Annotated in this window: 47 protein-coding genes and 1 pseudogene; 28 read left to right on the top strand and 20 right to left on the bottom strand. The window is 60.0% G+C overall.

Annotated features, from left to right (window positions below):
* Window positions 1-89 precede the first annotated feature (89 nt).
* The 4 genes from GZ093_RS07230 to GZ093_RS07215 all read right to left on the bottom strand — a co-directional run bounded on the left by GZ093_RS07230 (window position 90) and on the right by GZ093_RS07215 (window position 4559).
* Complete coding sequence (locus GZ093_RS07230; protein WP_296484114.1) at window positions 90-314, bottom strand: hypothetical protein; 225 nt, start codon at window positions 312-314, stop codon at window positions 90-92.
* Between the two features lie 57 nt (window positions 315-371).
* A complete protein-coding gene (locus GZ093_RS07225) occupies window positions 372-1439 on the bottom strand; it encodes a hypothetical protein (RefSeq protein ID WP_296484111.1) in 1068 nt (355 codons plus the stop codon).
* Window positions 1440-1473: 34 nt separating this feature from the next.
* On the bottom strand, window positions 1474-2592 hold the full coding sequence (locus GZ093_RS07220) for a hypothetical protein (RefSeq protein WP_296484108.1): 1119 nt from the start codon (window positions 2590-2592) through the stop codon (window positions 1474-1476).
* A gap of 143 nt (window positions 2593-2735) precedes the next feature.
* Window positions 2736-4559, bottom strand: a complete 1824-nt coding sequence (locus GZ093_RS07215) for a glutamine--tRNA ligase/YqeY domain fusion protein (RefSeq protein ID WP_296484104.1) — start codon at window positions 4557-4559, stop codon at window positions 2736-2738.
* Window positions 4560-4630: 71 nt separating this feature from the next.
* Between GZ093_RS07215 and GZ093_RS07210 the strand changes: the two genes are divergently transcribed.
* Complete coding sequence (locus GZ093_RS07210) at window positions 4631-5767, top strand: DUF2157 domain-containing protein (protein ID WP_296484102.1); 1137 nt, start codon at window positions 4631-4633, stop codon at window positions 5765-5767.
* On the opposite strand, the gene GZ093_RS07205 is transcribed toward GZ093_RS07210, so the two are convergent.
* From GZ093_RS07205 to GZ093_RS07190, 4 genes are all read right to left on the bottom strand, one after another.
* On the bottom strand, window positions 5764-8382 hold the full coding sequence (locus GZ093_RS07205) for an EAL domain-containing protein (RefSeq protein ID WP_296484098.1): 2619 nt from the start codon (window positions 8380-8382) through the stop codon (window positions 5764-5766). The two genes, GZ093_RS07210 and GZ093_RS07205, sit on opposite strands and share 4 nt — an antisense overlap.
* A complete protein-coding gene (locus GZ093_RS07200; RefSeq protein WP_296484095.1) occupies window positions 8379-8825 on the bottom strand; it encodes a response regulator in 447 nt (148 codons plus the stop codon). Before GZ093_RS07200 ends, GZ093_RS07205 begins: the two co-directional genes overlap by 4 nt.
* The gene (locus GZ093_RS07195) at window positions 8800-10281 is read right to left on the bottom strand and encodes an ATP-binding protein (protein WP_296484093.1); all 1482 of its coding nucleotides are present in this window, start codon (window positions 10279-10281) and stop codon (window positions 8800-8802) included. Before GZ093_RS07195 ends, GZ093_RS07200 begins: the two co-directional genes overlap by 26 nt.
* 375 nt (window positions 10282-10656) lie before the next feature.
* Window positions 10657-11316 (bottom strand): LON peptidase substrate-binding domain-containing protein, encoded by a 660-nt coding sequence (locus tag GZ093_RS07190; protein ID WP_296484092.1) that lies wholly within the window; start codon window positions 11314-11316, stop codon window positions 10657-10659.
* Between the two features lie 109 nt (window positions 11317-11425).
* Here GZ093_RS07190 and GZ093_RS07185 point away from each other — a divergent pair, with 109 nt between their 5' ends.
* Window positions 11426-12283: an undecaprenyl-diphosphate phosphatase gene (locus GZ093_RS07185; protein ID WP_296484089.1), complete on the top strand. Its 858-nt coding sequence runs from the start codon at window positions 11426-11428 to the stop codon at window positions 12281-12283.
* A gap of 27 nt (window positions 12284-12310) precedes the next feature.
* Here GZ093_RS07185 and GZ093_RS07180 read toward each other — a convergent pair whose 3' ends face one another.
* From GZ093_RS07180 to GZ093_RS07155, 6 genes are all read right to left on the bottom strand, one after another.
* Window positions 12311-13123, bottom strand: a complete 813-nt coding sequence (locus GZ093_RS07180; protein WP_296484086.1) for an alpha/beta hydrolase — start codon at window positions 13121-13123, stop codon at window positions 12311-12313.
* On the bottom strand, window positions 13123-13950 hold the full coding sequence (locus tag GZ093_RS07175; protein ID WP_296484083.1) for a proteasome-type protease: 828 nt from the start codon (window positions 13948-13950) through the stop codon (window positions 13123-13125). The genes GZ093_RS07180 and GZ093_RS07175 overlap by 1 nt, the downstream gene beginning before the upstream one ends.
* A gap of 73 nt (window positions 13951-14023) precedes the next feature.
* Entirely contained in the window at window positions 14024-16642 is a 2619-nt protein-coding gene (mutS, locus tag GZ093_RS07170) for a DNA mismatch repair protein MutS (protein ID WP_296484080.1), read from the bottom strand.
* A 138-nt stretch (window positions 16643-16780) separates the two neighbouring features.
* Window positions 16781-17509, bottom strand: coding sequence for a glutathione S-transferase (locus tag GZ093_RS07165; protein WP_296484077.1), 729 nt, complete (start codon window positions 17507-17509; stop codon window positions 16781-16783).
* Between the two features lie 29 nt (window positions 17510-17538).
* Complete coding sequence (locus GZ093_RS07160) at window positions 17539-17976, bottom strand: universal stress protein (RefSeq protein ID WP_296484074.1); 438 nt, start codon at window positions 17974-17976, stop codon at window positions 17539-17541.
* A gap of 29 nt (window positions 17977-18005) precedes the next feature.
* Complete coding sequence (locus tag GZ093_RS07155; RefSeq protein WP_296484071.1) at window positions 18006-18212, bottom strand: dodecin; 207 nt, start codon at window positions 18210-18212, stop codon at window positions 18006-18008.
* A gap of 240 nt (window positions 18213-18452) precedes the next feature.
* Here GZ093_RS07155 and GZ093_RS07150 point away from each other — a divergent pair, with 240 nt between their 5' ends.
* Together GZ093_RS07150 and GZ093_RS07145 are read left to right on the top strand one after the other, a co-directional pair.
* Entirely contained in the window at window positions 18453-18620 is a 168-nt protein-coding gene (locus GZ093_RS07150) for a hypothetical protein (protein WP_296484124.1), read from the top strand.
* Window positions 18621-18674: 54 nt separating this feature from the next.
* Window positions 18675-19067: a DUF2784 domain-containing protein gene (locus GZ093_RS07145; RefSeq protein ID WP_296484070.1), complete on the top strand. Its 393-nt coding sequence runs from the start codon at window positions 18675-18677 to the stop codon at window positions 19065-19067.
* Window positions 19068-19130: 63 nt separating this feature from the next.
* Here the strand turns inward: GZ093_RS07145 and pta are convergent, their stop codons facing one another.
* Complete coding sequence (pta, locus tag GZ093_RS07140; RefSeq protein ID WP_296484067.1) at window positions 19131-21182, bottom strand: phosphate acetyltransferase; 2052 nt, start codon at window positions 21180-21182, stop codon at window positions 19131-19133.
* A 243-nt stretch (window positions 21183-21425) separates the two neighbouring features.
* Complete coding sequence (locus GZ093_RS07135) at window positions 21426-22988, bottom strand: glycoside hydrolase domain-containing protein (protein WP_296484065.1); 1563 nt, start codon at window positions 22986-22988, stop codon at window positions 21426-21428.
* 624 nt (window positions 22989-23612) lie between these two features.
* Here GZ093_RS07135 and GZ093_RS07130 point away from each other — a divergent pair.
* The 22 genes and pseudogenes from GZ093_RS07130 to GZ093_RS07025 all read left to right on the top strand — a co-directional run bounded on the left by GZ093_RS07130 (window position 23613) and on the right by GZ093_RS07025 (window position 41608).
* Window positions 23613-24563, top strand: coding sequence for an HD-GYP domain-containing protein (locus tag GZ093_RS07130; protein WP_296484063.1), 951 nt, complete (start codon window positions 23613-23615; stop codon window positions 24561-24563).
* Window positions 24563-25183, top strand: coding sequence for an RNA polymerase factor sigma-70 (locus GZ093_RS07125; protein ID WP_296484060.1), 621 nt, complete (start codon window positions 24563-24565; stop codon window positions 25181-25183). The genes GZ093_RS07130 and GZ093_RS07125 overlap by 1 nt, the downstream gene beginning before the upstream one ends.
* Window positions 25180-25374: a zf-HC2 domain-containing protein gene (locus GZ093_RS07120; protein WP_296484057.1), complete on the top strand. Its 195-nt coding sequence runs from the start codon at window positions 25180-25182 to the stop codon at window positions 25372-25374. Before GZ093_RS07125 ends, GZ093_RS07120 begins: the two co-directional genes overlap by 4 nt.
* A gap of 251 nt (window positions 25375-25625) precedes the next feature.
* On the top strand, window positions 25626-26552 hold the full coding sequence (locus tag GZ093_RS07115) for an ABC transporter substrate-binding protein (RefSeq protein WP_296484055.1): 927 nt from the start codon (window positions 25626-25628) through the stop codon (window positions 26550-26552).
* A 39-nt stretch (window positions 26553-26591) separates the two neighbouring features.
* Window positions 26592-27779 (top strand): ABC transporter permease, encoded by a 1188-nt coding sequence (locus GZ093_RS07110; RefSeq protein ID WP_296484052.1) that lies wholly within the window; start codon window positions 26592-26594, stop codon window positions 27777-27779.
* On the top strand, window positions 27772-28704 hold the full coding sequence (locus GZ093_RS07105) for an ABC transporter ATP-binding protein (protein WP_296484050.1): 933 nt from the start codon (window positions 27772-27774) through the stop codon (window positions 28702-28704). The genes GZ093_RS07110 and GZ093_RS07105 overlap by 8 nt, the downstream gene beginning before the upstream one ends.
* Window positions 28701-29471, top strand: coding sequence for an ABC transporter permease (locus GZ093_RS07100; RefSeq protein WP_296484047.1), 771 nt, complete (start codon window positions 28701-28703; stop codon window positions 29469-29471). The genes GZ093_RS07105 and GZ093_RS07100 overlap by 4 nt, the downstream gene beginning before the upstream one ends.
* 458 nt (window positions 29472-29929) lie before the next feature.
* Entirely contained in the window at window positions 29930-30283 is a 354-nt protein-coding gene (locus GZ093_RS07095) for an iron-sulfur cluster assembly accessory protein (protein ID WP_296484045.1), read from the top strand.
* Complete coding sequence (sufB, locus tag GZ093_RS07090) at window positions 30280-31716, top strand: Fe-S cluster assembly protein SufB (protein WP_296484043.1); 1437 nt, start codon at window positions 30280-30282, stop codon at window positions 31714-31716. Before GZ093_RS07095 ends, sufB begins: the two co-directional genes overlap by 4 nt.
* Window positions 31713-32504: a Fe-S cluster assembly ATPase SufC gene (gene sufC, locus GZ093_RS07085; protein ID WP_363260366.1), complete on the top strand. Its 792-nt coding sequence runs from the start codon at window positions 31713-31715 to the stop codon at window positions 32502-32504. The genes sufB and sufC overlap by 4 nt, the downstream gene beginning before the upstream one ends.
* Complete coding sequence (gene sufD / locus GZ093_RS07080; protein WP_296484041.1) at window positions 32501-33829, top strand: Fe-S cluster assembly protein SufD; 1329 nt, start codon at window positions 32501-32503, stop codon at window positions 33827-33829. Before sufC ends, sufD begins: the two co-directional genes overlap by 4 nt.
* On the top strand, window positions 33826-35076 hold the full coding sequence (locus GZ093_RS07075; protein WP_296484038.1) for a cysteine desulfurase: 1251 nt from the start codon (window positions 33826-33828) through the stop codon (window positions 35074-35076). Before sufD ends, GZ093_RS07075 begins: the two co-directional genes overlap by 4 nt.
* Window positions 35073-35561, top strand: coding sequence for a Fe-S cluster assembly sulfur transfer protein SufU (gene sufU / locus GZ093_RS07070; RefSeq protein ID WP_296484035.1), 489 nt, complete (start codon window positions 35073-35075; stop codon window positions 35559-35561). Before GZ093_RS07075 ends, sufU begins: the two co-directional genes overlap by 4 nt.
* A 30-nt stretch (window positions 35562-35591) precedes the next feature.
* Window positions 35592-36152, top strand: coding sequence for a NifU family protein (locus tag GZ093_RS07065; protein WP_296484032.1), 561 nt, complete (start codon window positions 35592-35594; stop codon window positions 36150-36152).
* A 37-nt stretch (window positions 36153-36189) separates the two neighbouring features.
* Entirely contained in the window at window positions 36190-36654 is a 465-nt protein-coding gene (locus GZ093_RS07060) for an Rrf2 family transcriptional regulator (RefSeq protein ID WP_296484027.1), read from the top strand.
* Between the two features lie 51 nt (window positions 36655-36705).
* Window positions 36706-37947, top strand: coding sequence for a phosphoglycerate dehydrogenase (gene serA / locus GZ093_RS07055; RefSeq protein WP_296484024.1), 1242 nt, complete (start codon window positions 36706-36708; stop codon window positions 37945-37947).
* 381 nt (window positions 37948-38328) lie between these two features.
* Window positions 38329-38655: a DUF2282 domain-containing protein gene (locus GZ093_RS07050; protein ID WP_296484021.1), complete on the top strand. Its 327-nt coding sequence runs from the start codon at window positions 38329-38331 to the stop codon at window positions 38653-38655.
* Window positions 38656-38685: 30 nt separating this feature from the next.
* Window positions 38686-39594: a DUF692 domain-containing protein gene (locus tag GZ093_RS07045; RefSeq protein ID WP_296484018.1), complete on the top strand. Its 909-nt coding sequence runs from the start codon at window positions 38686-38688 to the stop codon at window positions 39592-39594.
* Complete coding sequence (locus GZ093_RS07040) at window positions 39591-40376, top strand: DNA-binding domain-containing protein (protein ID WP_296484015.1); 786 nt, start codon at window positions 39591-39593, stop codon at window positions 40374-40376. The genes GZ093_RS07045 and GZ093_RS07040 overlap by 4 nt, the downstream gene beginning before the upstream one ends.
* A complete protein-coding gene (locus tag GZ093_RS07035) occupies window positions 40360-40881 on the top strand; it encodes a DoxX family protein (protein ID WP_296484012.1) in 522 nt (173 codons plus the stop codon). The genes GZ093_RS07040 and GZ093_RS07035 overlap by 17 nt, the downstream gene beginning before the upstream one ends.
* A 42-nt stretch (window positions 40882-40923) precedes the next feature.
* A pseudogene (locus GZ093_RS07030) lies at window positions 40924-41294 on the top strand (transposase); the annotation flags it as partial.
* 83 nt (window positions 41295-41377) lie between these two features.
* On the top strand, window positions 41378-41608 hold the full coding sequence (locus GZ093_RS07025) for a DUF3079 domain-containing protein (RefSeq protein ID WP_296484010.1): 231 nt from the start codon (window positions 41378-41380) through the stop codon (window positions 41606-41608).
* A 15-nt stretch (window positions 41609-41623) separates the two neighbouring features.
* Here the strand turns inward: GZ093_RS07025 and GZ093_RS07020 are convergent, their stop codons facing one another.
* The 3 genes from GZ093_RS07020 to bktB are packed head-to-tail and all read right to left on the bottom strand — an operon-like array spanning window position 41624 to window position 45454.
* Window positions 41624-42319 carry a response regulator gene (locus tag GZ093_RS07020; RefSeq protein ID WP_296484007.1) on the bottom strand — a complete coding sequence of 232 codons (696 nt, stop codon included), beginning with the start codon at window positions 42317-42319 and terminating at the stop codon, window positions 41624-41626.
* 8 nt (window positions 42320-42327) lie between these two features.
* The gene (locus GZ093_RS07015) at window positions 42328-44238 is read right to left on the bottom strand and encodes a type IV pili methyl-accepting chemotaxis transducer N-terminal domain-containing protein (protein ID WP_296484006.1); all 1911 of its coding nucleotides are present in this window, start codon (window positions 44236-44238) and stop codon (window positions 42328-42330) included.
* A gap of 28 nt (window positions 44239-44266) precedes the next feature.
* Window positions 44267-45454: a beta-ketothiolase BktB gene (gene bktB, locus GZ093_RS07010; RefSeq protein WP_296484000.1), complete on the bottom strand. Its 1188-nt coding sequence runs from the start codon at window positions 45452-45454 to the stop codon at window positions 44267-44269.
* Between the two features lie 228 nt (window positions 45455-45682).
* Between bktB and GZ093_RS07005 the strand changes: the two genes are divergently transcribed.
* Complete coding sequence (locus GZ093_RS07005) at window positions 45683-46102, top strand: response regulator (protein WP_296483998.1); 420 nt, start codon at window positions 45683-45685, stop codon at window positions 46100-46102.
* An 8-nt stretch (window positions 46103-46110) separates the two neighbouring features.
* On the opposite strand, the gene GZ093_RS07000 is transcribed toward GZ093_RS07005, so the two are convergent.
* Window positions 46111-46743, bottom strand: coding sequence for a response regulator transcription factor (locus GZ093_RS07000; RefSeq protein WP_296484118.1), 633 nt, complete (start codon window positions 46741-46743; stop codon window positions 46111-46113).
* A gap of 56 nt (window positions 46744-46799) precedes the next feature.
* Here GZ093_RS07000 and GZ093_RS06995 point away from each other — a divergent pair, with 56 nt between their 5' ends.
* A complete protein-coding gene (locus GZ093_RS06995) occupies window positions 46800-47675 on the top strand; it encodes a sensor histidine kinase (RefSeq protein ID WP_296483996.1) in 876 nt (291 codons plus the stop codon).
* Window positions 47676-47770 lie beyond the last annotated feature (95 nt).

Genomic DNA, 47770 nt, shown 5'->3' with positions numbered 1-47770 from the left:
AAATTTCGGCCGAAAAACTCGCCTAACTCGTTGATTTCATTTGCCCAGGGACCGCCAAGGAACGAAAAATGGGGTGGGAAGTGTCGACTTTAAGAGGTCAGGCCCCGTAGCCATTCGATTTCCTGCGGCTGCAACTCGCTTTTGCCATAGACGATGCGCACGTCGATCTTCAACCGATTCTTATCCGCCAGCAGTTCTTTCATGCGGTCGTTGAGCTTGAGGAATGGGCTAATCAAGATCAGACGGTCTGAGGCGCCCTTGATCAGCTCTTCAAGGAAATAGTTGGTCGCGCTGGTGTTTAGAAATTTAGCCATTTGAATAAATTTTCTTTGATGCGTTATCCGTTATTCATCGATACCCCAATGAGTTTATTAGGTGGACGAAATTAATTGGTTCCCGTAACAAAAATGTGTTGCATGTAGCATTGTTGGCAAAAGTATCTCCCAGTTCACGTTGGAACGAAGACTAGATGATTTTTGGACAGGTCGAAAATGGACGCAATCATTTCTTAACTTATAAATTAAGCTGGCAGCCTTTTTATTATCGAAGCCAGTTATTTTTGCCTCACTATCAAATGCCAATTTAAACTCATTGAGCAAATTCAAGGGCAAATTCTTAAGCAGTCCTTGCAAAGCTGCTTCTTCAACAGGCCTCCAACTCAAGACGTCTTCTACTATCTCACTTATTGCTTCGCTGGGTAAGCTTAACTTGAGCTTATTTTTCAGTTCATTTATTTTTGGGAAAGGGTACAAAAATTCGATAGAGCGATAAATTTCGAGAAAGGCATGATCCCACTTTCGTTCAGTAATTGCTCGTAAAACTAATTCGTATGGGAATATATCAACTTCTAGAGTGCAGACCACACGGGCAATTTCTAGCCCTGCTTGCGACCAATTTAGACTTTGCAATACTGAACATTTTGTTACTACAAAAAGACCAACTCTCTGTAATGCAGGCGCTAGACTAAAAAATGGCGATTTTGAATGAATTTTATAAATTGATATTTCTGGAAAATATTTTGTAACAATACTTAAGTCATACCCCATTCCTTTTTCAGAAATATTTTCAATTGGTATGAATATATTTTCTGCAAGTTCCAGTCCAGTGGTTTCGCTAATAATTGGATTTATATTCAACTCAACAATTGCGGCGCAAAACAGTCCTGTATTAATTTCGCAATATTCAAAATCACTTTCCAAAAGTTCTGGCTTTAGTCCAGAGCAGACAATGTAATGCTCATTGGCAAACACTGCGATGGCAAGCTGATAATGATCTCCAAACTGGAACATTTCATCTGTTTCAAACTTGACATCTTTGAGCCAGTTTTTTTCAATCTCATTGGTGTTCAGCCAGCGATTTAATCGCGGCTGCTCATGCTGCTGATCTTGTGGAAGAAGACGTCTAAGTTTTTCAAAAAACTGCGCGTTCAGCAATGTCATTTTGCGGGCCATAGTAAAACTGAGGCTATTTAGGTCAATAGGCTCGCCAGCATGGCTCCATGCTTACTAAATCTGCTCCCTCCTCTAATAGCACTTGGAAGGCATTCAAAAAGAATTCACGTTCTGAATTTCCTACTGATTGACTTGTCTTTATTCGCGATAGCGACTCACTTAGTGTTTGTAAACAAAGGAAATTTCCAAGTGCCTCGTCGTCAAGTACATCTAGTTTTTTTCTTAAATTCGTTAGCTTGACAATATTTGCTCTTAGTTTCTTTCTTTGCTCGGATTCTCCACGTACAACACCTGGCCTACCAAAAATATCTAAAGCCAACGCAGTCATAAATCCTACACATGCTGGTTGACTAGAAAATAAATCTTTGCCTGAAACAAAGCGTCCTTGATCGCCCTTCGCTCCTCTAAATTTATCAAATGCCATATCTAAGAAAACCAATTCCGTAAGAGCTTGGCAATAATCCCTTGTGAAGTCGTCCTTTGCAGCCGCTTCCATGAAGTCGAGTCTCGTGAACTCGTCCGCCAAGCGTTCGCGGATATCTATTTTTTCCTTCCGTGCACCAAAAACTAAAAATAGTTCAATCAAATCGTCGGCTTGAAATTGTCCACCCTTTGACCGACGTCGTGCTTGCGTAGTTTCCAGCACCTCTAAGGTCTTAATTGACGATTTCAGCTCGAGTACTAGCGATCTAAAGACGACCTCAATTTGTCTTCTTAAGTTCCAAGGTACTTGTCCTGTATTGAGTACAAGCATTCGATAAATCAAACTTCCTGTATCTTCTGCTATCCAAAACTCCACTCGGACCTTCCTATCTGGTGGAGGAGATTTTTCGTTAAATGCTTCGAAGAGTGCTGTTGTGCGTTGCATTCCATCAATTATGGATAGGCGGTCGGCTTCGGTGTTATCCAATATCTCCCGTTGAATTTTTTTGGTGGCGGATCGGAATTTCTTAAAAACAATTGGTGTGAGTACAACTCCAACAACCAATGGTGGAAGAACAGCACCTTGTTGTATGTCATCAACCATTCTTTTTCGAATTCGGATTGCTGAAGTTGTTTGTAACTTTTCCCGTTGGCCTGTAATTCCTCCGCGATTTAAATAGGCATCTTTAGCCATATCAAGGTATTCGCGAATGAGCATGGAAGTCATTACCGATAGACAATTTATTCTGCTGTCTTCTAGAACCTCAAAAGTAGATCTATTTTGCGTTGCCATATGAGTGAAATATTGAGTTATTTTCGACGGAAATTTGGTATCCAATTATTCGAGCTTGAAGAGAAACTTCATCGCCCCCACGAATCCTTCAACCCCACCGCCAAGTTAAACACCGGCTTCACCTTCGTGTGATCCACCCCGTCGGCCACAAAGTAGCCATGCCGTTCAAACTGAAACTTTTGGTCAGCGCGGGCGCTGGCCAGGGAGGGTTCCACAAACGCCGTCACCACTCTCAAGCTGTTCGGGTTGAGCGCTTCGATAAAGTCTTTACCGCCCGCGTCGGGCTGGGCTTCCAGAAACAGGCGGTCGTACAGGCGCACCTCAACCGTCAGGCCGTCGGCTACGGCGACCCAGGTGATGACGCCTTTGACCTTGACGGCGTCGCTGCCGGGGCTGCCGCTCTTGGTGTCGGGCACCAGCGTGGCGTGTACCTCGGTCACGCGGCCCTCTAGGTCTTTGCTGCAGCTGGTGCATTCGATGACGTGGCCGTATTTCAGGCGTACCTGGTTGCCCGGGAACAGTCTGAAAAAGCCTTTGGGCGGCGTCTCTTCAAAGTCCGTGCGGTCAATCCAAACCTCTTTGCCGATTTTGAAGCTGCGCTTGCCCAGCTCGGGGTGGTGCGGGTGAAGGGGGGCAGAGCAGTCGTCGAGCGTGCCCGCGCCCATGACGGCGTCCCAGTTGGTGAGCACCAACTTGACAGGGTCCAGCACGGCCATGGCGCGGGGGGCGCACACGTCCAGCGTTTCGCGCAGGCAGCCTTCCAAGGTGCTGTAGTCGATCCAGCTGTCGCTCTTGGTCACGCCGATGCGCTCGGTAAACAGTTGAATCGCCTCGGGCGTGTAGCCACGACGGCGCAGGCCGACGATGGTGGGCATGCGCGGGTCGTCCCAGCCCTTGACCTTGTGGTCGTACACCAGTTGCGCCAGCTTGCGCTTGCTGGTCACAACGTAGGTGAGGTTCAGGCGGGCAAATTCGTATTGCTTGGGCGGCGGGGCGCTGAGCAGGCCGCCTTCGGTCAGGCGCTCCATCAGCCAGTCGTAAAACGGGCGCTGGTCTTCAAATTCGAGCGTGCAGATGCTGTGGGTGATGTTCTCCAGCGCGTCTTCAATCGGGTGGGCAAAGGTGTACATCGGGTAGATGCACCATTTGTCGCCGGTGTTGTGGTGCGTGGCGCGCCGGATGCGGTAGATGGCGGGGTCGCGCAGGTTGATGTTCGGGCTGGCCATGTCGATCTTGGCGCGCAGCACCATGGCGCCGTCTTCGTGCCGGCCGTCGCGCATTTCGCGAAAGCGGGCCAGGTTCTGGGCCGGGGTGCGGGCGCGGAACGGGCTGTTGACACCGGGCTTGCCAAAGTCGCCCCGGTTGATGCGAATTTGCTCCACGGTTTGCTCGTCCACGTAGGCGTGGCCGGCTTCGATCAAATACTCGGCCGCGCGGTACATGAAGTCGAAGTAGTCGCTGGCCTGATAGGGGGGGGCGGTGGCCGAGCCGTTCCACTCAAAGCCCAGCCAGCGCACCGAGTTCATGATGGTGTTGACGTACTCCAGCTCTTCCTTTTCGGGGTTGGTGTCGTCAAAGCGCAGGTGGCACACGCCGCCATAGTCGCGCGCCAGGCCAAAGTTCAGGCAGATGCTCTTGGCGTGGCCGATGTGCAGGTAGCCATTGGGCTCGGGCGGAAAGCGGGTGCGGATCTTGGCCGGATCGGGCTGGCCTGCCGCGTGGTGGGCGGCGTCGCCGGGGCTGCCGCCCCATTGGCGCTGGGCGTAGGTGCCGGCGGCCAAATCATGCTCGATGATCTGGCGCAAAAAGTTGCTGGGTTTGACGGCCTCAGAAGCAGCGGTGGTGCCTTTGGTGGCGTGGGCCGGGGGTGTTGCAGGGGTGGGGGTGCTCATGCGAATGATTTTAGACTGCGCATTGCCCTGAAGTACCATCCTTGGTCCGGCGCGCTCCCTTACCAAACCCTATGAATACCAACGATTTTTCTGACACGGCCCCCGACACAGTTATCGACACTGTGCAACTTCGGCAGGGTGATCTGCAGGCTGCGGTGCAGGACGGCATCATTTCCAGCACGCAGGCGCAGCGCCTGTGGTCGCGCTGGTCGCCGGGTGCGGCGGCGGATGCGCTGGCGTCTGCACAGGGGTGGCGGGTCGGGCGCGCGGCGTCGGGCCCGGGCTTCAGCTTCACCAACACCTTGTATTACTTTGGCGGCATGGTGGCCATTGGCGCCATGACGCTGTTCATGACCTTGGGCTGGCAGTCTTTTGGCGCCTGGGGCCTGCTGGCGATCAGCCTGGGGTATCTGGCGGCCTGCCTGAAGGTGGCTGACCACCTGAAGACCCGCCAGCTACCCATTCCGGCCGGCATTCTGGCCACGTTGGCTGTGTGCCTGGTGCCCTTGATTGTGTGGTGTGTGCAGCAAGGGCTGGGGCTGTGGCCGCCGGGCGGACCGGAACGTTACTCGGCCTATCACACGCACATCAACTGGCGCTGGCTGACGCTCGAATTTGCCACGCTCATCGCCGGTGTGGTGATGCTGTGGCGCTACCGGTTGCCGTTCATGGTGATGCCAGTGGCGGTGACGATCTGGTACATGAGCATGGATGTGGCCAACGCCCTGATGCAAAACCAGGGCTTCAACTGGCAGTTCACGCGCGATGTGTCGCTGGTGTTTGGCCTGGCCACTTGTGCCGTGGCGGTGTGGGTGGACGTGCGCTGCCGTCAGGCGCAAGACCCGGCCTGGCGGCAGGACTATGCGTTTTGGCTGTACCTGTTTGGCGCCATCATGTTCTGGTGTGGTTTGAGTCTGCGTGATTCCAGTTCCGAGTTGGGCAAGTTCATTTATGCCCTGCTCAATGTGTTTTTGGTTTTTGTGGGTGCGGCCATTGGGCGGCGGGTGTTCACGGTACTGGGGGCGTTTGGCGTGGCCGGGTATCTGGGCTATTTGTCGCACCGGGTGTTCCAGGACAGTTTGATGTTTCCGTTTGCGCTGACGCTCCTGGGTCTGGGTTTGGTGGCCTTGGGCATCTGGTGGCAGCGCCACGAAGATCGCATTAACGCGCGCCTGAGCGCCTGGGTGCCGGCCGGCTTGCGCGCTTAAGGGGAGGAGGGCAGGGTCAGAAACTTCACTTCGAAAATATCGCTCGGCACCGGTTTGCTGAACAAAAAGCCCTGGATTTCGTCGCAGTTCAGCACCCGCAGCAGGCGCGATTGCTCTTCGGTTTCCACCCCCTCGGCCACCACCTTGAGCTTGAGCGCATGCGCCAAGCTGATGATGGTCGACACCAGCGCCAGACTTTCGGGCGCATCGGTCATTTCGATCACGAACGAGCGATCAATCTTCAGCGTGTTCACCGGGAATTTTGACAAGTAGCTGAGCGAGGAAAAGCCAGTGCCAAAGTCGTCAATGGCCAGGCTGACGCCCATGTCCCGGATCGCCTGCAGGCTGGCGATACTGCGCTGGACGTCCTCCATCAGCAGGCTTTCGGTGATCTCCAGCTCCAGCCCAGTGGCCGCCTGCGCGTCAATGCTGATGGCTTGTTTGACCTCGTCGATGAAGCCGCGATGGCGCAGTTGCAGCGGCGACACGTTCACCGCGATGCGCACGGCGGCCAGCCCCGCGCTGCGCCAGCGCAGCGCGTCATCGATGGCCTGGCGCAGTGCCCAGCGTCCCACGTCGTAGATCAAACCGGTTTCTTCGAGGATCGGGATGAAGCGGGCCGGTGGCACCAGGCCCGTGCGCGGATCGTTCCACCGAATCAGCGCCTCGGCGCCAGTCATCTTGCCGCTCACCAGGCTCACCTTGGGCTGGTAATGGAGCACGAATTCACCTTTGTCGAGCGCCTGGCGCAGCTGGTTTTCCAGCGTCAGCTTGCCGGCCACCATGTCCGTCATCTTCTGTGTGTAAAACAGGTAGCGCTCGCCGCTTGCCTTGGCCTTGTTGAGGGCGGCCTCGGCATTCTTGAATAAGGTGTCGGTGTCAGCGCCGTCGTGCGGGAACAGCGCTATGCCGACCTTGGCGGTGATGCGGAACACGGCGTCATTCAGGCGAAACGGCTGCTCCAGAAAAGCGGCCATCAATTTCTCAAGCGCCCGCGCCACGTCACCATCCTGCTTGACTTCCGGCAGCACCACGGCAAACAGATCCGCGCCGACGCGTGCCAACAGGTTGGCGTCGCCCACCTTGCTCGTCAGCCACTGCGCCACCAGTCGTAACAGCGCGTCGCCGGCCGGTCGGCCCAGGCTGTCGTTGATGTTTTTGAACCGCTCCAGGTCAATCAGAAACAAGGCAAGCTTGTTCCCGGCGCTGACAGCGCTGCGCATGGACTGCGCCACCCGTTCCAGAAAAAGACCGCGGTTGGCCAGCCCGGTGAGCACGTCGTAGTAGGCGAGGTAAGTAAGCCGCTCCTGCTTCTCAATGTTATCAATCCCGAACGCGACGTCGCCGGCCAATTCCGATAGCAGCTTCAACTCCTCTTCCTTGAAAAATTCAGTCTCGCTGGCGTACAGCGCGAGCACGCCCACCGCTTCGTCCGAGACAATCAAGGGGAACACGGCGATCGAGCAGACGCCGGCTTTGACGTATTGCGCGCTGAATAAGACCTGGGGGTCGTTTTGTGCAGCGTTGGACACGACGGCCTTCTTGTCCCGGATTGCCCGCGCGCTCATGGTTTTGGGCGCATCTTCGCTCGACGACAAGGTATTGCTAATGACAGTCATGAGCGCCTCATCCTTGCCCGCCGTTGCGACCGGGACGATCGTTGTCGAGCTGTGATGGACGATGGCGACCATGGCCATTCGAAAGCCGCCTGCCTCGACCGCAATCCGGCAGGCCTCCTTGAACAGCGTGTCACGGTCGCGCACGCGCACGATCAGCGTATTGATGCCGCTCAGCATGGCATAGACGCGGTTCAAGTGGGCGATCCTGTTTTCAGCCTCCTTGCGTTCGGTAATGTCCGAGGCGATGCCGGTCATGCGGACAAGCGTGCCGAATTCATCGCGAACTGGAAACCCCCTCACCTCGATCCAGCGAATCGGGCCATCCGGTCGTACGATCCGGAACTCCAATTCGAACGTGCCCGCTGCCATACCTTCCTTGAATTTCTGGTAGGTCGATGGCCGGTCATCCGTATGTATTTTCTCGATCCAGGCTTCTGAATTTGCGTAGAGACTCGCGCAGCTGAGACCCCAGATATCTTCGTAGGCTGGGCTCACATACAAGATGCGATCACCATCCGAATTCATGAGGAAGAACACGTCGCGGATGTTTTCCGCCATCTGCCGGAATCGGTTTTCGCTGTCGGTCAGCGCCTCTTGAGCGTGGCGATGGGCTGCGCGCATTTGCGTGTCTTTGAGTTCGCGTTTCAGCGCCGGAGCGAGCCGCGCCAGGCTCTTCTTCATCACGTAGTCGCTGGCGCCGGCCTTCATCGCATTCACGGCGGCTTCCTCGCCGATGGTGCCCGAAATGAGAATGAACGGAATGTCGAGACCGGTGGAGCGGAAAATTTCGAGCGCATCCAGGCCGGTGAAGCTCGGCATGCTGAAATCCGAGAGGATCGCGTCCCAGTGCTCCTGCGCCAGCGCGGTTTCCAGTGCCGCCGCTGTCTGGACGCGCCGGTGCGTCGGGTCAAACCCGCCGCGTTGGAGCACCCGCAGCGCCAGCTTGGTGTCGTCTTCGGAGTCCTCGACGATGAGGACTTTGATCGACTTGTTCATGCGGCGTTGCGCTCCGGCGGCGGTTGATTCGTCATCATCCAATAGATGCCAAGAACTCTCACCGCCTCCAGGAATTCGGCAAAGTTGACGGGCTTGCGCACGTAACTGTTCGCCCCCAGGGAGTAACTCTGGATCAGGTCCTGCTCCTCTTTGGATGACGTCATGACGACCACCGGAATGAGCCGGGTTTGCACGTCGGCGCGGATCGCCTTGAGTACGCCAAGGCCGTCAAGCTTGGGAAGTTTCAGGTCGAGAATGATCAGCGTCGGCAATGACTTGCTGGCGCGCTCGGCGTAGGCACCCCGCGCAAACAGGAAATCGAGCGCTTCAACGCCGTCCCGCGCCACGATGATCGGGTTCAGCATGTTGTTGCGTTTGAACGCGCGCAGGGTCAGCTTCACGTCGTCCGGATTGTCTTCAACCAGCAAGATTGTCTTGTTCATTTGATCCATTTCCAGACTCCTTCAAAGTGAAAAAGAATGTCGCACCTTCGCCTTCCTTCGCCTCGGCCCATAGTTTTCCGTCGTGCCGCCGGATGATCCGCTGGACGATCGCCAGACCGATTCCGGTGCCGGGGAAATCCTCAACGTGGTGCAGCCGCTGGAAGGCGCCGAAGAGATTGGTCGCGTGCGCCATGTCGAAACCGACGCCGTTGTCGGCGACGAAAAATATCGTTTTCGCGTCGCGTTCGAGGGCGCCAACGCGAATCACCGGGTTCCCGGACTTGCCGGTAAATTTCCAGGCGTTCTGGAGCAGGTTTTGCATGGCGATTCGCGTGAGCGCCAGGTCAGCGTGGACGCTCAAGCCAGGCTGAATTTCCCATTTTGTCGACCGATCGGGTTGCTCCCGGTCCAGCGCATCGGAGATGTCCCGCGCGATCGCGCTGATGTCGACCCGCGTCACGTTGAGCTCGGCCCGTGTCACCTGGGACAAGCGGAGCAAGTCGTCAATGAGGTTGCCCATGCGCTGGCTCGCCGCACGGATGCGCTGCAGGGCATCCTTGCCTTCGTCGTCCAGTTTGTCGCCGTAGTCCTCAATCAGCACCAGTGAGAAGCCGTCCATGCTGCGCAGCGGTCCGCGCAAATCGTGGGACACGGAATAGCTGAATGCTTCGAGTTCCTTGTTCAATGCCGCGAGATCCTGGTTGCTGCGCTCGACCTGCGAAAACGACGCCTGCAGTGACTGGGTCATGGCGCCGAAATTTCTGGATAGTTCACCGATCTCGTCGTTGGCGCGTATGTCAAGAACAAAATTCCAATTGCCCGCGCCCACCTGTCGCGTCGCCTGCTGAAGTTCGGCGATCGGCACCAGCACGCCGCGTCGCAAAAACCATGAGGCGGCCACAATGATGGACGCGATCAAGGTGAGTCCCGCGAGGATTGCAATCATCACCCGCCATTCGGCGTCCATGATGCGCTGCGTCGCAAGATCGGTCAGGCGCAGTGCGTCGGCGAAGTTCTCCTGCTGGTAGACCATCAGTTGGCTCAGCAGTTGCGCCTCATGTCGCTGACCTGCCTCGTCCAATGGGGCGTCCGCGCGGCCTGCAAGCTCTGCTGCGGTGATCTCGGTGAAGAGGCGCAGCCCTGCCGCCCTTTTTTCCCGCAAGGTGGCGAGGATTTTGCTTTGGGCGGGCTTGCGGAACCGGGCGTTTGCGATCAGCTGGTCGACGTGGTCTGACACCTCCATCCACTGCACCCGAGCCCGCTCATTGTGGTGTTGGTCGTACTCGAAGGTGAGCAGCCTCAGCTCGGTGACCCCATGTCCGATCTCAGTCGTCACGCGGCGCTGGCGATTCGCGTCCTCGACTTCCGAGTAGGTCCACCAGATCATCGCCGCAATAAGGGTAATGATCGCGAGCCCCGTGCCCGTGACAAACCGCTCTTTGGTGCCGATCTTCATGCGTGGGTCCGGCGCTAGGGCAACACGGCGACGCGTTTTGGCCAGACGGCCAGCAGCGATTGGAATTGCCGCGCGGCCAAGTCCGGACCGTGATCTGGGTTCAGTCCACGGCCGTGCTGAGCCTGTTCAGCCGCATGATTGGAAACGCCAAAATTTGGATTGCTCTTAGACATGTACTACATCCCTGTGAACAGTCTACGCGTGCTTGCCGTGACTTTCTGTGCGGTAGGAAACATAGTCATTTGTTACGTAACCGATTGTTAAATTGTTGGCGAAAGACTCAGTACGACAAGACATCGGGAACTTGTCCGCCAAGAAGGGCTATGTCCGCTTGACCTGGCGGAATGCCATGAATTTAAGGATCAGTTCAATCTTTCAAGTCGCGATGCCGCTGCGTTCCAGAAGATCGCTGACCAGTTCCAGCCGAACCAGCGGGTTGTCGAGTTCCATCAGGCGCTGTTTGTGCTCCAGCGGCATGGGCAGCAACTCACACCAGCGGTTGGCAACCCAGCCGCAGTCATCAAATTGATAGGGTGGTTGCACCGGCATTTGCGCCAGCGGCGCCCCGCGCGTGCGCAGGGTGTTGATGAGATTGTCCAAAGCCACGGCGACGACTTGCAGATCATCGGGTATTTTGACCACCAGGTCGTTGGCCAGCGGCGTGACGTTGGCAACCCACAAGCCGTGTTTCAACCGCTCTTGGTGGGTCATGCGAAAGCGCTGCAGGCCGGTGCAGCGAATCACCATCAAGCCCGGCTGGGGGATGGTGAACTCGGTGATTGTGGCCAAGGTGCCCACCGCATGAAACAGCTCCAGCGCAAAGCCGTCGCTGGTGGCTGCGCCTGCGTCGGCCTTGCGCACCTCGGCGCCCTGAGTCAGCGCGACCACGCCAAAAGGGGCGCCGGTCTTGTGGCATTTGCCGATCATGTCGAGATAACGCACTTCAAAAATTCGCAGCGGCAGCGTGCCGCCCGGATAGAGCACCGTCGAAAGTGGAAACAGGGGGAGGGAAAACAGAGCCAGGGATTCAGACATGTTCAGTGCCATGATTTGCGTTGCCAACATCATCCCACGAACTTGTCAGCGTTGCCGACCGTGTCCGCAGGTCATGCAGTGATAATCGCGGCTCTTTCAAGGAGTTCGCTTGGACATCGTATTGCTGATCAAAGCCGCCCTCATGGGCATCGTCGAGGGGCTGACGGAATTTCTGCCCATTTCATCCACCGGTCACCTGATTCTTGCAGGGTCGCTGCTGGACTTCACCGGCGAAAAGGCCAAGGTTTTCGAGATTGCGATCCAGACCGGCGCCATGTTCTCAGTCATGTGGGAATACCGCGAGCGCTTGCGCCGCACCGTGCTCGGGATCACGCATGACCCGGTGGCGCAGCGCTTCGCGCTCAATGTGCTGATCGCGTTCATGCCAGCGGTGGTGCTGGGTCTGAGTTTCGGGGCCGTCATCAAGGCCCACCTGTTTCGCCCGGTGCCGGTGGCGCTGGCCTTCATCGCGGGCGGGCTCATCATCCTCGCCGTGGAGCACCGCCATCGCCGTCTCTACGGGGCGCTGGACCTGGCGGGTAAGCGTCACGCCCGTGTCGAAACGGTGGATGAAATGAGTTACCTCGATGCGCTCAAGGTCGGGCTGCTGCAATGCCTGGCGCTGATTCCGGGCACCAGCCGCAGCGGGGCCACCATCATCGGCGGCCTGGTGCTGGGGCTGTCGCGCAAGGCCGCCACTGAATTCAGCTTCTACCTGGGGATTCCGACCCTGATGGGGGCGGGTGCCTATTCCGTGTGGAAGCAGCGCGAGCTGTTGCGCTGGGACGACTTGCCGATGTTCGCGGTGGGCACGGTGACGGCGTTTTTCGCTGCGCTGCTGTGCATTCGCTGGCTGATTCGCTACGTGTCTACCCACGACTTTGTGCCGTTTGCCTGGTACCGCATTGTTTTTGGCGTGGTGGTGCTGGCCACCGCCTGGAGCGGCGCGGTCACCTGGGCTGCTTAAGGGTTGGGCGATGGGGCCCAGGCCTGCTCAGGCCAGGCTTTGCAGGTTCAACAACGCCGCTTCAATCGCCGCCGCCGCGGCGATTGGCTTTTCCATGGGAAACAGGTGGCTGCCGTCGAGCATCATGATGCGGCCCTTGCATATTTTTTCCGTCATGGCCATGCCGACCTGTTTCATCTCGACCGAGTTGATGCCACCGATGAAGGCTACCGGGCATTTGACCGGATGGCGTTTGAGCAGGGCGTCCAGATTGTGCGGCAGGGTGTTGTAAATAGCAGTTTCGACCTCGCGATCAAAGCTTAATACGCGTTTCTTGTCGCTTCCGTGGCCCTCGTCGTGGGTGCCATGGGCGATGTAGTCCTGCAGCACCTGCGGATCCCACTTGGCAAACGCCTTCTTGCCGCGAAAGTGATCGAGCGCCGCCTGCTGGTTGGGCCAACTGTTGCGACGTTTGCGGCTGACGGCACCCGGCGAAAACGATCCGACGAGCGGTGTGTTTTTAATGACGCCCAGTGTGGTGGCGCGCCAGCCGCCCAAAATGGGTGCGTCCACCAGCAACACACCGCGCACCAGCTGGGGGGCTCGCGCGGCGGCCATCAGGCTGAGAAATCCACCGAGTGAATGACCGACCAGGAAAGCGGGCTCCGCCGTCTTGTCAACCTGCGCCTGCGTGAAGTCAACGAGTTGCTGGACCAGGTGCGGCCAGTTGTTGGTGACCGGGTACTGGGTGTTATGGCCAAATTTCTCGATCGCGTTGACCTTGAAACCGCGTGATCTGAGACTTTTGAACAAAACACCATAGGTGCTGGCGGCGAAACTGTTGGCGTGCGAGAAGATCATCAGATTAATTTTTCTTGGGGCGTTGTTATTTTTTTCAGAGCTTGGTTGCGGTCAGACTGCTGCATCAGCGGCACGTCAGTCTGTTCTCCGTTCCACATCGGGTCTTCAATGCTGTCAAACACCTCGCGCAGTTTTTTCCCCCAGCTGTTGTGCATCATTCTGAAATAGGGGTTGTCTTCATCGATGCACACCACCTTGTCGGTCTGGAATTGGTTGGCTTCATAGACCACCAGGTCCAGCGGCAAACCCACCGACAAATTCGACTTGAGCGTGGAGTCCATGGACACCAGGGCGCACTTGGCGGCCTCGTCCAGCGGCGTATGGGGCGTGATGACCCGGTCCAGCACCGGCTTGCCGTATTTGGACTCGCCGGCCTGAAAGTAGGGTGTCTCGGGCGTGGCTTCAATGAAGTTGCCGGCCGAATAGACCTGAAACAGGCGCATGCCTTCACCCTTGATTTGCCCGCCAAAAATCAGCGACACATTGAAGTCAACGCCCGTCTGCTTGAGCGCAATCGCATCGCGTTCATACACATGTCGAATGGTTGCGCCCAGCACGCGCGCGGCATCAAACATGCTTTTGGCGTTCCAGATGGTGATGGGCTCACTTTCGGCATGCTCCTTGAGTTGCTCCACCTGAAGAATTTCGCGCACTGACTGCGAAATGCTCAGGTTGCCGGCGGACAGCAGCACCATGAAGCGGTCGTCCGGCCGCTCGTAGACGATCATTTTGCGAAAGGTGTTGATCTGATCCAAGCCGGCGTTGGTGCGCGAGTCGGACAGAAAAACCAGCCCGGCGTTGAGTTTGATGGCGACGCAATAGGTCATGGTGTCAGCGTGAATGGCATGAATAAAACGAGAGTGTAGGGCGAGGCAGCGCCGTCTGGTCCCGTGAAGTCGGTCACGTCGTGCCAGACGCCAACTTCTTCAGTTGGTACAGCGCCTCCAGCGCCTCGCGCGGGCTCAAGTTATCAGGATTCAACGCGGCAACGGCGGCATCCAAGGCGCTGGCAGCTGCTGTTTCCGTCACCAGCGGCGCGGCGAACAAGTCCACCTGGGCCTGATTTTGGGTGGCTTGTGATTCCAGCGCGGCCAGGGTCTGGCGCGCCTGATTCACCACCGTCGCCGGCATACCGGCCAGCCGTGCGACCTGGATGCCATAGCTCTTGCTGGCAGGGCCCGGCTGAATTTCGTGCAAAAACACGATGTCACGGCCCGCCTCGGCCGCGCTCACATGCACGTTGATGGCGCCGTGGTGCTGGGCCGGGAACTCGGTCAGCTCAAAGTAGTGGGTGGCAAACAGCGTGTAGGCCTGCGTTTTGTCGTGCAACTGGGTGGCAATGGCGCTGGCCAAGGCCAGGCCGTCAAAAGTGCTGGTGCCCCGGCCAATCTCGTCCATCAGCACCAGTGAGTTGGGCGTGGCGGCATGCAGTATCTGCGCAGCTTCCAGCATCTCGAGCATGAAGGTGGACTGGGCGTTGGCCAGGTCGTCGGCGGCGCCGATGCGAGTGTGGATGGCGTCGATCGGTCCCAATCGGCAGGCGCTGGCGGGCACGTAGCTGCCCATGCTGGCGAGCAGCACGATGACGGCGATCTGGCGCATGTAGGTCGACTTGCCGCCCATGTTGGGGCCAGTGATGATTTGCATGCGCTGCTTCGGGCCCATGTGCGTGTCATTGGCGATGAAGGCACCACTGGTGGTCTCGGCCAGGCGGGCCTGCACCACCGGATGACGACCCTGCGTAATGTCCAGACACGGTTCCTTGACGAACTGCGGGGCGCACCAGTCCAGCGTGAGGGCGCGCTCGGTCAGCGCGCACAGCGCGTCCAACGTGGCCAGGGCGCGGGCCACCCGCGTGAGGGCGGGCACAAACACTTGCAGCTGGTCCAGCACCTGCTCGTACAGCCATTTTTCACGCGCCAGCGCGCGCTCCTGCGCGCTCAGGGCCTTGTCCTCAAACGCTTTCAGTTCGGGGGTGATGAAGCGCTCGGCGTTTTTCAGCGTCTGGCGGCGCCGGTAGTCGTCGGGCACTTTGTCGACTTGCCCTTGCGTGACCTCAATGAAGAAACCGTGCACCTTGTTGAACTGCACGCGCAAGTTCGCAATGCCGGTGCGGGCTTTCTCGCGCACTTCCAAGTCGAGCAAGAAGCCGTCGCAATTGGTTTGAATGGCGCGCAGTTCGTCCAGCTCTGCGTCAAAGCCGCTGGCGACCACGCCGCCATCGCGCACCAGCACGGCGGGCTCGGGGTCAATGGCACGGGCCAACAAGGCCGCACAAGCGTCGGGTGCCTGTAAATGGCCTGAAATTTGAGACAAATAGGCCTCTAGCCCTCGTGTAGTATGGTTTAGTAGCTCTGTTTTTTGCAGTGTCAGCTGGAGTGCGACGAGCTCCCTGGGGCGCACCTGGCGCAGCGCGATGCGGGCGGTGATGCGCTCCACGTCGGTGCTGCCCTTGAGTTGTTCGCGCAGCTGGCGCCAGACGCCCGCACGCGACGTGAGTGCGTCACCGCCTTGCAGGGCGGCGATAGCGTTCAACCGTTGCTGCGCTTCGCCACGGTCGCGCCGGGGTTCAAGCAACCAGTTTTTCAGTAGGCGACTGCCCATGCCGGTCATGCAGGTGTCCAGCAGAGAAAAAAGCGTGGGTTGCTCTTCGCCGCGCAGGGTCTGCGTCAGCTCCAGGTTGCGCCGGGTGGTGGGTGGCAGGTCGATCAACTCGTCGCTGCGTTGCACGCGCACGCTCTGGATGTGGGTCAGCGCCCGGCCTTGCGTGTGCTCTGCATAAGCCAGGAGGGCGGCGGCGGCGGCGTGGGCCTGCGGCAGATCTTGCGCCTGCCAAGGTGCCAGGCTGGCGGCCTGCAGCTGCGCCAGCAGCTTTTGTTCGCCGAGTTTTGTGTCAAATTGCCAGTCGGGCCGCACACTGACCGACACCGCGCCCGAGACCAGCGCGCTACGCAGGCGCGCCTCAAAGGCGGGCGTCGCACCGGCGCTGAAAATGACCTCGCCGGGTGCGATGCGCAGCACCCACTGCGCCAGGTCGTCCGCCGCGCATTCGGCCAAGTGCACTTCGCCCTGCGTCACGCTGAGCCAGGCCAGGCCACAAGTGTTGCGCGGACCCTGCTGCACCGCCAGCAGCATCGACTCGGATTTGTCGCTCAGCAGTTCCAGGTCGGTCAGCGTGCCCGGGGTGACGACGCGCACCACCTTGCGCTCCACCGGGCCTTTGCCGGTGACCTCGCCGATCTGTTCGCAAATCGCCACCGATTCGCCCAATTTGATGAGTCGGGCCAGATAGGTTTCCAGGGAATGAAACGGCACCCCGGCCATGACCACGGGTTCTCCGGCGCTCTGGCCGCGCTGCGTGAGGGTGATGTTGAGCAGGCGCGCGGCCTTTTCAGCGTCGGCAAAAAACAGCTCGTAGAAGTCGCCCATGCGGTACAGCAACAGCGTGTCGGGGTAGTCTGCTTTGAGGCCTAAATACTGGGCCATCATGGGGGAATGTTGCTTTGCGGTTTCTGTCATCCGAACAAGTCTATCAACATTGGCTGATCCCGCCCCCCGGATGCCAGCCTGCATGGCAGCTTCACAGCCATTCAAAAAGGCAGCGCCGCTGCCTTCACCGCCGACGACCAAAAGTCTCAGCGATTTGACACCCTGGCCTCAGCCATCCAGTTCGGCGTAGTGTCGGAAGATGCCCTCCTCGTTGAAGGGAATTCGGCGTTCGCTGCGCACGTAAGCCGCTACGCGGTGATGTTGTGAAACACGCTCGTGCAGGCCCAACACCAGCGGCGTTTTCATCAGGACCCGCTGCGTTGCCTTGGGGAAAGCATAGCGCAGGCCTGCCACCAGCTGGAACAGCGACAGGTCGGCATAGCTCAATCGCGCGCCCACCAGATGCTTGTCGCCTTTGGGGTTGCGCGCCAGCACGGTCTCCAGCCAGCCAAGAAACTTTGGAATGCGTTGGGTGCGAAACTCCTTTGCGGCCCGGGCCGCTTCCCTCTTCTGGTCTTCGTAATACAGACCAGCGCCCACCGGGTGGTGCGTGTTGTGCGCCTCGTCCACCGCATCGGCGATGGTGAGCTGGATCTGATGCGTCCACACGCGGTCGGCCTCGCTGGTGGCTACCAGCTTGAGGCGCGGTCCTAGGTACAGCAGGATGGCGGCGGTCTGGCCGATCATCCGCTTGCCGTCCACCAGCACCGGGCAGGCAAACGGCGGCCGCGCGACGGACTCATCTTGCAGGCAGTGGAACAAGGCGGGCAGGCCCTGGCCGTTTGAGGCGTCCCCACGGGCGACATCGACATAAGAGGCGCCGGCCGCTTCAAGCGCAAGGCGGACAAATTCGCCGCGCCCCTGGATGCTGGGCCAGTAGTGGAGTTGGTAAACCATAGGTCGTCTAGAGTGCGACAGCGCCCCCTTTAACGCGTGATGACCACCAGCACGCTACAGGAGGCGTGTTCGATCAGGGCCTTGGAGACGGAGCCCCGCCACCAGCGTGCTGCCCACCCGTCCAAATGCTTGTGACCCACCACGATCAGGTCGGCCTCGATCCGACGGGCGCAACGCGCAATCTCAGTCACGGCATCCCCGACGACCACTTCGCCGCGGGCGGCCAGCCCGGCATCAGCCAGCTTGCGCACACCTGCGTCGAGAATCGCCTGATAGCGGCCTTTCTCGCCTTCCTGAAGCGACTCGTCATACACACCGCTCTCGGGGCCGATGACGGTCAGGGTCAGCGGCATCACCGCAATAAGAGTCAACTCAGACTGGCTCCACTGCGCGATGTCATGGCAATCGAGCAGGGCCTGTTGCCCCGGGGCAGAGCCGTCGTAAGCCAGCAAGATTCGTTTGTACATGCCACCCCTCCAAGCCCTCGTGCGGGCAGTTATTCCAGGGTAAATCCGATCTTCAGGGAAACCTGCCAGTGCGCCACCTTGCCATCCACCACATGGCCCCGGGTTTCGGTGATGGTGAACCACTGGATGTTCCTCACCGTCTCATGCGCCTTGGCGATAGCGTTGCTCACGGCATCTTCAATACCGACGCCGGAAGAACCGGTCAGTTCAAGCGTCTTGTAGACATGGTTGCTCATCGTATTGCTCCCAAGAGTTAATCAATCCACGCCATGTAATCCTACGCGGTTTGCGCTGCAACTACAAACACAAATTCGACACCTGATGAGGACGCTCGTTGAGTGAGGGGCGCAGGCCAATATTGCCGCGTGGCAGCCGGCCTTTGGACTTGCCTTTAGGTGGATTATTTTGTGAAGCGTCAAAGTCTGCACGCGTAAACTGCTGTACCAAACTGCACACCACCCGCACCAGACTGCCACATGGCCCGTCACTACCACGTTTACGTCATTGAACTGTCGAAGGACGTTCTGAATGAAAGCCGGTTCAAAAAAGGCAATCCTGATTACTTGACCGGAAAGCAGTGCGTTTATGTCGGCATGACCGGCCTGGACCCTGACGTGACGGGCGGATATGGCCGCAGGAACTAACAGCTGTCATGCCAACATCGAACTGTATGCTCGCGTCAGAAGATCGGAGTTCACATGTACTTTCGCATTGCCGCCGATGGCGTACTTCTGCTCCACCTGTCATTCATCTTGTTTGCCATTTTCGGTGGGGCGCTCGCTGCGCGGTGGCGCTGGATTCCACTTGTTCATCTTCCCGTGGCTGCTTGGGCATTCTTCGTGGAGATGACGGGTCGCATATGCCCTCTCACCTATCTCGAGAACGATCTTCGCGTCAGAGCCGGTGATTCGGGCTACGCGGAAAGCTTTGTCGAGCACTACCTGCTCGGCATCATTTATCCTGCTGGCCTGAACCGAGAGGTTCAGTTCGTGCTTGCTGCCACTGTCGTTGTGGTCAACATCGCAATCTATGCTTGGTCAGCCAGTCATTGGCGTAAGCAACAAAGACGTGCCCAAGCTCGCACCAGGTGACAAGCGCTGGTCTGATGGGCTCCACTGCCATCCAGCGCTCTGGTAAACCATCGTATCTCCGACTCAAGCCTGCGCCATCGACTCTGCCTGGATCGCGGTCAGTGCGATGGTAAAGACGATGTCATCGACCCGTGCGCCGCGAGACAAATCATTCACCGGCTTGCGCAGGCCCTGCAGCATGGGGCCAACTGACACGACGTTGGCCGAGCGTTGAACCGCCTTGTAGGTGGTGTTGCCCGTATTCAGGTCGGGGAAGATGAAAACCGTTGCCTGCCCCGCGACCGTACTGCCCGGCGCCTTCTGCTCGCCGACCTCACGCACGGCGGCCGCGTCGTACTGCATCGGGCCGTCGATGACCAACTCCGGCCAGCGGGCCTTGGCCAGCGCCGTGGCAGCGCGGACCTTCTCAACATCGTCACCCGATCCGGATTCTCCGGTGCTGTAGCTGATCATTGCGACTTTGGGTTCGATGCCGAAGGCCAGTGCGCTGTCGGCGCTCTGCTTGGCAATGTCGGCCAGCTCTTGCGCCGTTGGATTTGGGTTAATCGCGCAGTCGGCGTAAACCAGCACCTGCTCGGGCATCAACATGAAGAAGCAGGATGACACGATCGATGAACCCGGCGCCGTCTTGATCAACTGAAGCGCGGGGCGCACCGTGCTGGCCGTGGTGTGCACCGCGCCGCTGACCAGGCCATCGACTTCGTCGACCGCCAGCATCATGGTACCGAGCACGACGGTGTCTTCCAGCGCTGCACGGGCTTGCACCGGCGTCACTCCCTTGCTCTTGCGCAGCTCCACCAACGGTGCCACGTAGCGTTCGACAATCAGACCGGGTTCCAATATCTCAAGTCCCTTTGGCAACTCGATACCCAGCGCGTCAGCCACCGACTCGATCACCTTGCGTTTGCCCAGCAGCACGCAGCGCGCGATGCCTTTTTCGGTGCAGATGACGGCGGCGCGGATCGTGCGGGGTTCGTCACCTTCGGGCAGGACGATGCGCTTGTTGGCGGCCCGCGCCTTTTGAATCAGCTGATGGCGAAAGGCCGGCGGCGACATGCGCGTTGGCGCGGCACGCTCCAATCCCGAACAAATAACATCCCCATGCAGCTGTTCAGCCACACTGTCAATCACGGTGTCCATCCGGGCCAGATCGTCCTGCGGCACCGCCAGTGGCAAGCGGCTGATGCGGGCCGCGGTCTCATAACTGTCGCCATGGGTGCGCAGCACCGGCAGGCCGCTGTGCAAGGCGAGCGCGGCAAAGCGTTCGATCCGCGGGCTGATGAAGCTGTGGTGCGTCAGCATCAGGCCGGCCAGCTCCACCCCGTTGCTGGCCGCCAGTGCCGTGGCCAGGATCACGTCGTCGCGGTCACCCGCACTGACCACCAGGGTGCCGGGTTTGAGGCGCGGCACGACTTCGGCCACCGAACGTGCGCAAAGAACGGTTTCCAGCATGCGCCGGGTCGCGATCTCGCCCTCAATCATCACCTCAGCGCCCATGTGGCGGGCCACGTCAATCATGCGCGGCGCCGACAGCGCAGGATTCTCTTTGACCACCCCCCAGATGGGCACGTTGTCCAATTGCTGGGCGGCCGCGGCTTCATCAAAATCTGCGGCTGCCCGGTTGAAGATGACGCCCACCACATTGCGACCGACAATGCGGATCTGGGCAATCAGGTAGTTGGTTTCGGCGATACCGTGCGCGTTCGCGGCGCTGGCCACCAGGACCACATCCGCCTGCAGGCTGCGGGCGATGTGGCCTGACAGGCGTGGCAGGAAAACCCGGCTCGGATCCGCATGGACGCCTTCGACCACCAGCACATCGGCCTCCTGGGTGCAGGACGAGGCCAGGCTGACAATGTCTTCGAGCAGTTCATCGCTCTGGCCGCTGGTCACGCGTTTGGTCACCAGACTCATGGGCAAGGGATCGGGCGTGTTCTGCAGGTGGCAGATGCTGCGTGCGAACAGCACCGACGCTTCGGTCTCGGGCGTGCCTTTGGTGATGGGTTTGACAAACGCCACCTTGAGTCCGCGTCGCTGCAATGCCCGCAAGAGACCGAGTGAAACCGAGGTAAGGCCGACGTTGGGCTGTGTCGGCGCCAGGAAATACGTACGCATAGGGGAGACTCCGCTGGTGATCATCAACCCCTCCTGGTGAACTGGAGGAGGATTTGTGCGCTGCAATCATAATTGCTAAATTAAGGGGTTTACCCTATTGACTTGTTAAAAACATGTCATAGCGTTTTGATGACGTGGCCTTGGGTCAATTGGAAAGCATTTCGCCAATGAGGCACAGCCGAACGAGTCCGGCGCCAGGGTTCCAGGAGCGCCACTCGGGACAGGATAGAGACGTCGCAGCCTTCAGTCATGCGCGAAGAACACGTGGTCAAGGAATTCAGCTTTGAGCCACCAGTTGCGGCCCGCGCTTCCAAATCGCTTGTTGACGGCGCCCGCTTGGCTTTGCAGCGGCTGATCGACATTGCCCGCAGCGTCGCGTTGAGCGATGTTGCCAGTGCCCTCAGGCACAACGACGGTGATGTGCCCAGGACGGCCCTCGGCAGCGCGGTCAGCGCAGATGATGCCAATCCCGCCGCCGTTTGCCGTGCCCTGAAGTGCCGTTGCGTCTGACACGCGGCGCCAACCGAACATCGTGCCGTAGTCGATCAGCCAACGGTACAGGTCGTCGGCCCGCATCTCGCGCACTGTGTCTGCGTAGGCCGCGGTGACGGCCTGGCCCGCAGCCATCCTCGCGATGGCCGGGCCGGTCCACCACACGCGCGGCAGGTAAGCCGCCGCAAGATAGCAGTGGTCGACCGCGTAGACGTTGCAGAAGGTCAAGCCGTCCCGGCGCGCATAGCGAGCGCTGTGTTCAACGTCCAGCCAATCACCAATCATGGCGAGCTGTTGTGCTCGCAAGGTCGCTACAGCATTCGGATCACGGGTCGGCCGGCCGACTTCGCCCATTGGAGAAGCCAAGCCGCCGGTCGATTGGCGCGTGGCCGAGCGGTTGTCTTCCTTCCAATGCACCGCCGGGATTTGCGGGCTCTGCGCCGGCGCTGGCGGCGGCCCAGAGACGGCTTCGAGGAAACTCGCGTTCACGTGGCCAATGAAGGTGGCGCCATTCAGGACCACCCGCACCCGCACCCACCCAGGCACCGACACGCCGAGCACCCGCAACAGCGTCCCATGGGGCAAGGTCGCGAGCGGCGTGTTGGCGTCGGCGGTCGGCACAAAGCGCAGGTTCAGCTGGGTCGCACTGACTCTCATCAGTTCGCCTTCGCCTGCCTTCACTTCAAAACCGGCTGGCTGGAACTGGCCGAATGCCGGTTTCGCGGTACAACGCTGCCAGCCGTTGCCAATACTGCAAAGGTCCTGGTTGGTGACGAATTGTTTGATATCCCAGGCCGTATACGTTTTTGATTCGGCCCATCCGGTCGCTTCGGCGAGCCAGGTGAACTCCACCAGGCCGGCTTTCTTCAGCAGTCGGCACGTCAGACCCGACCCATAGACGCCCAGCCTGTAGTGTGAAACCCCGCCAGACGCCGCGTCCAGCGCAGCGCGCACGCCCTTGAAATACGGCAGCACGAACGTTTTGATCTGCGCTGCGTTGAAATCGACATCGACCGCGAAGTAGATCGCGCTGCTGGCGGGCTGGCCGATCTGCCCGGCACTGGCAAAGGCGCTGGCCCCATCAAGCTGGCCGCGTGCCAGATTGAAATCTTCGGTGAGCCGGGCACGGTCCTGGTAGACGACAGCCATCTGCAACCCCGCGCGCGCCATCTCCGCGGCCTCTTTCGGGCGAAGTTGCTTCTCCGGCTGCTTGGTGGTACGAGAGTAGTAACGGATCACAAAAGCCTTGCCAGCCGCCACCAAGCTGGTGGCCGAGCTTTCGCACAGGCGGTTGGTGGAAATTCCCTCAAGCATGTTGCCTCCCTCATTGAGCGCAGCAGTGGCGCGTGAAATGGTCAATTTTGAAAAGGTACCGGATGGCAGGAGAGAGCGTAGTCAATCGCGTCAACCACGGCAAGTGTTGAATTTCTCTTTTGGCGCCAGGAAGCAGTGTTCTCAAATACCTGTGGTCGAATTGATCCACGCTTCTGGAAGCCACTGCCAAACTCGAGACTCCAACCATGGATCCCCGCCGGTCAGAATCGCCATGCCCACGGCACCGAGCAGCAAAGCAAAGCCATGGCGGACGCCGTCAATCGTTGCTTTCACGCACATAGGCGGGCGGGCCCAAGAGCACCTGCAACTTGGCAGATAAATTTATCAAAGAAAACTGTAATAAACAGGGTTGGCGCCACGACTAAAACGGTAGCTCGTCAACATCGGAAGTGCCCCATGTCGAAAACCATTCTCATTGCCCGCCCAGCCCTGGAGCGAATCGCCAAACAGGCGGCCCCGCTATGCAGTGTCGTCCTGGGGCCGATGGTCGGCTGAGGGAGAATGGGCCTGGCGCTGGAAAGACGGGATTGATCGCGGCTTCATCCGACGACTCCGCGCAGCAGCCCCTGAAGAACAAGATGCACCTGTTTCGGAGAAGACAAGATGACCTGGCTCAAACAACTGGACGGATGGATCGGCAAGTCACCCGACGACGCCAGGGTTGCGGTGGACAACCTGGCAAGTCACTTGTTGGCCAGCCTGCTCATCATGGCCTGGTTTGTTGAAGCCCGGGACCCCTACACCGGTGGCCATCTGTGGCGCGTTTCGCGTTATTCACGGCTGTTGGCCGAGCATGCGAAGCTCGGCAATGCCGAGGCAGCCCGCATTGGCTTGGGCGGTTTTCTTCATGACCTGGGCAAGATCGGCACGCCGGACGCCATCCTGCGCAAGCCCGAGCGCTTGACCGAAGCCGAGTACGCCATCATCAAAACGCATCCGGATACCGGCTTTCGAATGCTGTCAGGGCATCCCTTGGCGGCGCTGGTGCAGGATGCCGTGCGGCTGCACCATGAACGCCCGGACGGACTCGGTTACCCCTTGCGCCTGCACGGCGAGTCGATACCCGAAGTCGCCCGAATTGTGGGCATCTGTGACGCCTTCGATGCGATGACGAGCACCAGGCCTTATCGCCTGGGGATGCCGCGTGACAAGGCGTTAAAAATTTTGAGTGCCGAAAAGGGCACCCAGTTCGATACGCGTTTTACGGACATGTTCATTGCCTTGGGCCAGACCGGCGAGCTCGATCACGTCATGGGGCACAGCGACGATGGCATTGCGCTGCAGACCTGCCCGATGTGCGGACCCACGCTGGTCTTGCGCAAAGACCATCAGGAAGGCCAGCACATTTACTGTCGCGGCTGCACCGGTGAGTTTGCATTGAAGGGCGTTGACCATGCGTTGGTCGCAACCCCGACCGGAAATCACGGCCAGCCGGCCGACCTGGAACCCGAGGCGGACACCGAACTGATCCAGCGAACCGTGAGTGCCGCAGTGCAAGCCTTGCCCGCCAGCGAATTGATGGCTTTGGCAAGCAGCGCGAACCGGCGTCCCTGATGCGCGCGCCAGAACCCCATGACACCCAAACGCTGCAGACCTCGCCGCTGGCTGACACCGCTTATCTGAATGACTTGCGTCGCCAGATGCTCAAGTTTGCGACGCTGCAGCTCTCCAACAGCCATCTGGCCGAAGACGCCGTGCAGGAAGCGCTGATTGGCGCCCTGAAAAACGCCAAGTCATTCGCCGGTCGCGCTGCCCTGAAGACCTGGGTTTTTGCCATTCTGAAAAACAAGATTGCGGACGCGCTGCGCCAGAAGTTGCGCATGCTGGAAGCCAGCAGCCTGTTGCACGAGGATGAGGAGAAAGAAGACTTTTCAGAACTCTTCAATCAAAGAGGCCATTGGCAGCGCGACGAACGTCCTGCCACGTGGGGTAATCCGCAAGATTGCCTGCGTCAGAGCCAGTTCTGGAAAGTGTTCGAGGTCTGTCTGGAAGGCTTACCCGGCAATCAAGCCAGGGTGTTCATGATGAAAGAGTTTGTCGAGTTGGATGCGCATGAAATTTGCACCACGGTGGGCATCACCGTCACCAATCTCAATGTGATGTTGCACCGCTCCCGCCTGCGCCTGCGCGAGTGCCTGGAGAACAATTGGTTTACCCAAGGAGAACGCCCATGATGAGTTGTATGCAAGCGACACGCTTGATCTCGGAGGCCCAAGAACGCGACTTGTCATTGCCGGAAAAACTTTCCGTGAAGGTGCACGTCATGATTTGCACGGGATGCAAGAATTTCAGCCTGCAAGTGCCCTTTATCGGCCAGGCCATGCGTGCTTACGCGAACGGCAAAGACGAAGAAAGCAAGATTTGATCCCGATCTCATGACAAATTTGGCTGTAGCCCGCGTGGCGTATGCTCCATATGCTATCAATTTTATATAAGTTTCAGGGTGATTTTCAATGCGTTACGAATTCACCCTTTCAAGGCATTCGCGATCCGTCACTGCGCGATGCTCCGATTCACGCTATAAACGCAGGCCATGCGCCGGGACCCTGCCATGCGGAAAAATTCCGCGCTGGCGCCACTCGTCCTCCCCCTGAACCTCACCCGAAAGGCTTTGATATGAACACCTTGTTATCGCGTCGCTGGCTGATTCGCTGCAGCTCCCTGTGGCTGCTGGTGGCGGCCCCAGTCTTTGCACAAACGGCCGTTCGCGTGGCGTCAAAGATTGACACCGAGGGCTCCTTGCTGGGCAACATGATGATTCAGGTGCTGGAAGCCAACGGCATCAAGACCGAAAACAAGGTGCAGCTCGGCGCCACCAAGATCGTGCGCGGCGCCATCACCGCAGGCGAGATTGACCTGTATCCGGAGTACACGGGCAATGGAGCGTTCTTCTTTTCCGATGAAAAAAGCCCGGCCTGGAAGAATGCCAGCGCCGGCTACGAACGGGTGAAGAAGCTCGATGCCGACCAAAACCAGATCATCTGGCTGGAGCCGGCCCCGGCCAACAACACCTGGGCGATTGCGCTGCGCCAGGATGTGGCGACCAGTAACAAAGTCAAGTCGCTCGCCGATCTGGGGCCGTGGCTGGCCAAAGGCGGCCAGTTCAAGCTGGCCGCTTCTGCCGAATTCGTCGAGCGCACTGACGCCTTGCCCGCGTTCCAGAGTGCCTATAACTTCAAGCTGACGCAAGACCAGCTCTTGATATTGGCCGGCGGCGACACCACCGTGACCATCAAGGCCGCCGCGCAGCAGACCTCGGGCGTCAACGCCGCCATGGCCTATGGCACCGACGGCGCCATTGCCGCTTTGGGACTGGTGGTACTTGACGACCCCAAAGGCATTCAGCCAATCTACGCGCCCGCACCGCTGATCCGGGCTGAAACGCTGGCACGTTATCCGAAGATCAAGGACCTGCTCGCACCGGTTTTCAAGACACTGGACGGCCCGACGCTGCAAGCCCTCAATGCAAAAATTGCGGTGGAAGGACAAGACGCCAAAAAGGTGTCCGCTGATTACTTGAGGAGCAAGGGCTTCATCAAGTGACACGCTGCGGCGTTGCAGCGCTGTAAAGCCAGTCGGTTAATGGGACTGGTCAAAAACCGCGTAGTGGCCGTGTTGGTCCTGTCTGGCCTTGTTGCGGCGCTGGGTTTGCCATTTTTAACCCACGCGCCGAATCGACTGGTCTCTGGTGTCGGCATATCGCTGGTGCAACTCATCAGCGACACGGCGGCCCGCCCCATCGGCTCCTGGCTGGCTTGGTCGACCCTACTGCCCGCCCTGTTGCTGGTGGCGGCCGTCTTCATGCACCCGGCACCCCGCACGCAAACAGCGGTTTACGTCGCGGCCACGCTTCTTTTGACGGGCCTGGCCGCTCTGGCGGCGCAGCACGCCACCCAACTGGCCGACCAGTCGGGCGCGATCGCCCGCACCTCTCTGGGCGCTGCCTTCTGGCTGCTGGCGGCGTTCAGCTGGCTGGCGGCGACCGACGCGATGCAGCGGCTGGCATTGAGGCCGGGCTGGCGCCTGATGGGCGCGGGCGCCGTCATCGTGCCTCTCGGACTCATGCTGGCGGGCGGGGCGTTCAAGGATCTGTCGCTGCTCAAGGAGTATGCCAACCGCCAGGATGTTTTCAGTGCGGCGCTGGGGCAGCATGTGCAGATCGTGCTGGCCAGCCTGCTGCCGGCGCTGCTGATGGGCGTGCCGCTGGGTCTGGCGTCCAACCGGTCGCTGTCCCTGCGAGCGCCCCTGTTTGCGGTGCTCAACGTGATTCAAACGGTGCCGTCGATTGCGCTGTTTGCCTTGTTGATGGCGCCGCTGGCGCTGCTGGCAGCCAGCGTGCCGGTGCTGGCGCAACTGGGCATCAAGGGCATCGGCCTGGCCCCGGCCGTGATTGCCCTGACGTTGTACGCCCTGCTGCCGGTTGTTCGCAGCACCGCCGCCGGGCTGAGCCAGGTGCCGCAGCCGGTGATTGAGGCGGCGCAGGGCATGGGTTTGACGGCGCGACAGGTCTTTTGGCGCGTCGAGCTGCCGCTGGCCTTGCCGGTCTTTCTCGCGGGGCTGCGCGTGGCCACGGTCCAGACCATCGGCATGGCGGTGGTCGCCGCCTTGATCGGCGCGGGTGGCTTTGGCGCCATCGTGTTTCAGGGGCTGCTCAGCGGTGCACTCGATCTGGTGCTGCTCGGCGTGCTGCCCGTGGTGGCCATGGCCGTCGTGGTTGACGCTTTGCTCAAGGCCCTTGCCCTGGCGCTGGAGTCCAACGTCAATGATTGAACTGCAGCATGTCTCCAAAGCCTTCAACGGCCTCACGGTCATTGACGACCTGAGCCTGCACATTGCGCGCGGCGAGTTCACGGTCATTCTGGGCAGCTCGGGCTCGGGCAAATCCACCTTGCTCAAGATGATGAACCGGCTGCTCGAGCACGACAGTGGGCGCATCCTGTTTGCCAGCGAAGAGATACGCAGCTTTCGCCCCGAAGCCATTCGCCGCCGCATGGGCTACGCGATCCAGTCGGTCGGACTGTTTCCGCACTGGAGCGTCGAGAAGAATATCGCCACGGTGCCGACGCTGCTCAAATGGCCGTCAGACCATATCCATACGCGCGTGACGGAGCTGATGACACTGCTGCAGCTTGACGCTGAGCTGTACCGCAAGCGCTATCCGCACCAGCTCTCGGGCGGGCAGCAGCAGCGCGTGGGCGTGGCGCGGGCACTGGCGGGCAAGCCCGAGGTGCTGCTGATGGACGAACCGTTCGGCGCGCTCGACCCCGTCACACGCGCCGCACTGCAGCTGGAGATTTCACGCATTCACAAGGCCTTGGGCACCACCATTGTGCTGGTCACGCATGACATCGACGAAGCGCTCAGCCTGGCCACGCGCATCGTTTTGTTAGAGCACGGGCGCATCGTGCAAAGCGGCACACCGCTGCAGATGATCTCCAGCCCGGCCAACGATTTTGTGACTGATTTTTTTGGCCGCAACGATATCGGCATCAAGCTGCTCGGCCTGCAGAGCGTGGCCACGCGGCTGCGTCCAGGCGTGCGCGCGGCTGGCGAGCCGGTGCTCGCGAGCCTGAGCTTGCGCGAGGCCCTGTCGGTGTTTTTGGTACGCCGGGTGGAACGCCTGGCGGTGGTGGACGGCGACGGCCACGCCCTGGGCGCCATCGACATCGCGGACCTGCTGGACCTGCGGCCATGAGCGGCGCAGCGCCTGCCAGCGCCATCCGCCGCGCCTGGGTGCACGATCCTTTGCCGTGGGCCTTGGCGGCCTTGCTGCTGCTGATTTTCGGCATGGCTCAATTGCAGCCGCTGTTTGCCGCGCTGTTTCCGGCGCTGGAGCGACCGGTGTACGCGCAGGACAGCTTTTGGGCGCTGACCGTCTCGCACTTGAAAATCGTTGGTCTGTCCAGCGGCTTTGCCGTGCTCGTGGGCGTCACGGCGGGACTATTCGCCACCCGCCCCAGCGGGCGCGAGTTTCGCCCGCTGATTGAAACCGTGGTCGCCGCGGGGCAGACCTTTCCGCCCGTGGCGGTCTTGGCGGTGGCCGTGCCCGTGGTCGGTTTTGGCGAGGCACCGGCCTTGATCGCGCTGGCGCTGTATGGCTTGCTGCCGGTGCTGCAAAGCACGCTGGCCGGTATCGCATCGGTGCCACCGGCCGCCAACGAAGCCGCCGAAGGTCTGGGCTTGAGCCCCTGGCAGCGCTTGCTGCAAGTTGAGCTGCCGCTGGCGGCCCCGGTGATTCTGGCGGGCGTGCGCACCTCGGTCATCATCAACATTGGCACCGCCGCCATTGCCTCGACCGTCGGCGCCAAGACGCTGGGCCTGCCCATCATCGTGGGCTTGAGCGGCTTCAACACCGCGTATGTGCTGCAGGGCGCAATGCTGGTGGGTTTGCTGGCCGTGGTGACCGACCTGGTCTTTGAGCGGCTGGCGCGGCGGCTCGGGCGCTGGCAGGCAGCGGCCTAAGCCCAATGCGGTTCACTTGAGTCCGTTCGCCCTGACCCTGTCGAAGGGCTGCCAGGCTTCGACAGGCTCAGCCCGAACAGTAATGGGGCGTCATCTGAACAACATTGAACCTGAGCCGCCGCCAACGGCAATACCCGCGACAGGGAAAGGGTGTCAGGGTCACGGCCGGATCAGTCCAAAAGTCTGAATAAAATATCAATGTGATAGCTGCTTAGCCTTATTGGACGAGGGCTACAGCCCGTATTGATCAATAAAATCAGGAAATCTCGGGCTTCCAATTGCAGTTGCCACACGACGGCCAAGCCGGGGCCAACGTTGGCCCATTCATAAGGTATAAAATATATAGACCTTCAAGATTCGAGTATCCAAGGAGTTCCAAAAATGAGATTCCAACCTCACGTTTCAAGCCCGCCCAAACCCGGCGCGCCCGGCATCAAACGCCCCACAGGAGTTGCATCATGACCATTACCCTCACCCAAGCGGCAGCCAAGCAGATCCGCGCGCAAATTGCCAAGCGCGGCGCGGGCCTGGGCTTGCGCGTTGGCGTCAAAACCGTCGGCTGCTCGGGCTTTGCCTACACCTATGAGCTGGCCGACGAGGTGCGCCCTGATGAGCAGCGCTTTGAGGCCCACGGTGCCACGCTGCTGATCGCCCCGCAAAACCTGCTCACGCTCGACGGCGCCACCCTCGACTTTGTCACCGAGGGGCTCAAGCAGAGCTTCCAGTTTGACAACCCCAACGTCGGCAACACCTGCGGCTGTGGCGAGAGCTTCAGCCTCAAGGGGAGCAACAGCAAAGGAGTGGCAGCATGAGTGCGGTCCTGCAAAACCTGGTCAACCAGCCCTACAAGCACGGCTTTGTCACCGACATCGAGTCTGAGGTGGCGGCCAAGGGCCTGAGTGAAGACACGATCCGGCTGATCTCCGCCAAGAAGAACGAGCCCGATTGGCTGCTTGAATTTCGCCTCAAGGCATTTCGCCACTGGCTGACCATGACCGAGCCCGAGTGGGCCAATGTCAAGTACCCGAAAATCGATTTCCAGGCGATCAGTTACTACGCGGCGCCCAAGCCCAAGGCAAAGCTAAAAAGCATGGACGAGGTCGATCCCGAGTTGCTGCGCACCTTTGAAAAACTCGGCGTGCCGATGCACGAGCGCGCGGCGCTGGCCGGCGTGGCGGTCGATGTGATTTTTGACAGCGTCTCGGTCACCACCACTTACAAGGCCAAGCTGCTTGAGGTCGGCATCATTTTCGGATCGATCTCCGAGGCGGTACAAACCCACCCCGAGCTGATCAAACAATACCTGGGCAGTGTGGTGCCAGCGGCCGATAACTACTACGCCGCGCTCAATTCGGCGGTGTTCACCGACGGCTCGTTTTGCTTTATCCCCAAGGGCGTCAAGTGCCCGATGGACCTGTCCACCTACTTTCGCATCAACACCCAGGACACCGGCCAGTTTGAACGCACGCTGATCGTGGCCGAAGAAGGTGCGTCCGTGTCTTATCTGGAAGGCTGCACCGCGCCGCAGTTCGACACCAACCAGCTGCACGCAGCCGTGGTTGAACTGGTGGCGCTGGACAACGCCGACATCAAATACTCCACGGTGCAAAACTGGTATGCCGGCGATGAGAACGGCTTAGGGGGCATCTACAACTTTGTCACCAAACGCGGCCTGTGCCGGGGCGTCAATTCACGCATTTCCTGGACCCAGGTGGAAACCGGCTCGGCCATCACCTGGAAGTACCCCTCGTGCATTTTGCTGGGCGACAACTCGGTGGGCGAGTTCTATTCGGTCGCGGTAACGAACCACCATCAGCAGGCCGACACCGGCACCAAGATGATCCACATCGGCAAGAACACCCGCAGCACCATCGTCAGCAAAGGCATCTCAGCAGGTCAATCGAGCAACAGCTACCGCGGTCTGGTCAAGGTGATGCCGGGTGCAACAGGCGCGCGCAACTACTCGCAGTGCGACTCGATGCTGGTGGGGAGCAAATGCAGCGCCAACACCTTCCCCTACATCCAGGTGCGCAACCCCAGCGCCCAGGTGGAGCACGAAGCGTCCACCTCCAAAATTGGCGAAGACCAGATGTTCTATTTCGCGCAGCGCGGCATCGGGGCTGAAGAAGCGGTCTCGATGATCATCAATGGTTTTTGCAAGGACGTGTTTCAACAGCTGCCGATGGAGTTCGCGGTTGAAGCCACCAAATTACTCGGATTCAAATTGGAAGGAAGCGTAGGATGATGATCGAAAACAGCCCCACATTGCTGGAGGTGCGCGGCCTGTGCGCCAGCGTCAACGGGACCGACATTCTCAAAGGCCTCAATTTCACCGTCAAGCGCGGTGAAGTGCACGCCATCATGGGGCCCAACGGCTCAGGCAAGAGTACTTTCGCCAAGGTGCTGGCGGGCCACACGGCCTACGAGGTGACGGGCGGCGAGGTGCTGTTTGAGGGCAAGAACCTGCTTGAGATGGCCCCGGAGCTGCGCGCGCGTGCCGGGGTTTTTCTGGCCTTTCAGTACCCGATCGAAATTCCCGGTGTCGGCAACAGCCAGTTCTTGCGTCTGGCCTACAACACCGTGCAGGCCGAGCGCGGCAAGGAAGAGCTGGACCCGCTGGAGTTTGACGACCTGGTGCGCGAGAAGATGAAACTGCTGGAGATGAGCCCCGAGTTTCTGGAGCGCAGCGTCAACGAAGGCTTTTCGGGCGGCGAGAAAAAGCGCAACGAGATTCTGCAAATGGCGCTCTTGGAGCCGAGCCTGGCGATCCTCGATGAAACCGACTCTGGCCTTGACATCGACGCGCTGCGCGTGGTGTCGCAAGGCGTCAATCACCTGGCCAACAAGGACAACGCCATTGTGCTGGTCACGCACTACCAGCGCCTGTTGAATTACATCGTGCCCGACTTCGTGCATGTGATGAGTGCCGGGCGCATCATCCGCACCGGCGGCAAGGAGTTGGCGCTGGAGCTCGAAGAGCGCGGCTACGACTGGATCGAGGCCGAAGCCGAGGCCACGGGAGCGGTGGCATGAGCAGCGGCACCGCGATGGTCACGGAGCCAGGCGTTCTGGACAGCCTGCTGGCTGCTTTGGCACTGCCGCCCGGTAGCTCTGCCCCAACGCAGCCGCACTGGCTTAAGGCGCTGCGGGCCCAGGCCTTGGAGCGCGTAAGCACACTCACGCTGCCCAGCACACATGACGAGGCCTGGCGCTTCACCCCGCTGGCCGCCTTTGCGCGCCAATCCTTTCATCCGCTGCGCACGCCCACCACACTGCAGCCGAGCGACATAGCGCACCTGCACATCGCAGAGGCAACGACGCGGCTGGTTTTTGTGGATGGGGTGCATGCGCCGCAGCTCTCCAGCCTCAAGTCGGATGCCGCGCTGGCAGTCGGCACGCTCGCCGCCATGCTGAGCACGCAGGCGTCCACCCTCCAGGCGCATCTGGGTCAGCAAGTTGCCGGCCATGATGCATTTTTTGCGGCACTCAACACCGCTTTTCTTCAGGATGCGGCCGTGCTCGTGGTGCCGCGTGACAGCGTGCTGACCACGCCCGTGCATCTGCTCTTCATTTCAACGCAGCCTGAGGTCGCCAGCCATCCGCGCCTGCTGCTGGTGGCCGGGGCTGGCAGCAAGGCGACGGTGATTGAAGACTACGTGGCTTTGCATGATGGCACGAATTTCACCAATGCGGTGGCCGAGGTGGTCGTGGAGGCGAATGCCCAGCTTGAACACGTGCGCCTGCAGCGCGAGAGCAAACAAGGCTTTCACATGGCCAGTTGCGCCGTGTCGCTCGCTGCGGCCAGCCGTTACCACTCGGTCAACATTGCCCTGGGCGGGCAGACCTCAAGGTTTGACCTGAAAGTGAGCCAGGGCGCCGAGGGCTCGGAGTGCACGCTTGACGGCCTGGCGTTGATCGACGGCGAACAGTTGGCCGATACCCACACCTTCATCGACCATGCCAAGCCGCATGGCACCAGCCGCCAATTGCACAAATGCATTGTGGGCGGCACGGCGCATGCGGTGTTCAATGGCCAGGTGATGGTGCGCCCCGGCGCGCAAAAAACCGATTCAGCACAATCGAGCCGCAACCTGCTGCTCTCAAGCAAGGCGCAGGTTGATACCCAGCCGCAGCTTGAGATTTTTGCCGACGACGTGAAGTGCACGCACGGCGCCACCGTCGGCCAGCTCGACAGCGACGAAGTGTTCTACCTGCAAAGCCGCGGCTTGTCAGAGCGCGTGGCGCGCAATTTGCTGACCTACGCCTTTGGTGCCGAAGTCATCAACCGCATTGCGGTCGCGTCATTGCGCCAGCAGCTGGAGCAGACGGTGCTTGAACAGACCACGGGCCAGCCATGAACATCACCGCAACGCCCACCGCACCCGCCACCCTTGACGTGGAACGCATTCGCGCGGACTTTCCGATCCTCAAACTCACGGTGGCGGGCAAGCCGCTGGTCTACCTGGACAACGCGGCGTCCAGCCAGATGCCGCAAGCCGTGATCGACCGGCTAGTTCGCTACCAGAGTACGGAACACGCCAACATTCACCGCGCGGTGCATTACCTGTCCGAGACCGCCACCGCCGCTTACGAGGCGGCACGCGTCAAACTGCAGGGCTTCATCAACGCGAAGGAAGCGCGCGAAGTGATCTTCACCAGCGGCACCACCGAGGGCATCAACCTGGTGGCGCACGGCTGGGGCCGCCAGAACATCAAGGCGGGTGACGAGATTATTTTGAGCGTGCTGGAGCACCACTCGAACATCGTGCCGTGGCAAATGCTGGCACAAGAGAAAGGCGCCACGATCCGTGTGGTGCCGATGAACGACGCGGGCGAACTGCTGTTTGATGCGTACGAGGCGCTGTTCAATGAGCGCACCCGCCTGGTGAGCGTCACCCATGTCTCGAACGCACTGGGCAGCATCAACCCGGTCAAACAGATGATTTCCTTCGCACACGCGCGCGGCGTGCCGGTGCTGGTTGATGGTGCGCAGGCCGCGCCGCACCTGGCGGTCGATGTGCAGGACTTGGACTGTGATTTCTATGCCTTCTCGGGCCACAAGCTGTGCGGCCCGACCGGCATCGGCATCCTGTACGGCCGCGCCGCGCTGTTGGAAAGCATGCAGCCGTTCAAGGGCGGAGGCGACATGATCCATACCGTCACTTTCGAGAAAACCACTTACGCCCCGATCCCCAACAAGTTCGAGGCCGGCACGCCGCCAATTGCCGCTGCCATCGGCCTGGGCGCGGCTGTGGATTACCTGTCAAGCATTGGCATGCCGGCCATTGCCGCGCACGAGCATGAGCTCTTACGCTATGCCACCGAGCAGATGGGGGCGTTGCCCGGCGTGCGCCTGATCGGCACTGCGCAGCACAAGGCGGCGGTGCTGTCCTTCGCCGTGCAGGGCATCCACCCGCACGACATGGGCACTTTGCTCAATCAAGAAGGTGTGGCAGTGCGCACCGGCCACCACTGCGCGCAGCCCTTGATGACGCGCCTGGGCGTGGTCGCTACCTCACGCGCCTCCTTTGCGTTTTACAACACGTTGGCTGACGTGGACGCGCTGGTCGCTGGTATTCGCACCGTTCAAAAGGTATTCGCATGAGCGCCGACCCCAAAGCCCTGTACCAGGAAGTGATCCTGGACCACAACCGCAAGCCGCGCAACTACGGCGAGCTCGAGCACCCCAGCCACCATGCCGAAGGGGTGAACCCGCTGTGTGGCGACCACATTCACATCGCGCTGGAGCTCAAAGGCGACACGGTGGAGCGCATCGCCTTTCACGGCGAATCGTGCGCCATCTGCAAGGCCTCGGCCTCCATGATGACGGCGGCGGTCAAAGGCAAGAGCGCGGATGATGCCAAAACGCTGATCCACGAGTTTGTGGACATGGCGACCGGCCGCATCGCCGCACAGGATGGCCCGCACATCGGGCGCCTGGCGGTCTTCTCGGGCATCAGCGAACTGCCAATGCGCGTGAAGTGCGCCATTTTGCCGTGGCACACGCTGCAGGCGGCGTTCAACGCCGAGCCCAGCACCTCAACCGAGGCCGAGGCTGACCCGATGCACACGCCGCTGGGCGACGCATGAGACAACTGCGTTAATCGACAGGACAACAACATGCCAAAAATCGCTGACATCGAAGACACACCGAACCCGAACGCGAAGAAATTCGTCTTGCGCGAACCCCTGACCTGGGGCATCACGCATTCGTATGAAAACGCCGAGCAGGCCCAGGGTGACGCACTGGCGCGCGCGCTGTTTGCCATCCCGCACGTCACTAACGTCTTTTATGTGGATCGCTGGCTCACCGTGACGCAGGACGGTCAGGCCGACTGGGAACTGCTGCTCCGTCAGATTGCGCCGCCATTGCGCGGCACGCCAGCCGCCAGTGAACAGTCGGCTGCCGCCGTTTTCGAGGCACGCGCCAGCGTGGCGGATTTGAGTCCAGAAGACCGCCAGCGGCTCGACGACTTCGAGCTGGTGCTCGATCAGGAGATCAGGCCTTACCTGCAAAGCGACGGCGGCGACCTGCATGTGCTGGGCCTGGCCGGCAACCAGCTCATCGTGCATTACCAGGGCGCGTGTGGGACCTGCCCGAGCGCAATTTCGGGCACGCTGCAGGGCATCGAGAGCCGCTTGCGCACCCTGGAACCTGACATCGAAGTGATCGCGGCCTGATGCGGCAACATGCATCAACCCCCTTAGGGAGTCCACCATGCGCCTGACCACCATGAGCGACTACGCGATGCGCCTGCTGATGTATGTGGGGCAACAGCCAGAGCGCCTGTGCACCATCGCGGAGGTGGCGCGTGCCTATGAAATTTCCGAAGCGCACCTGACCAAGATCACGCACCAGCTGGCGCTGGCGGGCTGGCTCGAGACCGTGCGCGGCAAGGGCGGCGGCATGCGGCTCGCCGCAGCCCCGCAAGACATTGGACTGGGCGCCGTGGTGCGCAGCATCGAGCCCGACTTCACCATTGTTGAATGCCTCACCAGCGACACCACCTGCCACTTGACCAGTACCTGCCATTTGACCGGCATCATCAACGGCGCCTTGCAAAGCTTCATGCAGTACCTTGACCGCTACACGCTGGCGGATCTGCTGGCCCCGGGCGCCGAAGGCCATGCAAACATTCAGCCGCTGACCTTTCATAAGCGACCCAACGCGGCGACCGCCTGAGGCCCCGCCCTCGCGCTTCCTTCGCCTCACTCACCCCTGACCGAGCCTGTCATGATCCAGCAATCCATTGATTCATCCGCCGCCAAGAACGAACTGCAAGCCGTGTTGTTCGAGGGCATTCACCCCTCCGCCGTCGAAGCGCTGCAACAGGCGGGCTACACGCGCATCGTGACGCATGCCAAGGCCCTCTCTAGCAACGAGCTGCTGGCCGCGATGTCTGAAGCGCATTTTGTCGGTGTGCGCTCCCGCACCCAGCTCACCGCCGAAGTGCTGCAGCACGCCAAGCACCTGGTGGCGGTCGGCTGCTTTTGCATCGGCACCAACCAGGTGGACCTGAAAGAGGCGATGCGCCTGGGCATTCCGGTCTTCAATGCCCCGTTTTCCAACACCCGCAGCGTGGCCGAACTGGTGCTGGCGCAGATCATCATGCTGATGCGCGGCATTCCTGAAAAGAACGCGATCCTGCACCGCGGCGGCTGGGTCAAGAGCGCGGCCGATTCTTATGAGGTGCGTGGCAAGACGCTGGGCATCATCGGTTATGGCCACATCGGCACGCAAATTGGCGTGCTGGCCGAGCAACTCGGCATGCGCGTGGTGTTTTCCGACATCGAGGCCAAGTTGCCGCTGGGCAACGCGCAGCCCATGAGCACTTTGGACGAGTTGCTGGGTGCGGCCGATGTCGTCACCCTGCATGTGCCTGAGACTGCGCAGACAGCCCTCATGATTGGCGCGGCCCAACTGGCGGCCATGAAGCCGGGCAGCCACCTGATCAACGCCTCGCGCGGCAGCGTGGTCGACATCGACGCCTTGAGCGCAGCGCTGGAGAGCCGGCACCTGCATGGCGCGGCGATTGATGTGTTTCCGATTGAGCCGCAAGGCAATGATTCAGCCTTTGTCTCGCCTTTGAGCCGCTTTGACAACGTCATTTTGACGCCGCACATTGGCGGCTCAACGCTGGAGGCGCAGGTCAATATTGGTACCGAGGTCGCCGCCAAGCTGGTTCGCTATGGCAGCAACGGCTCCACCACCTCCGCCGTCAACTTTCCCGAAGTGGCGCTGCCCGCGCACACCGGGCGCAGCCGGCTGCTGCATATTCACCGCAACGTGCCCGGCGTGCTGGCCCATGTCAACGAGCGCCTCTCAAACGCGGGCATCAACATTGCGGCGCAGTACCTGAGCACCAACCAGGAAGTCGGTTATGTCGTGATCGACGTGGACAGCGCCGCCAGCCAAGCGGCTCTGGATGAGCTCTGCGCGGTGCCGCAGACCATTCGTTGCCGGATTTTGTATTGACCTAAACGGAGGTCTGCCAGTCCGACTGCACCCAGCGCGGGTGCCGCTGGCCGGGCCCTTGTAGCGCCCGCGCGCTTTGTCCCTGGCCGCAGGCGGCGGGTCTTGTTGAGAACCAAGTTGCCTCGGCGCTTTGGCAAGGCCGATTCAGGCACGTCGCGCCCTCTGATCATTCTCCAAGACTTTTAAGCCTTTTTTGGCTCTAGCCCACGTCCTTATTGGGTATATCGCTATTATTTTGAGCAAAAAACGCAGATTTCGCTCAGAACCGGTGTAAGAATCCCACGGCAACGGCGACTATGCAAGCAGCATGGCACACAGCGCGTGTTCCATGCCGGGTATCACCTACCTATTAGCCACCCTTAACCGCACGAGGACAAACCCATGAAGAACCCAAACCCAACCCAAACCCCTGTTGCCCGCTACGCTTCTGCCGCCGGCTTGGCCTTGGCCATGAGCGCCGCGTTGACCATTGCAGCCGCGCCCATCGCCGCGCAAGCCGCCGAGACTGAAAAGTGCTTTGGTGTGGCCTTGAAAGGCAAAAACGACTGCAAGGCTGGCGCCGGTACCACCTGCGCGGGCACCTCCAAGGTGGACTACCAGGGCAACGCCTGGTCGATGGTGCCCAAGGGCACTTGCGAAAAAACCGTCTCCAAAACCTCGCCCAGCGGCTTTGGCCAGCTCAAGGAGTTCAAGGAAGTCAAGGCCTGACCAAGCACAGGGCATCGCGGAGCAACGGGCATGAGCACCCATCTTGAGCCAACTCAGCAGCACTGGGGTGTTCCGGTGGCAGCTCAGGCCCGCGCCTTGCCCAACCGGGCCGGTGTGGGCTTGAAACCTGAGCACTTTCAGGAGATTCTGGCCACCCGGCCCGATATCGGCTTTTTCGAAGTTCATGCCGAGAACTACATGGTGGCGGGCGGGCCGTTTCACCATTACCTGAGCCGTATCCGAGAACTCTATCCGCTCTCAATCCACGGTGTGGGCTTGTCCATCGGGGTCGATGCGCCGCTTGACATGGGCCACCTGAACGCACTGGCCGTGCTGCTGGCGCGCTACCAGCCTCAGTCGTTTTCAGAGCATCTGGCCTGGTCCACCCATGGCCAGGCATTTCTAAACGACCTGTTGCCCCTTCCCTACAACGCGGGCACCTTGCAGCGCGTGTGTGAGCACATTGACCAGGTGCAGTCGTACCTGCAACGTCGCATGCTGCTGGAGAACCCGGCCACCTATGTCGAATTTTCCGCGTCCACCTGGGACGAAGGCGCGTTCTTGAGCGAGGTGGTGCGCCGCACCGGCTGCGCCCTGCTGCTGGACGTGAACAACGTCTATGTGAACAGCGTCAACCACCAGCGCGACGCGCGCGTCGCCATTCGAGCCATGCCGCTGGCGCAGGTGGGCGAGATTCACCTGGCCGGTTTTGCAGAGGCCCAAGATGGCAACGGCGACACCTTGTTGATTGACAGCCATGGCGCCCCGGTGGCGCGTGCCGTGTGGGATTTGTATGCCTACACCTTGGGGCTCACCGGTGCCAGACCCACCTTGCTTGAACGCGACAACGATCTGCCCGCCTGGCCGGTGTTGCTGGCAGAGGCGGGCCTGGCCGAGCAGCAGTTGCAGCGGCTGATCACCGACGAGGTGCTGACATGAACAGCCAGAGCGGCTTTGCCCACGCCTTGCTCAACCCGGAACTGCCATGCCCGAGTGGCTTGAAGACCTGCAACGGCTCTGACCCCGAACTTCGTTTTGCGCTCTACCGCAACAATGTCATGGTGTCGTTGATCGACGCGCTGGCGGACACTTACCCGGTCGTGCAGGCGCTGGTGGGCGAAGCGTTCTTCCGGGCCATGGCCAAAGTCTTTGTGCAGGCCAATCCCCCACGCTCGCGCGTCATGGCCTATTACGGAGGCGACTTTGCCGCGTTTGCAAGCGCCTTTGCGCCGGCAGCGTCGGTGCCTTATCTGGCCGATGTGGCACGGCTGGAAATGGCGCGGGTGCTGGCTTATCACGCCGCAGACGCACCCCCCATTGACCCGGCCAGCCTGCAAGGTGCGCTGGCCGATCCGCAGCAACTGTTGTCGATGCGACTGGTCTTGCACCCGTCGGTGCACGTGATGGCCTCGCCCTACGCTGTTTTTTCGCTGTGGGCGGCACACCAAGGCACGCTGTGCATCAGTTCAGTCGATGCGGACCAGCCCGAAGCGGTGTTGGTGTTCAGACATGGGCTTGAGGTGGACACGCTGGCACTGGCGCCCGGGCCGGCCCAATTTCTGATTGCCTTGAAACGCGGTGACGCCTTGGCCGAGGCTGCGCATGCTGCGGCAAGCCTGGACCGCGAATTTGATTTGACCCAGACCTTGGCGCTGCTGCTGCGTTGGCAGCTCATCACCCACGCCAGCACCGGAGATCACCCGCATGAGTACCCACATTGAAGAGTCAAGCGCCACCGCACCGCCTGGGCTGATCGCCGGCCTGGTTCACCAGTTCATCCGCATTGGCGAACACATCCCCAATTCCCTGGTGGCGTTTGTGGCCCGCTTCTCGATTGCAGCAGTGTTCTGGAAATCGGGCCAGACCAAAATCCAAGGTCTTGCCCTTGACATCGTGGGTGGCGAATTCACGCTGGGCTGCCCGCGTTTGTCGGACTCGGTGGTGCAGTTGTTCCGGGACGAATACCGTTTGCCGCTGATTGCGCCTGAAGTGGCCGCCACCCTGGCCGCGACCGCTGAGCATGTGTTCCCGCTGCTGATCTTGGTGGGCCTGGCCACACGGTTGTCGGCATTGGCGCTGCTGGGGATGACGATGACGATCCAGTTGCTGGTCTACCCCGATGCCTATCCGACCCACGGCACCTGGGCCGCGGTCTTGCTGTACCTGATGGCGCATGGGCCGGGCAAGCTGTCGCTGGACCATTGGATCGCGCGGCGTTACGCCTGAACCATCGGCCAGGCTTCTGGGCGATCAAGCCAGGTCGTCACAAAGTCATGCACGAAGACGCTGGACCGCACTCAGCCGGGCTACCGATAAAGAAGGGGCGTGCCGCCACCATGACACACGACGACAAACGCAATGGCACAACCACGCTCTTTTCGGCGTTGAACGTGGTGGACGGCAAGGTGATTGCACAGTTCCAGCAGCGTCATCGTCATGTCGAGTAGCTGAAGTTTCTCAAGCATATAGACCGCGACCCGCCCAAGGACAAAGCATTGCATCTGATTGCAGACAACTACGCCACGCACTAACATGCAAAAGTTCAGGAGTGGCTGGCCAAGCATGAGCGCATCGCCATGCACTTCACCCTTACCGGTGTTTCGTGGCTCAACATCGGGGAGAGGTCCTTTCGCGACATCCTGCAGAAGGTCATCCGGGCTGACGAGCGCTTGAGTTTCAATCAGAAGTCAACACTACACGGGCAATATTTTTTGGCAAAACCATGAAGAAGAAGTTTCCGCTACTACCCGCCAAACCTGAACGTGTTTGCTGGGGCTGCGACCAGTACTGTTCAGTCGATTCGATGGCTTGCTCAAACGAGCGCTCACCGCACCCGGTCGAACTCTTTGGCGAGGACTGGCTGGCTTGGGGTGATAACCGCAACCACGATCACAGTCCGGCAGACGAACCCGCCATGCCGGACAAGCAAGGTCAAAGGCAGACCAGCAAGTAATCGTTATTCATGAACTCAGAGCAGGCCTTGCTCCGTGGCGATGACCGCAGCGTGCACACGGGAACTGACGTCGAGTTTGCGCAAGATGTGCTGAACATGAATCTTCACCGTGGTCTCGGCAATGCCGTGCTCGCGGCCAATTTCCTTGTTGCTGGCACCGCGTGCAATGCCACGCAATATATCGCGTTCGCGCGGCGACAGGCTGGCGATGGCTGGGCCGGTACTGACGGCTGGGGGCAGCGCCGTGCCGATCCCGAGCACGTCTTTGCCTGTCCCTCGATAGGCTGCGACCAGCTTGTTCATCATCTCGGGCGCCACCACGCTGTCGCCTTGCATCGCACGCCCGATGGCGGCGGTCAAGGCATCCCCTTCCATGGTCTTGAGCAGGTAACCAGCGGCACCGCCGCGCAAGGCCGCCGCCAGATCGTTTTCATCTTCGCTGACAGTCAGCATCAAGATCACGGCCTTGGGCGCGGCTTCACGCAGAGCGGGCAGGGCGTCCACGCCGCTGACGCCTGGCAAGTGGTTGTCAAGCAGGATCAGATCTGGCTGCACTTCCTGCGCCTTGCGCAGTGCCTGACCGGCATCGGCCGCATCACCAATGACGCATAACTGGGGATCGCGCGCCAGCAGCGCTGTCAGGCCACGACGAAACAAGGTGTGGTCGTCAACGACCAAAATCCGAATCGGTTGGGGGGAGACTATTCGCATGACTGGTTTCAAGCCTCGATCGAAGCCGCTGGTTTGATTTTGGCGATCGGGTGGGCAGGCAGTGGCAAGGTCAAAATGACCGAGCTGCCGTGCGACGGCGTGGAAATAACATCAAGTTCAGCACCAATGCGCTGCGAGCGCTCCGACATGATGCGCAGACCCACATGTGTTTCGTCGAGGGGGTCATCGCCTGGGTCAAAGCCAATGCCGTTGTCACGCACTTCAAAACGCCAGGCGGGTAGTTGCTGCACATCGAGCCAGACTTGCGATGCGTGGGCGTGCTTGCGCACGTTGGAGAGTGCCTCCTGAATAATATGCAGCACCTGTATTTGCAGGTCGGGTGACAGCGGCATGCCCTGGCCCTGCAACGCAAGCGTGGCCTTGATGCCACTTTGGTGCTCAAACTTGCGCAGGGTGGTCGCCAGTGCGGGCTCAATGTCCTCGGTATTGGTGCGGGTTCTGAAATGCAGCAATAACTCGCGTACATCACCGTAGCTTTCACGCACGCCAATATCGATTTCCTCCAGCACGTTGGCAATTTCTACCGGGTCGTTGGTCTTGAGGGCATCGCGCATCAGTTGCACCTGAATCTTTAGAAAAGCCAGCGACTGGGCAATCGAGTCATGCAGTTCACGGGCCAATAGATGGCGTTCCTGCGAAACGGCTGCTTCCATTTCCAGGGCGTTGAGGCGCAGATTCTCCATGCCGCTGGCCAGATGGCTGCTCAATGCTTCCAACAAGGATCGCTCGGACAAGGTCGGGTTGACGCGCGCGTGGAAGAACAAGTCAACTTCGCCCATCAAACGCTCGTGCAAACGTACCGGCAGCGTGACCACGGTCTCAAAGCCCGCTTTGGCGCAATGTTGCGGCGACGATTCGGCCATGTTGCGAATCGGGATCACGTTCAGCGCCGCTTCGGCATTGGCCGCGCCGCAGTGGCAGTCGCCGGTGTAGATGCAGTGCTCCGCATCCACCATGGCGACCGGCAGGCCGTGAGCCGCCAACATCAGATGGCGCTGGTTGGCCTGATTGGACCAGCGCAACGCAACCCCGTCGGCATGGGCAATGCGTGCCACACTCTTGGTGAAGTCTTGCGCCAGCGTCTCCAGTGAAGTGGCGTTGCTCACCAGAGCGGTGACTTCATAGAGGCTCTGAAGTCGTGCCGTTTTTTCCTGCAACTGGGCGGTCTTTTCAGCAACTTTGCTTTCCAGGTTTTGGTACATGGACTGCAGATGGGTCGCCATCTCATTGAAGCCATCAGCGAGGGTGCCGAACTCGTCGCTGGTGACGCGCTCCACCCGGGCGTCAAAATTGCCGGACTGGATTTTGTCAATCGCCTGCTTGAGCTGGCCCACGGGCTCCAGCACAAAAAGATAGCCGGTGTAAAGCAGCACCGCGGCTCCCAAGATCACCAGTGCCAGCATGCTGACCTGCAGCAAATGCAGCAGAGCAGTCCATTTGGCAATATGCGCCTCGATGCTGGTCACGAAGGCATCAATGTGCGAGGCGAAAGTCACCGTCTGCGCCCGCAAGTCACTCAACTCGTGTGGTTGGCCCGAAATCCAACGGGCTTGATATTGGGCCCAGTCTTGCTCGATGACGGCAAACCGTGCTGTCGAGCTCTCATCCCAAGACACAAATAAAGGTCGATCGGGATCGCCATGGCGCAAGGTTGCCAGACTGCGGTCAAATTCCCTAGCTTGCGCGGTCAGTTCACTGGTTTCGCCGGTGCCAATGGCCAACGACATGCGGTAGGACTGCATCCGCATTCGTCCGGCCTCATTGACCGCAGCGGCGCCACCATCGAGCTGCCATGAGACCCACAGCGTTGCGACTGTTGAAATAAAAACGAGCAGCAGAAAGGGCGCCCCCACCAGCATCAGCTTGGCGCCAAGACTCCAATGTCTCACCCGTGCCATGGATCGCTGCTCGCTGCTCGTTCGTCGGTCAGGACACGCGCTCGAAAATGGCGGCAATGCCCTGGCCGCCCCCGATGCACATGGTGACCAGTGCGTAGCGGCCACCAATGCGCTCCAGTTCGTACAGTGCCTTGACCGTGATCAGTGCCCCGGTGGCGCCAATCGGGTGGCCCAGTGAAATGCCGGACCCATTCGGATTGACCTTGGCCGGGTCCAGACCCAAATCGCGACTGACGGCGCAGGCCTGCGCGGCAAAAGCCTCATTGGCCTCGATCACGTCCAGATCGTTCACGGTCAGGCCCGCTTTCTTCAGAGCCATCTGACTGGCCGGGACCGGGCCGATGCCCATGTATTTGGGGTCCACGCCGGCATGCGCGTAAGCCACCAGTCGGGCCAGCGGCTTCAAGCCACGGGCTTTGGCAGTGGCGGCTTCCATCAGCACCACCGCGGCAGCGGCATCGTTGATGCCGGACGCGTTGCCGGCCGTGACCGTGCCATTTTCTTTGAGGAACGCGGGCTTGAGTTTGGCCAGATCAGCCAGAGTGCAGTTGGGGCGATAGTGTTCGTCGGTGTCGAAAGCCACTTCCCCCTTTTTGCTTTTCAGCATGATGGGTACGATCTGGCTCTTGAAGTAGCCTGCTTCAATCGCGCGTTGTGCCCGGTTATGGCTCTCAACTGCCAGCGTATCCTGGTCGGCGCGCGTAATGCCCCACTTGGCTGCAATGTTCTCGGCAGTGACGCCCATGTGGACCGTGTCAAACGGGTCGTGCAGCGCGCCGACCACCATGTCAACCATCTTGGTGTCTCCCATGCGCGCACCCCAACGCATATTCAGGCTGGCGTAGGGCGCACGGCTCATGCATTCGGCGCCGCCGCCGACTGCAATGTCACAGTCCCCCAGCAGAATGCTCTGGCTGGCCGAAACGATGGCCTGCAGACCCGAGCCGCACAGGCGGTTGACGTTAAACGCTGGCGTTTCTTTTGGGCAGCCGCCATTGATGGCCGCCATGCGGGAGAGATACATGTCTTTGGGTTCGGTGTTGACGACATGGCCAAAAACCACATGGCCGACATCTTGGCCGTCCGTATTGGCGCGCTTGAGCGCCTCACGCACCACCTGCGCCGCCAGTTCGGTGGGGGCAAGGTCTTTCAGGCTGCCGCCATAGGTGCCAATAGCGGTGCGCACACCGCTGACGATTACGACTTCACGTGACATGGACGATCTCCGGTAGATAAAAGGAAAAATATGCATATTCGTATGCCAGCGCCTTATCTTAGCCTTGCCGGTGATCTCAAAGCGCGTGGTCCTGCGCCTTGCGTCAAAAGTGGGTGATGTAGGAATTTTCTGACAACCGGCTGCGCAGGCGCCCGATAGTCTTTTCCACTTGGAATAGGCATAGTCGAATCAATTTTTTTCGACTTCACAGAAGTAGCCCTACAGCCCATGCATCAGCTCAAGACATACATCGTCGAAGACAACCCGGTCATCCGCGAGAGCCTGATCATCACGCTGGAAGAGCTGGCACCGGTCAAGGTGGTGGGGACGGCCGTCGATGAGTTGACGGCAGTGCAGTGGCTGACCCAGCCAGACAACCAGGCTGATCTGGTAATTGTTGATATTTTTTTGAAAGCCGGTTCCGGCTTGGGTGTGCTCCGGGCGGCGAGTGGGTTGGCGCACCGGCAGAGGCTGGTGGTACTGAGTAACTATGCCACGGCTGATATTCGGCGCAAATGCCTTGAACTCGGTGCTGACCGGGTTTTTGACAAGTCCAACGAGATTGATGCGCTCATCGAGTACTGCGCTCAGTTGCCCGTGCAGCCCGCTGACGACTGCGGCCCATCAGGTCACGCCACGTCGGCCTGAGCATGGGCTTACTGGATCAAGCCGTTTTTCAACGCGTAATAGGTCAGGTCGCTGTTGGTCTCGAGTTTCATCTTTTCCATCACCCGGGTTCGGTAGGTGCTGACCGTTTTAACGCTCAGGGACATGCTGACGGCCATATGGCCGATGGCCTCTCCCTTGGCCAGACGCAAGAAAACCTGCAACTCACGCTCCGACAGATGTTCATGAAGCGGCTTATCAGCGCCTGCGCTCAGACCTTCTGCCAGAAGCTCGGCAACCCCTGCCGTGATGTATTTGCGCCCGCGACAAACCGTGCGGATCGCTTTCACAATTTCTTCCGGATCGCAGTCTTTGTTCAAGTAGCCACTCGCACCCTGGCGCAACAAAGTGGTGGCGTAATGCTCTTCTGCAAAGCCACTCAAAATAAGCACCGGCAAATCAGGTGCGCGGGCCCGGATGGCGATCAGTGCATCAACACCGCTTTGGTCCGGCATGGAGATGTCGAGCAGGACCACGTCGACCTCGCCTTTGCGCACAATGTCAAGGGCCCCGCGGCCATTGGCCGCTTCGGCGACCACGGCGAAGTCGATCTGGTCGGAAAAAAACTGGCGCAGTCCGGCGCGGACCATCGCGTGGTCGTCAACAATGGCAATTCGAATCATGGTGTGTGGCAGCGTTCTTTGCTGCATGATCCCACACTTTGGGACAGGGGCTGAAGATGGATGTGCTGAACGTTGCCAGAAACGGCAACTCCGTCCTGCTGCTGGCGGGTCTGGCTGCCGTGCTGTTGATGATCATCAGTCTGTTGGCGCTCTTCCTGTATTGGCGCCAGCGTTCGATGGTCGAAAGATTGCAGCAGGAGCTGCAGCGCAGCGTTCAGGTCGGACAGGATCGTCTCGAGACTGAAGTCTTGTTGCGCACGGCGCAGCTGACCGAGTTGACCCACCACCTGCAGACCGCGCGAGAAGACGAGCGCCATCGCCTGGCGCGCAATCTGCATGACGATCTGGGCGCCTTGCTGACATCGGCCAAGCTGGATGCGGCTCGCATCAAGTCGCGCCTGGCCGATAAAGCACCCGAGGCGCTGGAAATTCTGGCCCACCTGGTTGCCACGCTCAACAGCGGCGTTGCACTCGGACGTAGCATCATCGAAGACTTGCGACCGTCGGCACTGAGTAACCTGGGCTTGGTGGCGACACTTGAAATTCTGACGCGTGAGTTTGCCGAGAACTCGGGCATCAAGGTTCATTGCAGCCTGGAGCCAGTCGAACTGGAGGCCAGTGCCGAACTGATGATCTACCGCCTGGTGCAGGAAGCCACAACCAACATCCTAAAGTACGCGCATGCGACGCAGGTCTGGGTGAGTTTGGCTGTGGAACACGATCAGGTGGCCGTCTCGGTTCGTGATGATGGCGTTGGCTTCGATACCCGTGTGCAGGCACGCTCTGCCTTTGGACTGGTGGGTATGCGTTTTCGGGTCGAGGCCGAAGGCGGAACTCTTGGCCTGGTGTCGGCGCCGGGGCAGGGCACGTTGATCCAGGTGAAACTTCCGCCATCGTCGCTGCGGCCACCCATGGAAACAAGGCCCGGTTAAGTTGAATGGCACTTACTTTGGCTTCCAGTCGTGGCCATGTTTCTTGATTTTCCGACGAGCGATGGCACGCGGAACCTTTAACCACGGGTAAGGTT

Origin of the sequence: Rhodoferax sp. (assembly GCF_010365055.1) — a bacterium.
In the GTDB taxonomy this organism is placed as follows: domain Bacteria; phylum Pseudomonadota; class Gammaproteobacteria; order Burkholderiales; family Burkholderiaceae_C; genus Rhodoferax.
The sequence above is the reverse complement of the archived record's forward strand: the minus strand, read 5'-3'. Positions and strand labels throughout refer to the sequence as shown.

Coding starts and splice junctions, on each gene's coding strand:
- GZ093_RS07230 (WP_296484114.1), bottom strand. CDS start 314: ATGGCTAAATTTCTAAACACCAGCGCGACCAACTATTTCCTTGAAGAG.
- GZ093_RS07225 (WP_296484111.1), bottom strand. CDS start 1,439: ATGACATTGCTGAACGCGCAGTTTTTTGAAAAACTTAGACGTCTTCTT.
- GZ093_RS07220 (WP_296484108.1), bottom strand. CDS start 2,592: ATGCTCATTCGCGAATACCTTGATATGGCTAAAGATGCCTATTTAAAT.
- GZ093_RS07215 (WP_296484104.1), bottom strand. CDS start 4,559: ATGAGCACCCCCACCCCTGCAACACCCCCGGCCCACGCCACCAAAGGC.
- GZ093_RS07210 (WP_296484102.1), top strand. CDS start 4,631: ATGAATACCAACGATTTTTCTGACACGGCCCCCGACACAGTTATCGAC.
- GZ093_RS07205 (WP_296484098.1), bottom strand. CDS start 8,382: ATGAACAAGTCGATCAAAGTCCTCATCGTCGAGGACTCCGAAGACGAC.
- GZ093_RS07200 (WP_296484095.1), bottom strand. CDS start 8,825: ATGAACAAGACAATCTTGCTGGTTGAAGACAATCCGGACGACGTGAAG.
- GZ093_RS07195 (WP_296484093.1), bottom strand. CDS start 10,281: ATGAAGATCGGCACCAAAGAGCGGTTTGTCACGGGCACGGGGCTCGCG.
- GZ093_RS07190 (WP_296484092.1), bottom strand. CDS start 11,316: ATGTCTGAATCCCTGGCTCTGTTTTCCCTCCCCCTGTTTCCACTTTCG.
- GZ093_RS07180 (WP_296484086.1), bottom strand. CDS start 13,123: ATGATCTTCTCGCACGCCAACAGTTTCGCCGCCAGCACCTATGGTGTT.
- GZ093_RS07175 (WP_296484083.1), bottom strand. CDS start 13,950: ATGACCTATTGCGTCGCCATCAAACTCAACGCCGGGCTGGTTTTTCTG.
- mutS (WP_296484080.1), bottom strand. CDS start 16,642: ATGACAGAAACCGCAAAGCAACATTCCCCCATGATGGCCCAGTATTTA.
- GZ093_RS07165 (WP_296484077.1), bottom strand. CDS start 17,509: ATGGTTTACCAACTCCACTACTGGCCCAGCATCCAGGGGCGCGGCGAA.
- GZ093_RS07160 (WP_296484074.1), bottom strand. CDS start 17,976: ATGTACAAACGAATCTTGCTGGCTTACGACGGCTCTGCCCCGGGGCAA.
- GZ093_RS07155 (WP_296484071.1), bottom strand. CDS start 18,212: ATGAGCAACCATGTCTACAAGACGCTTGAACTGACCGGTTCTTCCGGC.
- GZ093_RS07150 (WP_296484124.1), top strand. CDS start 18,453: ATGGCCCGTCACTACCACGTTTACGTCATTGAACTGTCGAAGGACGTT.
- GZ093_RS07145 (WP_296484070.1), top strand. CDS start 18,675: ATGTACTTTCGCATTGCCGCCGATGGCGTACTTCTGCTCCACCTGTCA.
- pta (WP_296484067.1), bottom strand. CDS start 21,182: ATGCGTACGTATTTCCTGGCGCCGACACAGCCCAACGTCGGCCTTACC.
- GZ093_RS07135 (WP_296484065.1), bottom strand. CDS start 22,988: ATGCTTGAGGGAATTTCCACCAACCGCCTGTGCGAAAGCTCGGCCACC.
- GZ093_RS07130 (WP_296484063.1), top strand. CDS start 23,613: ATGACCTGGCTCAAACAACTGGACGGATGGATCGGCAAGTCACCCGAC.
- GZ093_RS07125 (WP_296484060.1), top strand. CDS start 24,563: ATGCGCGCGCCAGAACCCCATGACACCCAAACGCTGCAGACCTCGCCG.
- GZ093_RS07120 (WP_296484057.1), top strand. CDS start 25,180: ATGATGAGTTGTATGCAAGCGACACGCTTGATCTCGGAGGCCCAAGAA.
- GZ093_RS07115 (WP_296484055.1), top strand. CDS start 25,626: ATGAACACCTTGTTATCGCGTCGCTGGCTGATTCGCTGCAGCTCCCTG.
- GZ093_RS07110 (WP_296484052.1), top strand. CDS start 26,592: ATGGGACTGGTCAAAAACCGCGTAGTGGCCGTGTTGGTCCTGTCTGGC.
- GZ093_RS07105 (WP_296484050.1), top strand. CDS start 27,772: ATGATTGAACTGCAGCATGTCTCCAAAGCCTTCAACGGCCTCACGGTC.
- GZ093_RS07100 (WP_296484047.1), top strand. CDS start 28,701: ATGAGCGGCGCAGCGCCTGCCAGCGCCATCCGCCGCGCCTGGGTGCAC.
- GZ093_RS07095 (WP_296484045.1), top strand. CDS start 29,930: ATGACCATTACCCTCACCCAAGCGGCAGCCAAGCAGATCCGCGCGCAA.
- sufB (WP_296484043.1), top strand. CDS start 30,280: ATGAGTGCGGTCCTGCAAAACCTGGTCAACCAGCCCTACAAGCACGGC.
- sufC (WP_363260366.1), top strand. CDS start 31,713: ATGATGATCGAAAACAGCCCCACATTGCTGGAGGTGCGCGGCCTGTGC.
- sufD (WP_296484041.1), top strand. CDS start 32,501: ATGAGCAGCGGCACCGCGATGGTCACGGAGCCAGGCGTTCTGGACAGC.
- GZ093_RS07075 (WP_296484038.1), top strand. CDS start 33,826: ATGAACATCACCGCAACGCCCACCGCACCCGCCACCCTTGACGTGGAA.
- sufU (WP_296484035.1), top strand. CDS start 35,073: ATGAGCGCCGACCCCAAAGCCCTGTACCAGGAAGTGATCCTGGACCAC.
- GZ093_RS07065 (WP_296484032.1), top strand. CDS start 35,592: ATGCCAAAAATCGCTGACATCGAAGACACACCGAACCCGAACGCGAAG.
- GZ093_RS07060 (WP_296484027.1), top strand. CDS start 36,190: ATGCGCCTGACCACCATGAGCGACTACGCGATGCGCCTGCTGATGTAT.
- serA (WP_296484024.1), top strand. CDS start 36,706: ATGATCCAGCAATCCATTGATTCATCCGCCGCCAAGAACGAACTGCAA.
- GZ093_RS07050 (WP_296484021.1), top strand. CDS start 38,329: ATGAAGAACCCAAACCCAACCCAAACCCCTGTTGCCCGCTACGCTTCT.
- GZ093_RS07045 (WP_296484018.1), top strand. CDS start 38,686: ATGAGCACCCATCTTGAGCCAACTCAGCAGCACTGGGGTGTTCCGGTG.
- GZ093_RS07040 (WP_296484015.1), top strand. CDS start 39,591: ATGAACAGCCAGAGCGGCTTTGCCCACGCCTTGCTCAACCCGGAACTG.
- GZ093_RS07035 (WP_296484012.1), top strand. CDS start 40,360: ATGAGTACCCACATTGAAGAGTCAAGCGCCACCGCACCGCCTGGGCTG.
- GZ093_RS07025 (WP_296484010.1), top strand. CDS start 41,378: ATGAAGAAGAAGTTTCCGCTACTACCCGCCAAACCTGAACGTGTTTGC.
- GZ093_RS07020 (WP_296484007.1), bottom strand. CDS start 42,319: ATGCGAATAGTCTCCCCCCAACCGATTCGGATTTTGGTCGTTGACGAC.
- GZ093_RS07015 (WP_296484006.1), bottom strand. CDS start 44,238: ATGGCACGGGTGAGACATTGGAGTCTTGGCGCCAAGCTGATGCTGGTG.
- bktB (WP_296484000.1), bottom strand. CDS start 45,454: ATGTCACGTGAAGTCGTAATCGTCAGCGGTGTGCGCACCGCTATTGGC.
- GZ093_RS07005 (WP_296483998.1), top strand. CDS start 45,683: ATGCATCAGCTCAAGACATACATCGTCGAAGACAACCCGGTCATCCGC.
- GZ093_RS07000 (WP_296484118.1), bottom strand. CDS start 46,743: ATGATTCGAATTGCCATTGTTGACGACCACGCGATGGTCCGCGCCGGA.
- GZ093_RS06995 (WP_296483996.1), top strand. CDS start 46,800: ATGGATGTGCTGAACGTTGCCAGAAACGGCAACTCCGTCCTGCTGCTG.